At 37.0% G+C, this 57671-nt stretch carries 51 protein-coding genes and 4 pseudogenes (1 of these 55 running past the window's edge); 30 read left to right on the top strand and 25 right to left on the bottom strand.

Annotated elements, in window-relative coordinates:
• The 5 genes from V6260_RS08795 to V6260_RS08775 all read left to right on the top strand — a co-directional run.
• A protein-coding gene (locus tag V6260_RS08795; protein ID WP_341593719.1) for a murein transglycosylase domain-containing protein crosses the window boundary here: on the top strand, positions 1–136 show its end. Its footprint begins 1082 nt before the window's first position; 136 of the gene's 1218 nt are visible here — the last part of the coding sequence; its start codon lies beyond the left edge, outside the window; its stop codon occupies positions 134–136.
• Position 137: 1 nt separating this feature from the next.
• Entirely contained in the window at positions 138–707 is a 570-nt protein-coding gene (locus V6260_RS08790) for a hypothetical protein (RefSeq protein ID WP_341593718.1), read from the top strand.
• A gap of 194 nt (positions 708–901) precedes the next feature.
• Complete coding sequence (locus tag V6260_RS08785; RefSeq protein WP_341593717.1) at positions 902–1018, top strand: hypothetical protein; 117 nt, start codon at positions 902–904, stop codon at positions 1016–1018.
• A gap of 567 nt (positions 1019–1585) precedes the next feature.
• Positions 1586–1738, top strand: coding sequence for a DUF2798 domain-containing protein (locus V6260_RS08780; RefSeq protein WP_341593716.1), 153 nt, complete (start codon positions 1586–1588; stop codon positions 1736–1738).
• Positions 1739–1792: 54 nt separating this feature from the next.
• Entirely contained in the window at positions 1793–1957 is a 165-nt protein-coding gene (locus tag V6260_RS08775; RefSeq protein ID WP_341593715.1) for a hypothetical protein, read from the top strand.
• A gap of 532 nt (positions 1958–2489) precedes the next feature.
• Here the strand turns inward: V6260_RS08775 and V6260_RS08770 are convergent.
• The 3 genes from V6260_RS08770 to V6260_RS08760 form a co-directional block, all read right to left on the bottom strand.
• Positions 2490–4511 (bottom strand): hybrid sensor histidine kinase/response regulator, encoded by a 2022-nt coding sequence (locus V6260_RS08770; protein ID WP_341593714.1) that lies wholly within the window; start codon positions 4509–4511, stop codon positions 2490–2492.
• Positions 4512–4755: 244 nt separating this feature from the next.
• Entirely contained in the window at positions 4756–4977 is a 222-nt protein-coding gene (locus V6260_RS08765) for a hypothetical protein (protein ID WP_002960604.1), read from the bottom strand.
• Between the two features lie 206 nt (positions 4978–5183).
• Positions 5184–5957 (bottom strand): undecaprenyl-diphosphate phosphatase, encoded by a 774-nt coding sequence (locus V6260_RS08760; RefSeq protein WP_341593713.1) that lies wholly within the window; start codon positions 5955–5957, stop codon positions 5184–5186.
• A gap of 788 nt (positions 5958–6745) precedes the next feature.
• Here V6260_RS08760 and V6260_RS08755 point away from each other — a divergent pair.
• Positions 6746–7144 carry a PepSY domain-containing protein gene (locus V6260_RS08755; RefSeq protein ID WP_341593712.1) on the top strand — a complete coding sequence of 133 codons (399 nt, stop codon included), beginning with the start codon at positions 6746–6748 and terminating at the stop codon, positions 7142–7144.
• On the opposite strand, the pseudogene V6260_RS08750 reads toward V6260_RS08755, so the two are convergent.
• Positions 7112–7370: pseudogene (locus V6260_RS08750) on the bottom strand (patatin-like phospholipase family protein); the annotation flags it as partial. The gene V6260_RS08755 and the pseudogene V6260_RS08750 sit on opposite strands and share 33 nt — an antisense overlap.
• 211 nt (positions 7371–7581) lie before the next feature.
• Between V6260_RS08750 and V6260_RS08745 the strand changes: the two are divergent.
• On the top strand, positions 7582–8454 hold the full coding sequence (locus V6260_RS08745; protein WP_341593711.1) for an SMP-30/gluconolactonase/LRE family protein: 873 nt from the start codon (positions 7582–7584) through the stop codon (positions 8452–8454).
• Between the two features lie 20 nt (positions 8455–8474).
• On the opposite strand, the gene V6260_RS08740 is transcribed toward V6260_RS08745, so the two are convergent.
• The 3 genes from V6260_RS08740 to V6260_RS08730 all read right to left on the bottom strand — a co-directional run bounded on the left by V6260_RS08740 (position 8475) and on the right by V6260_RS08730 (position 11471).
• On the bottom strand, positions 8475–8930 hold the full coding sequence (locus tag V6260_RS08740) for an NfeD family protein (RefSeq protein WP_341593710.1): 456 nt from the start codon (positions 8928–8930) through the stop codon (positions 8475–8477).
• A gap of 21 nt (positions 8931–8951) precedes the next feature.
• Positions 8952–9905 carry a slipin family protein gene (locus V6260_RS08735; protein WP_341593709.1) on the bottom strand — a complete coding sequence of 318 codons (954 nt, stop codon included), beginning with the start codon at positions 9903–9905 and terminating at the stop codon, positions 8952–8954.
• A 126-nt stretch (positions 9906–10031) separates the two neighbouring features.
• A complete protein-coding gene (locus V6260_RS08730) occupies positions 10032–11471 on the bottom strand; it encodes a diguanylate cyclase domain-containing protein (protein WP_341593708.1) in 1440 nt (479 codons plus the stop codon).
• Positions 11472–11665: 194 nt separating this feature from the next.
• Here V6260_RS08730 and V6260_RS08725 point away from each other — a divergent pair, with 194 nt between their 5' ends.
• Positions 11666–12559, top strand: coding sequence for a cation diffusion facilitator family transporter (locus V6260_RS08725; protein WP_341593707.1), 894 nt, complete (start codon positions 11666–11668; stop codon positions 12557–12559).
• Positions 12560–12612: 53 nt separating this feature from the next.
• Here V6260_RS08725 and V6260_RS08720 read toward each other — a convergent pair whose 3' ends face one another.
• Positions 12613–17118 carry an EAL domain-containing protein gene (locus V6260_RS08720; protein ID WP_341593706.1) on the bottom strand — a complete coding sequence of 1502 codons (4506 nt, stop codon included), beginning with the start codon at positions 17116–17118 and terminating at the stop codon, positions 12613–12615.
• 161 nt (positions 17119–17279) lie between these two features.
• Here V6260_RS08720 and V6260_RS08715 point away from each other — a divergent pair, with 161 nt between their 5' ends.
• The 3 genes from V6260_RS08715 (at position 17280) to V6260_RS08705 (ending at position 19938) form a co-directional block, all read left to right on the top strand.
• Positions 17280–17837 carry an isochorismatase family protein gene (locus V6260_RS08715; protein WP_341593705.1) on the top strand — a complete coding sequence of 186 codons (558 nt, stop codon included), beginning with the start codon at positions 17280–17282 and terminating at the stop codon, positions 17835–17837.
• A gap of 126 nt (positions 17838–17963) precedes the next feature.
• On the top strand, positions 17964–19430 hold the full coding sequence (locus V6260_RS08710; protein WP_341593704.1) for a methyl-accepting chemotaxis protein: 1467 nt from the start codon (positions 17964–17966) through the stop codon (positions 19428–19430).
• On the top strand, positions 19414–19938 hold the full coding sequence (locus V6260_RS08705) for a DUF6436 domain-containing protein (protein WP_341593703.1): 525 nt from the start codon (positions 19414–19416) through the stop codon (positions 19936–19938). Before V6260_RS08710 ends, V6260_RS08705 begins: the two co-directional genes overlap by 17 nt.
• A 61-nt stretch (positions 19939–19999) precedes the next feature.
• On the opposite strand, the pseudogene V6260_RS08700 reads toward V6260_RS08705, so the two are convergent.
• Positions 20000–20356: pseudogene (locus tag V6260_RS08700) on the bottom strand (TMEM165/GDT1 family protein); the annotation flags it as partial.
• A 466-nt stretch (positions 20357–20822) separates the two neighbouring features.
• Between V6260_RS08700 and V6260_RS08695 the strand changes: the two are divergent.
• Positions 20823–21068, top strand: coding sequence for a hypothetical protein (locus V6260_RS08695; protein WP_341593702.1), 246 nt, complete (start codon positions 20823–20825; stop codon positions 21066–21068).
• A gap of 227 nt (positions 21069–21295) precedes the next feature.
• Here the strand turns inward: V6260_RS08695 and V6260_RS08690 are convergent, their stop codons facing one another.
• The 3 genes from V6260_RS08690 to V6260_RS08680 form a co-directional block, all read right to left on the bottom strand.
• Positions 21296–21763 carry a hypothetical protein gene (locus V6260_RS08690; RefSeq protein WP_341593701.1) on the bottom strand — a complete coding sequence of 156 codons (468 nt, stop codon included), beginning with the start codon at positions 21761–21763 and terminating at the stop codon, positions 21296–21298.
• Between the two features lie 644 nt (positions 21764–22407).
• Positions 22408–22947 carry an NADPH-dependent FMN reductase gene (locus tag V6260_RS08685; protein WP_169044782.1) on the bottom strand — a complete coding sequence of 180 codons (540 nt, stop codon included), beginning with the start codon at positions 22945–22947 and terminating at the stop codon, positions 22408–22410.
• Positions 22948–23089: 142 nt separating this feature from the next.
• On the bottom strand, positions 23090–23767 hold the full coding sequence (locus V6260_RS08680) for a pirin family protein (RefSeq protein WP_341593700.1): 678 nt from the start codon (positions 23765–23767) through the stop codon (positions 23090–23092).
• Positions 23768–23926: 159 nt separating this feature from the next.
• On the opposite strand from V6260_RS08680, the gene V6260_RS08675 reads away from it, so the two are divergent.
• Positions 23927–24808, top strand: coding sequence for a LysR substrate-binding domain-containing protein (locus V6260_RS08675; RefSeq protein WP_341593699.1), 882 nt, complete (start codon positions 23927–23929; stop codon positions 24806–24808).
• Positions 24809–24828: 20 nt separating this feature from the next.
• Here V6260_RS08675 and V6260_RS08670 read toward each other — a convergent pair whose 3' ends face one another.
• Complete coding sequence (locus V6260_RS08670; protein ID WP_341593698.1) at positions 24829–25737, bottom strand: LysR family transcriptional regulator; 909 nt, start codon at positions 25735–25737, stop codon at positions 24829–24831.
• A 136-nt stretch (positions 25738–25873) separates the two neighbouring features.
• On the opposite strand from V6260_RS08670, the gene V6260_RS08665 reads away from it, so the two are divergent.
• Both V6260_RS08665 and V6260_RS08660 read left to right on the top strand, forming a co-directional pair.
• On the top strand, positions 25874–26497 hold the full coding sequence (locus V6260_RS08665) for an isochorismatase family protein (protein WP_341593697.1): 624 nt from the start codon (positions 25874–25876) through the stop codon (positions 26495–26497).
• A 524-nt stretch (positions 26498–27021) separates the two neighbouring features.
• Entirely contained in the window at positions 27022–27216 is a 195-nt protein-coding gene (locus V6260_RS08660; RefSeq protein ID WP_002960627.1) for a (2Fe-2S)-binding protein, read from the top strand.
• Positions 27217–27281: 65 nt separating this feature from the next.
• Here the strand turns inward: V6260_RS08660 and bfr (V6260_RS08655) are convergent, their stop codons facing one another.
• The 5 genes and pseudogenes from bfr (V6260_RS08655) to V6260_RS08635 all read right to left on the bottom strand — a co-directional run bounded on the left by bfr (V6260_RS08655) (position 27282) and on the right by V6260_RS08635 (position 32897).
• Positions 27282–27746 (bottom strand): bacterioferritin, encoded by a 465-nt coding sequence (gene bfr / locus V6260_RS08655; protein ID WP_341593696.1) that lies wholly within the window; start codon positions 27744–27746, stop codon positions 27282–27284.
• 12 nt (positions 27747–27758) lie between these two features.
• Positions 27759–28229 carry a bacterioferritin gene (bfr, locus tag V6260_RS08650; RefSeq protein WP_002958985.1) on the bottom strand — a complete coding sequence of 157 codons (471 nt, stop codon included), beginning with the start codon at positions 28227–28229 and terminating at the stop codon, positions 27759–27761.
• Between the two features lie 265 nt (positions 28230–28494).
• On the bottom strand, positions 28495–30630 hold the full coding sequence (locus tag V6260_RS08645) for a TonB-dependent receptor (RefSeq protein WP_341593695.1): 2136 nt from the start codon (positions 30628–30630) through the stop codon (positions 28495–28497).
• Positions 30631–30703: 73 nt separating this feature from the next.
• The gene (locus V6260_RS08640) at positions 30704–31774 is read right to left on the bottom strand and encodes a PepSY-associated TM helix domain-containing protein (protein ID WP_341593694.1); all 1071 of its coding nucleotides are present in this window, start codon (positions 31772–31774) and stop codon (positions 30704–30706) included.
• A gap of 247 nt (positions 31775–32021) precedes the next feature.
• Positions 32022–32897, bottom strand: a pseudogene (locus V6260_RS08635) (cation diffusion facilitator family transporter).
• A gap of 257 nt (positions 32898–33154) precedes the next feature.
• On the opposite strand from V6260_RS08635, the gene V6260_RS08630 reads away from it, so the two are divergent.
• The 6 genes from V6260_RS08630 to V6260_RS08605 all read left to right on the top strand — a co-directional run bounded on the left by V6260_RS08630 (position 33155) and on the right by V6260_RS08605 (position 41917).
• Positions 33155–37918 carry a PAS domain-containing protein gene (locus tag V6260_RS08630; protein WP_341593693.1) on the top strand — a complete coding sequence of 1588 codons (4764 nt, stop codon included), beginning with the start codon at positions 33155–33157 and terminating at the stop codon, positions 37916–37918.
• A 12-nt stretch (positions 37919–37930) separates the two neighbouring features.
• Positions 37931–38413 (top strand): GNAT family N-acetyltransferase, encoded by a 483-nt coding sequence (locus V6260_RS08625; RefSeq protein WP_341593692.1) that lies wholly within the window; start codon positions 37931–37933, stop codon positions 38411–38413.
• 143 nt (positions 38414–38556) lie between these two features.
• Positions 38557–39909, top strand: coding sequence for a DNA-3-methyladenine glycosylase 2 family protein (locus tag V6260_RS08620; protein WP_341593691.1), 1353 nt, complete (start codon positions 38557–38559; stop codon positions 39907–39909).
• The gene (locus V6260_RS08615; RefSeq protein WP_341593690.1) at positions 39909–40379 is read left to right on the top strand and encodes a methylated-DNA--[protein]-cysteine S-methyltransferase; all 471 of its coding nucleotides are present in this window, start codon (positions 39909–39911) and stop codon (positions 40377–40379) included. Before V6260_RS08620 ends, V6260_RS08615 begins: the two co-directional genes overlap by 1 nt.
• Before the next feature lie 111 nt (positions 40380–40490).
• Positions 40491–41225 (top strand): transporter substrate-binding domain-containing protein, encoded by a 735-nt coding sequence (locus V6260_RS08610; protein WP_341593689.1) that lies wholly within the window; start codon positions 40491–40493, stop codon positions 41223–41225.
• A 98-nt stretch (positions 41226–41323) separates the two neighbouring features.
• Positions 41324–41917 carry a thymidine kinase gene (locus tag V6260_RS08605; protein ID WP_007582344.1) on the top strand — a complete coding sequence of 198 codons (594 nt, stop codon included), beginning with the start codon at positions 41324–41326 and terminating at the stop codon, positions 41915–41917.
• On the opposite strand, the gene ltaE is transcribed toward V6260_RS08605, so the two are convergent.
• A complete protein-coding gene (gene ltaE, locus V6260_RS08600) occupies positions 41891–42895 on the bottom strand; it encodes a low-specificity L-threonine aldolase (RefSeq protein WP_341593688.1) in 1005 nt (334 codons plus the stop codon). The two genes, V6260_RS08605 and ltaE, sit on opposite strands and share 27 nt — an antisense overlap.
• Before the next feature lie 40 nt (positions 42896–42935).
• On the bottom strand, positions 42936–43868 hold the full coding sequence (gene rlmF / locus V6260_RS08595; protein WP_341593687.1) for a 23S rRNA (adenine(1618)-N(6))-methyltransferase RlmF: 933 nt from the start codon (positions 43866–43868) through the stop codon (positions 42936–42938).
• Between the two features lie 128 nt (positions 43869–43996).
• Between rlmF and V6260_RS08590 the strand changes: the two genes are divergently transcribed.
• Positions 43997–44899, top strand: coding sequence for an alpha/beta fold hydrolase (locus tag V6260_RS08590; protein ID WP_341593686.1), 903 nt, complete (start codon positions 43997–43999; stop codon positions 44897–44899).
• Between the two features lie 146 nt (positions 44900–45045).
• On the opposite strand, the gene V6260_RS08585 is transcribed toward V6260_RS08590, so the two are convergent.
• From V6260_RS08585 to V6260_RS19660, 3 genes and pseudogenes are all read right to left on the bottom strand, one after another.
• Positions 45046–46479 carry a tetratricopeptide repeat-containing sulfotransferase family protein gene (locus tag V6260_RS08585; RefSeq protein WP_341593685.1) on the bottom strand — a complete coding sequence of 478 codons (1434 nt, stop codon included), beginning with the start codon at positions 46477–46479 and terminating at the stop codon, positions 45046–45048.
• Between the two features lie 87 nt (positions 46480–46566).
• On the bottom strand, positions 46567–49149 hold the full coding sequence (locus tag V6260_RS08580) for a TonB-dependent receptor (protein ID WP_341593684.1): 2583 nt from the start codon (positions 49147–49149) through the stop codon (positions 46567–46569).
• A 407-nt stretch (positions 49150–49556) separates the two neighbouring features.
• A pseudogene (locus tag V6260_RS19660) lies at positions 49557–49631 on the bottom strand (oxidoreductase-like domain-containing protein); the annotation flags it as partial.
• Positions 49632–49743: 112 nt separating this feature from the next.
• Between V6260_RS19660 and V6260_RS08575 the strand changes: the two are divergent.
• Both V6260_RS08575 and V6260_RS08570 read left to right on the top strand, forming a co-directional pair.
• Positions 49744–50166, top strand: a complete 423-nt coding sequence (locus V6260_RS08575) for a hypothetical protein (RefSeq protein WP_341593683.1) — start codon at positions 49744–49746, stop codon at positions 50164–50166.
• Between the two features lie 80 nt (positions 50167–50246).
• Complete coding sequence (locus V6260_RS08570) at positions 50247–51611, top strand: leucyl aminopeptidase family protein (protein WP_341593682.1); 1365 nt, start codon at positions 50247–50249, stop codon at positions 51609–51611.
• Between the two features lie 34 nt (positions 51612–51645).
• Here the strand turns inward: V6260_RS08570 and gloA2 are convergent, their stop codons facing one another.
• Both gloA2 and V6260_RS08560 read right to left on the bottom strand, forming a co-directional pair.
• Entirely contained in the window at positions 51646–52032 is a 387-nt protein-coding gene (gloA2, locus tag V6260_RS08565; protein ID WP_341593681.1) for an SMU1112c/YaeR family gloxylase I-like metalloprotein, read from the bottom strand.
• Positions 52033–52102: 70 nt separating this feature from the next.
• Positions 52103–53182, bottom strand: a complete 1080-nt coding sequence (locus V6260_RS08560) for a ketoacyl-ACP synthase III (RefSeq protein WP_341593680.1) — start codon at positions 53180–53182, stop codon at positions 52103–52105.
• A 332-nt stretch (positions 53183–53514) separates the two neighbouring features.
• Between V6260_RS08560 and V6260_RS08555 the strand changes: the two genes are divergently transcribed.
• The 6 genes from V6260_RS08555 (at position 53515) to V6260_RS08530 (ending at position 57436) form a co-directional block, all read left to right on the top strand.
• Positions 53515–53919 (top strand): DUF4440 domain-containing protein, encoded by a 405-nt coding sequence (locus V6260_RS08555; RefSeq protein WP_341593679.1) that lies wholly within the window; start codon positions 53515–53517, stop codon positions 53917–53919.
• A 61-nt stretch (positions 53920–53980) separates the two neighbouring features.
• Complete coding sequence (locus V6260_RS08550) at positions 53981–55222, top strand: ATP-binding protein (protein ID WP_341593678.1); 1242 nt, start codon at positions 53981–53983, stop codon at positions 55220–55222.
• Positions 55219–55746: a response regulator transcription factor gene (locus tag V6260_RS08545; protein WP_341593677.1), complete on the top strand. Its 528-nt coding sequence runs from the start codon at positions 55219–55221 to the stop codon at positions 55744–55746. The genes V6260_RS08550 and V6260_RS08545 overlap by 4 nt, the downstream gene beginning before the upstream one ends.
• A 27-nt stretch (positions 55747–55773) precedes the next feature.
• On the top strand, positions 55774–56196 hold the full coding sequence (locus tag V6260_RS08540) for a thiol-disulfide oxidoreductase DCC family protein (RefSeq protein ID WP_341593676.1): 423 nt from the start codon (positions 55774–55776) through the stop codon (positions 56194–56196).
• Positions 56197–56297: 101 nt separating this feature from the next.
• Positions 56298–56576 (top strand): peptidylprolyl isomerase, encoded by a 279-nt coding sequence (locus V6260_RS08535; protein ID WP_002959014.1) that lies wholly within the window; start codon positions 56298–56300, stop codon positions 56574–56576.
• A gap of 470 nt (positions 56577–57046) precedes the next feature.
• Positions 57047–57436 carry a DUF6678 family protein gene (locus V6260_RS08530; protein ID WP_341593675.1) on the top strand — a complete coding sequence of 130 codons (390 nt, stop codon included), beginning with the start codon at positions 57047–57049 and terminating at the stop codon, positions 57434–57436.
• Positions 57437–57671 lie beyond the last annotated feature (235 nt).

The following is a 57671-nucleotide window of genomic DNA, read 5'->3' as shown; positions in this document are numbered from 1 at the left end:
TGCTGCTAATTCAATGTCTGCAGACAAAGTTTATACCTTAATGGTAAATAATTTGCCTGCGCAAGAAACCCGTAATTATTTACAAAAAGTGGTCAAACGCACCGCTTATTATCAAGAGCAATTGAAAGGAATTTAAAATGAAAAAATTATTACCTGTTATAGTCGCTTTAACATTAGGTGCATGTTCAAGCACAGAACAAACACAGTCTGAGCCATTAGCAAAAAATGATTCAGTGCCAAGCTGGGTATTATTACCAGTGTCAGATAAAGGTTTAGCATCGTCGTCATGCGTACCTTGGTCAGGCAGTATGTCAACCGACAGAGCTCAAGCTATTGCAGCAGCTCGCGCTGATTTATCTCAGCAAATACAGGTTAAAGCAAGTGTTATGGACAAGTTGTACCAACGTAAAGCGCAAAGTAATGATGAGCTAAACTTTGGTGGTACTTTTGAGCAAGTAAGCAAACAGGTTGCACAGCAAAGCCTTGTGGGTGCTGTGCCACAAGAAGTTGCCTTTGCTAAATTAGACGGGGTAAAGCAACTTTGTACATTCGTTGTAATGAGCAATACACAGGAAACGTTTAATAATCTAGTCACTCAATCTGGTAAGCGTTTAGATCCGAGTTCACGCGAAGCACTTTACGAAGAGTTCAAAGCCCAAAAAGCGATGAAAGATCTCGAAAAAGAGTTAGATAATTTAAATAAATAATTTAAAGAGTTAAATATAAATCAGGCTAATAAATTTTTATAGGGCTAATATTTACCATTAGTCCTAAATTAATCGTAGTAAAACAAGAAGACATAATGTCATCAATCACTGAATTAAAAGACAGCATCAACACTAAAACTTAGAATTTAGTACTTCTAACATTTGTTACCGCTGGTATTTATGCAACTGTATGGATGTTTATAAATACACCAAAGCTAGAGAAATTAACCTCTAAAAAGATAGCTGACAATACATTTCTAATATGGCTAGCTGTGTGTAGGGCTAGGCGGTGCTTTTGCTGGCTCAGGTGAGGAGTCTTTAGATATTATTGCTGGTTTACTTACTATTGCCTCATGGTTTTTATATATTATTTGGGCATTCCGTGCAAAAAGCGCATTACAGGAGTACGCATTACCTGGATCTTAGAATGAATGGTATTTATACCTTCTTCTTAACTATTTATTACATCAATTATTGTGTGAACGATCTACCTGAGGCCCACACATGTTTAGCATTTATGCTGTTATTACTTATTTATGGGAGTAACCACACCTCATAGAATCGGCATTGCTTAAATACCAAACATACAGCTGTAAATTAAAGCACTAAAGAACAACACAGCTAACATCATAATAACCAGCATAAAACATGAACCTTCAATTTTGGCTTAAGCTTAGTAGTTGTAATATTTAAATAGCAAATATAAGTAGATAGAGTCAATTAATCTTTGGTGTAGTTGATTTTATCAATATTTATAGGCGTGCATTTCTATGACTACAAAAATTTCTAAATTAATAGCCCCAAAAAACTCCCTTAATTTATAAAGTACTTGTTATTGTGAGTATGCTCACACCTGCAGGGGTAGTTTAACTGGGATAATGACTTATATGAATGTGGGGTTCACCAAGCATTTTTATATTGATTGGCTTACATCTCTTCTGAGCGCTTTACTAGTTATGGCTCTAATTGGCCTAATAATGATTACATTGATAAATAAGCTGATAGCTAAGTTATTACCAAACACTAGTTAACTAAAGCGTAACTTAGTTATTAGTCTATGTATGGCGTTGACTATGGAATCGCTAATGGCTTTTGTTACTGCAACTAATAATATTGGGTACAGTAATATACACGTATTTTTAGCGGGGTGGCTAGAAGGGCTACTTGCTGCATTACCTATAGGCTTGACGATAATGATAATTATGTCAGTAACGATAAAACCTAAAATAGAAAAATTTTTAAAAAGTTAAAAAATAATTATTACTATCGATAATACTCAATTATTTACATGCTTAATTTACTTTTTAACTAGGGCGTGTTGATCTTTGTGGATTGAAATTTGTTCAATCTAGGGGCGATTAAATCGCGGCGCGAGGTTTGTAACCTAGTGGGCTAAGTAAAAATCGAGCAACAAAGAGTTAATCGTCCCTAGAAAGAACCCAAAGGGCAGCGCATGTTTGGTATTTATGCTGCGTTATCGCCTATTCATGGGGAATAACCACACTACATAGGCTCCGCCTTGCCTAAAAACCAAACATACTGCTGCAAATTCACCCACCAAAGATCAACACGCCCTAGTACATACTTGATAGTTAAAAAGTGTCATCGATACTACATTACATAGATTCTGCCTTGCTTAAACCAACTATATTGCTGCAGATTTAACTTCGAAAAATAATAATGCATTAACAGTTAAAATAGAATATGGGCTTTTTATTATTTATATTGCTAATTAATCAAGGTAGTGTATAACACCTAAAATAATTCAGAATCTTTAAAAATTTAAATTGCCTTAGATATATGATCAAGTGCATTGATAACTGCTTTTTCAATTATTGGTAATTTAAAGGGTTTCGATATAAACATATCCATACCTGCTTGTTTACAAGCAAGTTTGTCTTGTGATGAAGTATTTGCTGTTAAGGCTACAATATAGGTTTTGTCATATGGACATATACTCTCTGATCTAAGTTGGTTTGTAGCTTCAAAACCATTGAGAATGGGCATTATACAATCCATAAAAATAAGGTCGTAATGCTTTTGTGTACATTTGAATATAGCGTCTTGTCCATCAACCGCTGAATCGGCTTTTATATTAAATTTACTTAATGAGGCATGTAATACAAGCCTGTTAATATCATTGTCGTCTACAACAAGTACTGATAACTCATCGCCATTAATATTTAAACTAGATTTAAGGCGTTCTTGTTTTTGTTCTTTACCTTGTGTAATTGGGATGTGAAGTAAAAATGTAGAGCCTTTATTTGGTGTACTTGTTACTTTTATGGTACCTCCCATATATTCTACAAGTTCTTTAACTATAGCGAGTCCTAGGCCTGTACCACCTTTTGAATTTTTAGCATCAACTTCTTGAGAAAAAGGAGAAAAAAGAGATTCCAAAAATCCTTTGCTCATACCTCGCCCTGTATCTGACACTTCAATATTTAAAACTTGATTAGCGTTGTTATAGCTAACACTCGTTTTTAGTATTACATGACCATTTTCGGTAAATTTAAGTGCATTGCTTAATAAATTAGAAACGATTTGACTGAGCCTGGTATTGTCACTAAAGACCCAGCAGTCATCATCTATAGTGTTATCTACTTGCAGTACAACATGGGTATTTTTAAACAGTGGAGTGTATAAAGAAGTTAAATCGGTAAAAATTGTTTTGAGTAAAAAATGACAGGGCTCTAATTTTAACTCACCATGGTTAATTTTAGAGAAATCAAGTACTTCGTTGATTATATTCAGTAGTATATCGGAACTTCTGAGCGCTATTTTTATTTTTTCAGCGCGCACAGTTTCACTGTGCTCATCAATTAACGTAGTTAGCATTCCTGTAATGCCGTTGAGCGGTGTTCTTAGTTCATGGCTTATTTTAGCAAAGAGCATGCTTCTGTCTTCTAATAAGCGTTCTGCTTGTGCTTGTTTTTTTCTAAGTTCTTCTCTAAGCATTACCGACTCAGTTATATCTTGGCAAGTGCCAAATAATCTTATACAACGGCCCGCGTCAAATTCAGCTTCTCCAAATGTTGTAACCCATAAATGCTTGTTTTTAGCTGTTATAATTTCTAATTCTAAATTCCACTTTTCACCTTTGGCAATAGCTAACTCTACTGCACGTTTAATACCGTCACGGCTTGCACCTTCTTTATAAAACTCAATTGCAGAATTCATTTGCGGTTTAAATTGTTTGTCTACTTCATGTATGAGGTATGTTTGATTACTCCATGTTATTTCTTCAGTAACTAAATCGACTTCCCAGGTGCCAATACTTGCTACATTTTCTAACTTTAATAATGTATTGCTATTCTTTTCTAATTGATCTTTTGTTATTGCGCGAGCAAATTCAGAGCCTAGCCACTGTGCGAATAGTTCGATGTAATCATAAGCGTCATCGCTAAAAGCGGTAGACATATTAGGAGATGAAAAATTGACGGTGCCAAATATTTTATCTGCAATCTTTATTGGTGCACCAATGTACGATTCTAATTGAAAATTTGTATAACACGGGTGGTTTGCAATCGAGCTCTGCGATACTTTATGAAAGGCAAGAGCAGAGCCCGCTCTTAGGGTATGTACGCAATATGTATCTTGCAAATCAAAGGTAGTACCGGGCTGAAGAGATTTGTCTGGAGTTATTGCATGTAAAACGGTATAGCAGTCTTTATCTACTTTACTAACGATGCCTAAATCGAGGCTAAATACTTCTAATCCGAATATTAAAAGTTTATTTATTTTACTTTCAAAATCAAGCGATTGGTTTGAGACTATATCGTGAAAACATCTTAGAAAATTCAAAAGAAAACACCCCGTAAGCTTTTGTCCAATTTATACAACATAAAAGCCATTTAAAGGCATATTTATTAGTTATGAAGTGAGTTTAGCAGCTTTAATCAATGATAACTAAAATTGATGCATGGATTTTTAGTTTATAACCTGTTGTTTTTATAATTTAAGTTGATTGAAGCAAATACGCTATATTAATTTAATATGAATATAACGCTGAGTAAAACGTTGGTTACATAATACTCAGGGTTTATATTTAGTACGTTGAATTTGGTGTGTATTCAGGGTTGATATCACCGTCTACTTCCTCTGGGTCAACATCGTTAATAAGCAGTGTTTCACGTACGGCTTCAATGTGATCTAGTACGCTTTGGTAGCGCTCGCCATATTCATACTTTGTCACTTCAATCGCTTTAGGCATGTAAGTAAAAGCTATTTTTAGGGCGTGGAGTGCTTCTTCGTTTATTTTTTCGCTCATAATTTTCTCTTATATGTGGGCTATAGCTAATCTGAGTTCTGGATAATAAATCTATCTCAAGTAGCTATTTTTTAGCGCTAACTGCGTTGAACTTCCTTGCAATAGACCAGCTATTGCAAAGAAGTTCGCCTTGTTTTAACCAAAAATTTCTAGCTAGAGAGAAACAGACTTAAATATCGTTATTATTTATAGTGTTTTTAAATCTCTTAACCAGAATTCAGGTTAGTTAGTAAAATAACACCAAATACAATTCGGTAAAGGCCAAAACTAACAAAAGTGAAATTTTCTAGGAAACGTATGAATAGTTTAATAGTAAAATAAGCGACTATAAAAGACGTTAAAAAGCCAACTGCGAGGGCCGTTAGGTCATCTAAGCTAAACAGTTGGTAATGTTTAAGTAAGTCGTACCCTGAGGCTGCTGCAAGTACAGGTAAACCAAGTAAAAATGAAAATTCAGCGCTGGCTTTTCGATTCAAACCACACAACATGGCACCAACAATAGAACCCCCAGCACGACTAGTCCCCGGAATTAACGCAAATACTTGTGCTACGCCAATCCAAAGAGCTTGTTTATAAGTAACTTGGGTTACATCGGTAGTAGTGCAGTGAGCCTCTTTATAACTGCGCTCTAATAGTAAAAACATCACACCACCTATAATAAACATAACACCTACTACTGATACGCTAAACAGTGTTTTTATTACATCACTAAATATAAAACCAATAATACCCAAAGGAATAAATGCAATGGCAACTTTAACCCATAAATTAATATGTTTAGGGCTGAACTTGTCTTTATAGTTGGCTAGTACCGCTAAAATGGCGGCAAGTTGGATAATGACTTCGAAGGCGAGGTTAGCGTCTGTTGATTCAATGCCTAACCACTTTGACGCTACAATTAAGTGCCCAGTTGATGATATGGGTAAAAATTCTGTTATACCTTCAATAATACCTAAAATAATCGCGTTAATTATATCCACGGTTTACTGCTTCCTGAAAAATTAAAAAAGCCCGAACTCGGCTTAACTGAAATGACGCATTACTGCGTACCTAAATTGCGAGACGTAGCATAAAAGCTCTCAATGCAAACCAACAGTGTTTTTAGTATAAAAGCGCCTTAATTTGTTTAATAAATTGCGTTAAACGGTATATGCATATTTGGCGCAAAAGGTATGGCAACCTTTTGTTGTAATGATTGCATTGAGTGTATTACATGGTTTATTGAGTTTTTGGTCATTAACGCAGGGGCAGGGATGAAGTCGATTACTTTAAAAAAGCTATTTTTACTACATAGCTGAGTAGGAATTCTTACTGCGGTACTGCTATTTGTTGCATTTAGTGGGGCGTTAGCCGTGCTGTCTCGACCTGAGTAAAAAATATGGGCAAATCCAGAGCTGCAATCTAGCCAACGCGCAAATTAATCGACTAGTAAACGAATATCATAAACAGGTGCCTAGTGAATTTGGCGAAAACATTCATGTATTTTTATCAAGTGGGCATAACTTTCATTTATTAACATTGGTATTTGAATCTCACCATCGCGATGAAAATTACGACCAAGAGGTGGCCAGAGTATTCCAGTTTCATCCGCATACTTTGGCGCTGGAAAATACTTATTATGGGCCTAGTAAAGAGTTTTACGCCAATAAAAAACAGATGCTCCAACTTATATTGGTGAGTTTCATGCAGATTTGCATTTAGGGCGACCAGTTGGGTTAATACTCACTGGTTTTTAGGTTTAACACTTTTAGTAAGTGCAGTTACTGGCTTGTTTATTCATCGTAAATTGATAAAAAAGCTCTTTACGTTTAGGCGAGAGAAAGGATTAGATATTGCAGTAAGCGATGCTTATAAGGTTATAGGTATTTGGGGCAGCGTATTTAATATTTTAATTGCTTTCACAGGAGCATTTTTAGGGCTTGCGACCGTTATTTTACTCCCAGCAGCTGCGTTTGTGAGCTTCGGTGGCGATCAGGATAAGTTAATAGAAACGTTTAGTGCAACTCCTGAGCCGGTAGTTAGCCACATTAAGCAACCTACAAAAATAGACACTATTTTAGACAATGTTAATAATCGTTACCCTGAAGCAATAATTAGGGATGTTACAATAATGGCGCATAACGATGCGAATGCGCAGGTGTATTTCGCGAATTGTTTCTTGCCATAACCAATCTAAATCAAATAAATGACCACCTTTTATAAAGCGAGCTAAATTAATGAATTCGGGACGGCATGAATAGTCGGTAATTACTTTATAATTTCGCATTGGTTGTTTGCATAAAAAATGCGGCTATATTAGTTGCCCCAGTAGAAACACCAAAATAGCGTTCAAACGGCTGGTATTGCTGTTTTAAAAACTCATAAAGCACACCTGCGGCAAATATACCGCGCATTGCACCGCCTTCAACGACGAGTGTGCTTTTATTATTGTTGTCATGGCCAATCCTTTTTATGAAATTTGATGTTATCAACTAAGTCTAAAAAATGCGATAGAGATTACTGAAGATGATAAAAAATTAAAGCCGGGCACACATCGCGAAATTCGCTGTTTTCTGGTAAGGTTTAGTATCACAAGGCTTTGTTAATAATAAAGAATAATTATTTATGTTTGATCCTAGCGTAACCATTTTTGACAGCACACAGAGTCAGCTTGCAGAAAGTCCTCTTTGGCATCCTATGCTGAACACTTTTTTTTGGGTCGATATAAATAAACAACTACTTTTAAGCAAAAATATACTCAGTGAAAGCCAACTTAAAACAGTTAATATGCCCGATATGCTCAGTGCAATAGCGTGGATTGATGAGCAGCACTTATTGTTAGGTACAAGTACTGGTTTATACAAATACCATATTAATTCGAGCACTCGCCATCGTATTCTTAATATTGAAAATACACAGCTAAATCGACGTTCAAACGATGGCCGTGCTGATCCATGGGGGGGCTTTTGGTTAAGCACAATGGATGTAAATGCTAAAAAAGGGGATGGTAAAATATACCGTTATTATAAACACCAGCTTAAAGCCGTTGTAAGTGACTTGAGTATCCCAAATGGATTGTGCTTTGATAAGTCCCGTTTACGCGGTTACTATTGCGACTCTTTAACCAGTTGTATTTATGTATTAGATTTGAATGAGCAAACTGGTGATCCTTGCGCTGAGCCACGTGTTTTTTATCAATTTAATAATACTGATGTTGACCCTGATGGCTGCGTAACCGATAAATTAGGCAATTTGTGGCTAGCTGTGTGGGGAATGGGGTGTGTTATGTGTTTATCCCCAGGCGGTGAGTTAATAAAAAAAATAGAGCTTTGTGCATTAAAACCGACATGCACTGCCTTCGGTGGTGAAAATGCTGAGTTGCTACTTGTGACATCGGCATTTGATGAAGCGATTAACAATACTGTTAGTGAACAAGGCACTGTATTTCAGATCTCCGGTATAAAAAACGGGCAGTTTGAGCCGCCCGTTTTACTGTAACTTGCAATTTACATTGATGATTAGCTTTTAGGCGTAACCCACATAACACCCACTTCTTTTTTGGTTACTAAAACCTCAGTACCGGCGCTGATTTGTTGTTCACTTTTGAGCTTCCAGCTGATACCAGAGTATTGATGTGTAGTTAAACCTTGTTCTGTTACATCACTTGTGAGTACAAAAGTAAGTTCAGCAAAGTCACTATTCACTTGCTTTTTATCTACGCGATTTTGCATTTTTTTTAATGGTTTCCAAAGTGCAACAGCCAAGCCTGCTGTTACCACTGTGTTACTCCAAAGTGCAGTGGTTAATGAGTCAGGTAAAATACCAAAACTCATTAATAATCCTGTAAGGAATAAAGATAATCCAAAAAACAATAAGATAAATGTAGAAAGGCCAAGTACTGCTACTTCTATTATTAAAGCAACAATACCAATTACCATAAGTGTTTGCGGTAAATTTTGCGTAATAAAATCCATACAAACCTCTTTATTTAGTTATTAACCTAGATGTTTTTTATTTAAGCTATTAATAATTGCCATGCCTTGGGCAACCATTGAGCTTGCATCTGTCGCGTTATCTGGCAGTAATACAATTGATGACTCACGAGCAATCGCTTCTTTAGCTGCAATTGCTTTAGTTGCTAGGTCTAGCTGTATTGCTTTTTGACCTTGCTCTGTATCTGCGGCTTCACCTACTTTGATAAGCGCATTTGCCTGTGCTTCTGCAACCGTCGTAATAGCTGTTGCTTCACCTTCAGCACGTAAAATTTGCTCGGCTTTGTCGGCTTCAGCAGCAAGTACTTGTGCTTGTTTTTTACCTTCAGCAACGTTGATATTTGCTTGGCGATCGCCTTCTGATTCTAAAATTTGAGCTCGTTTAACACGCTCAGCTTTCATTTGTGCTTCCATAGCTTCCATAATAGAGTTGGGTGGCACAATATCTTTAATTTCATAGCGAAGTACTTGGATACCCCAAGGCTCAGATGCTTGGTTTATAGCTGCAACAATGTTGGTGTTAAGTAGATCACGCTCTTCAAATGTTTTATCAAGCTCCATTTTACCTAATTCTGAACGCATAGTTGTTTGCGAAAGTTGTACAACGGCAAAAGTATAGTCGTCAACGCCATACGTAGCTTTGTAAGGGTCTAATACTCTAAAGTATAGTACGCCATCAACTATGAGTGAGATGTTATCTTTAGTGATAGCTGATTGCGATGGTACGTCTTGAGCTTGTTCTTTTAAGCTTCGATCAGCCGAGATTCTATCAATAAATGGAATAATAAAGTTAAGGCCAGCTTCTTTAGTTGATTGGTATTTACCAAAACGTTCGATTAACCAGGCGCGGTTTTGTGGTACAAATTTGACGCTACTTTTTAAAAGCACGATAACAAAAATGAGTAAAAAAGCCTCAACAGTAAAAACCATATTGAGAATTTGTGTGACTGGATCCATTTAAACATTCCTTATAATAATTAAACGCTGAGTGGTTGTATTCTTTATAATTTCAGCGCGTATAGATTATCACTACAGCGAACTTTTAACCACTAAAACTCACTGTAGCACCGACTTGGTCGGTTTTTAAAAGCTGGCTATTTTATTTCTGCCTGTTTCTTTTGCGTTATAAAGGGCTATGTCGGCGTTAGTTATAACCTCTTTGGGTTTTGTTTTGTGATTGGGTATAAAAGTATAAAACCCAATGCTTAAAGTGAGGTATTTACTGACTGTAGAAAAATTATGTTCAATTGCAAGTTCTGCGATTTTTTCCTGAATAAGAACAGCAAACCTTTGACAATGATCTGTGTCGACTGCAGGTAAAATTATCGCAAATTCTTCACCACCGAAACGAGCGGCTAAATCACCTTCACGCTTACAAATTCTGTGCAGCGCTTTGGCAACTTGTTTTAACACTTCGTCACCTAGCTGATGCCCATAGTTATCGTTATAACGCTTAAAAAAATCAATATCACACATTATTAAACTAATAGGTTCTTTATTACGTGCGCTGCGCTTAATTTCGCATTTTAAAGTTTGATCAAAACAGCGTCGATTAGCAATGTTTGTAAGGCCATCAGTATTAACTTGTTTATTAAGTTTATGGTTGGCATTAATCAGTTGCTGCTGAGTCTGTTGTAGCTCTTGTTTGTAATTTAAATTTTTGAAAGCATTAGCAAGCATTTCACCTACTAATCTTAGGCGGATAAGATCCAAATCAGTCCAGTCTCGCTTTTGAATAACACAATCACAGCCAATAAAACCAACGAGTTCTTTGTCATAGCGTAAACCAATACAAAGTACCGATTTAATTTTTTGGCGCTGAAAAATATTTTTTTCGCTTATTGCTTGAATAGGTAGCAACGTTACATCGTTTACTCTGAATAAATGGGTACGAGTCATTGAACTAAAAAAATAAGGGAGGTCGCTTTTCAAAATGTTTTGTAATTCGTCTTTAAATGCTGGGATACCATTATTTACCCATTCGTGGGTGTTGTTTATGGTTTTACCATCTTCGGCAAACTTAAAGAGATAACTTCTATCGGCATTGCAAACGGTACCGACTGCTTTTAATGCATAGTGGATATGCTTATCAACATCGTCATTTTGAATATCGATTAAGTCAGTTGAGATGTTCGATACAATGTTATCAAAATCATATTGTTCATCTACGTTGTTATTTAATATGTCGATAATAATAATGGAGTTTGAATTAGGTAATTTTGCAAATTTTACGTTGAGTAGCAATTTAGATGCTTGTTTCGATAAAATAAACTGGCATTGGTTATTTGCTGTAAAATAATTAAAGAATAAATCTTCTGCCAACAGCTTTTTTTTACTGTGATGATTGGTTAGAGTAATCTGTGAAAAATCAGTTTTACAAAAATGTGATTGATTTTTTAAGCTAAACAAGTCCTGTGCCTGACTGTTAAGTTTAAATATATCTTGATTGGCATCATAAAGTAATACACAAAACGGCAGTAATTCCAAGTTTTGCCATATTTCATCTGGTAGGTTATTACTCACTCAACTCTCCATGTGTTTAAGCCATAAATAAATTTTTTCTTTACTAACTATTAGCACATTTTTTTTGATTTACTAAGTTTTTAGTGCGTTTGCGGGCAGTACATATTATAATTGATACTGTATATCATTGCCATTTCTACTCTAAGCCATCTTTGGCTTATTTGCACTTTAAGTATAGGTTATTCAAGCATTTAATGACAGAAATCACTACACACCAAGCTTCTCGTCGTCGGTTACTTATTGCGCTAGCAATTACTTGTTCGTTTATGGTAATTCAGGTTATAGGTGCTTATTATTCAAATTCGCTTGCTGTGCTTGCTGATGCGGGGCATTTATTTGTCCACAATAGCTCGCTATTCATAGCACTAATAGCGTCAAGCCTCGCTATTCATTTTGCCAAAACATATAACGATGGTCATCAACGAGCAGAGCTTATTGGTGGCTTAGTAAATGGTTTTTTGTATTTAGCAATCAGCTTAATTATTTTGTACGAGGGTGGCGAGCGTTTTGTTCATCAACACGAGGGTAACGAGCTGGCGGTTAATAGTTATTTAATGTCAGTTATTGCAGCTATTGGTTTTTTATTTCATGGTGCAGCTGCATGGGTTTTATATAAGGGGCGTAAGGCAAGTATCAATGTTTATGCGGTATTTTTGCATTCATTTTTTGATTTGATTTCAACAGTGTCTACATTTGTTGCTGGTATTCTTATATATTTAACTGGCTGGATTGTTATTGATATTTTATCAAGTATGTTAATCGCTTCTTTTGTATTATTTACAGGTATTAAAGTGATTATTAGCTGTATGAAAGGGCTTCGTTTAAACAAAGCAAAATTGCCTAAAGTCTCAGACATCGAACATGAAATTACGACTATTGAACATGTATATAATGTACATAATGTAACTGTAACACGAAAGTATAAAAATATAGTCGTTGGTGCGCACGTTGTATTAAAGCAGCATTGCACGGTTGAAAAACACGATGAAGCGTGCCGCTTAAAAGTAGAGAAACTCCTATCCGAAAGATTTAACGTCAAAAATAGTGTATTGCAAATAGAAAGCCACGAATGCCCGCATATTAATTGATAGTTTATTTTCTTATCATTGTAATAAATAACCCGAAATTTTGGATTTAAATTTTAAAATAAATCAGTAATATTTTTGAAACTGTCTGGTTTGCACAGCTCTTTTGCGTTCATTGGCTTTGCAAAGTAGTATCCTTGTAATACATGGCATCCCATATCTGCTAAAAACAACATTTGTGCTTTCGTTTCTACACCTTCAGCAATACAGTTTAGGTTAAGGTTATCTGCAAGTGTGTATATAGTTCTCATTATCGATTCATCACTTTTATCGATCCCAATACTATTAACAAAACTTTGATCAATCTTAATTACATTTATAGGGAACTGACTTAAGTAAGTTAATGATGAATAGCCAGTGCCAAAATCATCTAAGAGTAATTTGAATCCCGCAGCTTGGAGTTTTTGAAGTTGTTTAGACGCTTTTAATTTGTCTTCTAATAGTGTGTTTTCCGTTATTTCTAACCTAATTTGTATAGGGCTTATTGAATGCTGTTCTAAGACCGATAATAAACGACTAGCGATGTTTTCTTTAAGGATATGTTTAGGTGATAAGTTTAAAGAAATGTAAAATAAAGGATTACTAGAAAGAACAGAAGCTAATTCAATTATGGCTCTGTTGAGAGCTTGTTCTGTTAGAGTTTCTATTAAACCAGTTTCTTCAGCGATAGGAATAAATTGAGCTGGAGAAATTAATTGCCCTTTATTTTCCCAGCGCATAAGCAGCTCTACGCCGTTAATTACCCTTGCTTGTATATCTACGATTGGTTGGTAATGATTAAAAAACTTGTGGTCATTTGCAGCATCTTTTAAGTCATTTTCAAGGATAAGTTTCTGCTTTATTTGTTCATTCATTTTTTCACTAAAAAATTTAAATCCATTTCTACCAGCCTGTTTTGCATGCATCATGGCAACATCTGCATTTCTTATTAATGTATCGGTGGTTGTAGCATCAAATGGGTAGAGAGCAACCCCTATACTGGCAGAAATATTTATAGAAAAGTCTTCAATTACAGCTTTATTAGCAAGTTCTTGGCTTATATCCTTAACAATTTTACTAAGTGATTGAATCGAAGTTATGTTTTCGATAAGAACTAAAAATTCATCGCCACTTTGCCGCCCTAGCGTTGCTGTATCATCGAGCATATTGCTAACACGACTAGTAATATTACATAACAATTTATCCCCAACTGCATGTCCAAAAGAGTCGTTAACAGGCTTGAATTTATCTAAATCTATAAATAAGAGCGCAGATTGAGAATTATTCATTTTAGCTCGCTTAATTGTATTTTCGATGTTTTGATGCATTAAGCTACGATTTGGTAAAGATGTTAAAGGATCGTAATTTGCCAAATATCGTAATTCATTTTCAGCTTGCTTTTGCTCAGTTAAATCAGAAATAACAACTACGTAGTAACCAACGTCATTATTTTCTTTAGCAACAACAGTTACACTAAAATGAATTGGGTGTTTTTCGTTTTTAGCCGTATGAATATAGGTGTCTGTGCGCCAGTTTTGTTTTGGCTTTAGTGCTTTTAATTTAGCTGCGAGTTCTTTGCATTTAGCCTTTCCAACTGCTTTTATAAAAAGTTTTGGGCTCAGTTGTGTTGTTGAATTTATGCTTGAAAATGTTTCAAGAAAGCTATTGTTTGCAGAAAAGGGCATAAGCTGGTCATCTAAAATAAGCAACCAGTCATTTATTTGGCTAAAAGCTTCTCCTAGAATTTTTGCTTGCTGCTCATTTGCACGTTGTTCAGTAATGTTTGTATAAATCCCAGAAACATATAAAGGTGTGTTTGAATGCTCTTTATACATAATCTGACCAAGGTCTTGATACCAAAGCCAGTAGCCATTTCTATGGCGTAACCGGTAAGTTGCTTGCCAATGTTGCTGTTTATTTTTCTTAATAAAGCTTAGCCACTGGCTTTCAACCCTTCGCCTATCATCAGGATGAATCAACCCCATATAAAGTTGGATATCAATCCTTTCAGGTAAGTTTGAATAACCCAGCTCAATTCCACGCTGCGTATTCACCGTATTATCTTCGAATGTATAGTCCCATATACCACTTTTATTATTACTAAGGGCTAGCTCAGTTTGTTTTTGTGAATGAATAGTTTTTCTATGGGCATTCTCTATAGCTATTTTACGAACACGGTATTGCCAAAATAATAAAAATAATACGGTTATGAATACTAAAGTATAAACAATATAGGCTAGGGGGGATTGCCAAGCGGGATAGGCAACATTGAACCTGATAGTAGTTGGTTTTTCTTTTTCGGAGTGATTTAAATTATCCGACGAAACCCCAAGAGTATATTTTCCTGGAGGGAGTTTGGTGAAAAAAACCTTATTGGATTTTAAATTATCATACTCTAACGAAGTTGGCCCACTTAAAGATACTTTGTAGCGTGTTTTATCAATATTTTGAAAATCAAAATTAGAAAAACTAATCTCCAGACCTATATCATCATGATTTAGTTGTAGTGGCACTGTCAAATATTGAAAAGGATGATAATTTATTCTTTTTGAAAGTAACGTTATATTAGTGATTTGGGTTGGTTGTGAAGAATTTGTTTTTAAGACATCAGTAAACTCTGCAGGGTGAAATAAAAGAGCCCCATTACTACTACCAAAAATAATACTACCGTTATTTAGTTTACTGGCTCCAATAGCACTAAATTGATTTACGGAAAGGCCATCTTTAATAGTATAGTCGGTTAAATCTAAAGTATGTGTGTTGAGCTGATAGAGTCCGTTTTGACTACTAATCCATAAAAAACCGAATTGATCTAACAATAAAGCATAAATTGATTGTGTTTTTAAGCCTGCTGTCATACCAAAATGATATTTTCTTTTATAACTTTTAGCATCAAGGCCTACTAAGCCTTCATGCGTTGTCGCAAGCCATAGTATATTATTATCATCCAGGGCCCAGTTTTCAACAGTATGAAAATTATTACCTCTAATGTTTTTTGCTGTGTATACCGTTGTTAAAGTTTCACTTTTTTCATTATATCTGTACAAGTGAGTATATGTACTAAGTAATAAATCGTTGGGGTGGGTACTTAAAGGGCGGTGGAATGCGTAAGCAGTACTAGGATCGAGTTGTTTTTTTAGGCCTTTTACAATTCGACGAACACCATTTTTACCATTATAGATATAAAAGTTTTCATTACTAAAATAAGCAAATGTATCATTTTTAATTTCAGCAAAACCGTAATAGTCAGTAGATGTTCCTTCCTCATAAGTCTTTTTCTTAGGGACTATTTTTCCTGTTATTTTATCAAATAAAAAAATGTCGTAGAAACGTACAAGCCATAAATACCGATCATCAGGTGTTAGATGAGCAGGAATAATATCGTAAACTGCAAACTTTCGGTACACAGCTTTCCTATCATTTGACTGTAAATAAGTTGTCATTTGTTTTTTGTCATTAGATAAGTGAGTTATTCCGTCATCAGTTCCGAACCAAAAAGAACCATCTTTATCTTGGTTAACGGCATTAATGACATTATTGTTTAGCAGTTTTATTTTATTAAAACGCCTAGTTTGAATTGCCCAAGTAAATATGCCTTGCGTGCGTGAAGCCAACCAAAACATTCCTGTATCATCAATCATTAAGTCATTAATCGTGTTTTCAGTTATGTTGAATTGGTTATCACTAAAGTTTAAAACGAACTCTGTGCTATTTGTTTCTCGATAATATTGAAATAGCCCTTGTTCGGTTGCTATAAACTCCCCATAAGGAGTTTTTTGGTAATCCCAAATATTAAAATCGGGAATAACCGTAGACAACTTTGAGTTATCAATAAAGTTATTTGAGTCAAAAGCTATAGCGTACATGCCTTCAACGGTACCAACTAATAGCCCTAGCTGTGAGTCAATAGTTAAAAATTTAACATTATTATTATCAGCTGTATTTGCAATATCTCGGTGGAGATTAACCTTGACTAACTGTGTGTTACTTAAATCTATTGAATATAAACCTTGGTTAGCACCAATATAGAGATTTTCTTTGTATGCCCTTAAAGCACGGATAAAATTCATTTCCCCAGGTATAGTGGCTATGAGGTTAAGTTTTTTATCATTTGCATGCAGTGAATATATTTGATTATGTATCGCGAAGTAAAAAATATCCTGTATCTGCTCGATGGCTAAAATAGGATATGTTTCATCTGTTTTTTGAGGTGAGTAACCTGAATATATTTGAGTTGCAGTTAATCTCAGTGGATCTATTAAGTATGCGCCTGAAAGCTCTGTAGAGGCAACTATTTTACCATCATGAGTCTTAAACATGGTGGCAATATTATATTGATCTAGCCCAACCCCACCATTAAATTTTGTAACTTGATACCCATCAAATCTATTTAGGCCTTGTGCTGTTCCAATCCAAATATAACCCAAATCATCTTGAAGAGATTTTGTTACAAAGCTTTGTGAAAGACCTTCTTCTGTAGAGATACGTTGGAGTTGCTGGGCATAGTTTTGCGCGGCAAAGGCACTTCCTAAATATACAGAAGTAACGATGTAGGTGAGGAAAAGCAACTTACTTAAACGCACTATTAACTCTCTTCATTATAGACCATATAGAACCTAACTATTTACTAAATATAGCATAATTTTTATTTTTGAATCATAGAAATATTCATTAAATTAGAGTACCTATTATAGTTTCATTGCGCTAAGATATTTTAATTAACCTTAGGTAGTTGAAACAATATATGCAAATCATAAATGACATTGACGCTCGTAATAGTTTATTTCTAATTATTGACTTGCAAAGTAAATTAGCTCCCTCTATTTGTAATTTTTCTAACATTTTAAACTGTACGTTAAAGCTATCCCAAGCAAGCTGTGTTCACGATTTACCAGTACTAATTACTGAACAATATAAAGAAGGTTTAGGTAAAACACTATTACAAATAAAAAGCGAAGTGCCGCAAGCGAAGTACTTTGATAAAACTTACTTTAGTGCCTGTGGGGAACCTAGATTTTTAGAGCTTGTTAAGGAGTATAAACGCCATCAAATTGTTGTTGTCGGTACAGAAGCTCATGTATGTGTTTTACTTACTTGTTTAGATTTATTAAGGAATGGTTTTGAGGTTACCGTTATAGCGGATGGCATTGGTTCAAGAAATCAGCTACATGTTCAAACAGCAATTGAGCAATTAAGACAAGCTGGTGCTACTATTTCGTGTGCAGAGACCGTTATTTTTCAATGGACAAAGAAAGCAGCTACGACTGATTTTAAAAGAATACTACCGATCATCAAGATGTAAATACATGGTGAAATTTAACGTGATTAATTAGTTGTAATGATTTATTATTACACTTAATGATCCTATATGCATTTTATTTCGTATTCAACAGATCAAAGTTTATATACCATTAATTGTAAGGTTTTTATGTCTAGCGTTAGTCGACTATTTATACTTGTTTTGAGCCTTTTATTTATTGAATCAATAGGTGTAGGTTTATATTTTGGTACATTATTACAAGCTTTCATAATTGGCTTACCGCTTTGCTTATTACCAATTTGGCTACTTAAAACTCAAGAAGAAAGTGCGATAACTCCCCACGTTGTAGCTGCAGCCATTATGATGTTCTCTTTTTTGCACATCCAACAAACATTTGGCCTTATTGAAGTACATTTTGAAATATTTATATTAATGGCTATGTTAATTATGTTTGTGCAGTGGCGGGTATTTATTACCGCTATCATATTTGTGGCAATTCATCATTTATCTTTTTATTACTTGCAAACCCAGAATACAGGTTTTTATGTATTTGACCCCGATAGGCTCGCTTTTACGACAGTGCTTATCCATGCTGGGTACGCAATCGTTGAAGTGTTAGTCGCAGGTTATATTGCTAAAACATTGCAACGGGAGCGTCGAGCAGGTTTATCATTAAGTTTTGCTACAGAACAAATAATGAAAGACCCTGAAAATATTAAACTTTCTCTACGCGCTGATGATACTAAAAGTGTCGCGGTGGTTGGGTTTAATACATTGCTAGATTATATATCTGATGTTATCAAACAGGTTCAAGCACAATCAGAATCACTACAAAAAAACTCTCAAGAGCTTATTGAGGTCCATGATCAGCTTGCAGATGGAGCTGTGCATCGTACACAGCAAACTGACGATATAGCAAATTCAGGTGCACAAGTCGCTCATGGTTTTAAACTAGTTGAAGAAGAAAGCGAAGTCCTTAAGCGCCAAGTCGACCATATCACGAAAACCGCCAGTAATGCACTAGAAGACGTGCTTCAAACAGATTCTAAAAGTAGAGAACTATTAACTTTACTCAATCATACAGAAGAGCAGATAAATCACTTAGTGGCAGCAGGTGATGTTATTTCGAGTCTTCTTAACGAGATATCAGGTATTGCTGAGCAAACTAATTTACTTGCTTTGAATGCTGCTATCGAAGCTGCTCGAGCCGGTGAGCATGGACGAGGCTTTGCTGTTGTTGCTGATGAAGTTAGATCTCTTGCAAATAATAGCAAAGAGACAACAGATAAGATCGGCTTAACGCTCAAAGACTTAGTTGAAAACAGTAAAACATCAACTCAATCAATGAGTCAGTGTGTAAATTTTGTTGTAGATTTAACTGATATAAGTACCGCCATGAAAGAGAATATTTCAGCAATGAGCGAGCAAATTGAAGCCGTTGCTTCGAGTTCAGAATCTGTTGCTCAAGTTGTAGCCGAGCAAGCTGGAAATACCGAGTTGATAGCGAGCAGTACTGATGATATGCGCCAGAATCAATATCAAGATACGGAAATAGTGGAGCTGTTGACAGCTAAAGTTCAGCTAATAGATGTAAGTATTGATGTATTAGAGCAAAGTATTGCAAAGTTTAAATAAATCTAACTCTTTTGTATTCTCGCTTATAGCTGCATGGCTTATTTGTGTTGTTGCAGGGTTAGTTTATTTTCAGTTAGAGCAACTTAAACCGTTTGATAGCTCGAAAATTCTAATGCAAAGAAACTGGTTTGGTAACTTTAAAAAGCAACTGGGTTGGATTGACACTAATGAAGCGTCGTTAGTGCTTATAACAGAACAAAACTGTGGGTGTACGATACAAGCTAAGCCGCATATTTCATCGTTAACCTCTTTTGCTGGCAATAAAGCTATGAAGGTTGTAAAAGTTGAATTAACACCAAAGCTTAAACACGTTATTCCTGCAACGCCTGCTGCTGTTATTATTAATAAAGATGGTGAATTTGTGTATGCAGGGCCGCTCTCCGAAGGGCTAGCTTGCGCTCAGGGAAGTGGTTTTGTTGAAACTGCGGTCACTAATTTAGCCGCAGGTTTTAACTCAAACCTCTTAATTACACAAACCAAGGGATGTTATTGTGTAAATAATGCATAAATAACATGCAGGAAAAACTAAAGCTCGCACTTAAATCAACAGTTACGAGCTTTAATATTGATTAAATTGTAACTAAGCCATAAATACCTAATGACACAAACACACAAGCAGCAATAGTACGTACAGTGTTTAGAGATATTCTTTTTAGTAACGCATTACCAGCGTATATGACAGGCACATTAGCAATTAGCATACCTAATGTGGTTCCTAACGAGACCCAAAATACAGACTGATATTGCGCGCCTAATAACACCGTCGCTATTTGTGTTTTATCACCAATTTCTGCAATGAAAAATAATACAAAAGCGACTAAAAAAGCCCCGTAGCTATCGTATTTACTACTTACAGCTTCGTCTTTGTCTGGAACTAATAGCCAAAGGCCAACAACAATAAAGCTGATGTTTACAAGCCAAGGTAAACAACTATCTCCCGCCATGAGGGTAGTGTCTACCTAGGTCTCGCCGATAACGCTTGCTACAACATTACAAACTTACCATGCACTTGAGGTGCAATTATGGTGATAAGTTTACTCATTACTGAGCTGGCTCCCCCCCTAAAAGGCGAGCTTTATTCCACAAAGCTTTTGCGTGGTAAATATTAAGAATCACACAGAGTTAATTTATTCGGGAGTAATAACGATAGCTTTTGGCAATGAGTTCATACTCAGGAAAGAGCGATAATCGGTTATTGAGACTGGCTAAATATCGTCGTTAATAGATTGGTTAAACTGCTCTTTGCGCATATATTCATGAAAATGAGCGCCGAGCGCATATTGTTCTATTCAACTTTTCTAGAAAGTTTTAGAAAACTTGGTGATAGTAATACCTTAGGTAATTTGTTAAAACTATATAAAGTAGATAAATGGGCGTAGAGTCGGTAGAAATATGCGCGACGAGCGCACGATTAAATTATTATATAGATTTTTATGTAAGGATGAAAAATTGGAGCAGTTAGTCTTAGAGTTTAAAAAGCATAAACGGTTTTGGTATCCAGAAGTTGATGTTTCAAAACTTAACGATCGTATCTTTGAGCTAAAAAATGAAGGTTGGATAGTTATTTCTATTACACCCAATAGTAATTGGCTCGGTGTTGTTAAGTCTTATAGTATTCTCTTGCAAAATAATTCTTAAGCTTAGTGTAATTGAAATATAATAAGTAACCGAATAAAAACATAGGCCTTACGATTTTTCGCCACTGGCACTTTGTCGATATTCCGTTTTGAGCGATGAACAGAAGCACAGACAAACTCGTTTTTGGACAAAACTGAGTTACAAAAGTAATGTGTCGAGATTACTTTTAGATTAGAAAGTCTATTGTAAAGTTGTACTGAGGTTACTCTTACCTCGCCAATATCTTTTTAGGTTATCATGTCCATTAAATCTATAACTATCGGAACACATACCATTACAGCACTAAACAATGCGATATTTTTAGTACTTTTAGCTATACCCAAGCTATCTACTTCACGCAGCGCTTTGCTTTGTATCATTGCATCCTCTTCTTTCGAAAGCCATTGTTTAACCAAGGCTTGTTCAAAATCTTTGTAATTACTTGATTCACATTTTTTTTGAACTAAAGAATACCCTTCGGTCTTTAACTGCTCAAAAAGAGAACATTTAAACTCCTTAATAGCTTCCTCTTCTTCACTTGTATCTTTTACGGAAATATATCCATTTTTAATTCTTCTTAGGATTCCTGGCTGTACCTTTAAAGCCATCCACTGACGAATGTCTAGCGGGTTTTCACCATCCTTAATGATGATTTCTCCCTCTGTTGTTTTTACTACAGTTGCCGCGGCTGCTTTATAAATTATAGTAACTATCATCAAGTACCATCCTCAAATATTTAAGTTTTGATTTTCTAAGTATACCTAAAAAAGAGTCTTTTACAAATGAAGTTTATATATAAGCATATGAATAATAAGCGAAATTGCGGTATTGCGGTATTGCGGTATAACTTATCTTGGTACGTATTCGTTATCGCCAATATTGCTTGAAGTTCACATCTAAGTTTTGGGCTGATTATAGATGTAAATAAAATTGTCTCTAAATATGGCAATTAACATTAGTTGAAATAGGGCTTAACCTAGCTAAGCAGAATGCAGCTGAGTACATGCCCTGAATGATAATGGGCAGAAACGAGTTAATTATGAATGACTGCTTATGACACTTTTCCGAAGTTCAGCTTTGAGCTTAAAAGGTCATTTAGAGTAACGTGGTAAGTTGGGTTGTCTCTGGTGAATTCATCATTTTGTCGGATGGCGTGGCTGCGCCATTTATCCGACCTACGTCAAAAGGTAAGTTGGTTAAGCCGAAGGCGCCACCTAACAGAGTTTCAGATGCACGCCTTGAATGTTTTTTTTGCCACTTTTACGGAGTTCAACTGCTAGCAATGAGTAGGCCGTCAAAAATTATGATAGCTGGCGTCAATATTTGCTCTTGATGATTTTGCTGGCTAACACTTAGCCGATTAAAGTGAGGCAGTAAAGTCAGTTATAGCGCTTGTGAGTTCTTGCTCTTTTTCAACATTTAATTTGCCATCTACAAAGTAGTCGTAGAAACTACCTAAGCTAAATGAACCTCTAATATCAGCTCCCCAAAATGGCATTATTTGACTTAATGTTTGTATATTGGTCGCGCCCCCTCGAGGCCCTGGAGATGTACTTAATAAAAACACAGGCTTATTTGTTGCAAACATTGGGTTTTGTAAATCACCTAAACGAGATACCCAATCAAATAAATTTTTAAACTCTGCAGGTATTGCACCGTTATGCTCTGGAGATGAAATAATAAAAGCATCGTGTTGTGCAAATAAAGCACGTATTTGCTTAGCGGCATCTGGATGGCCTTCACTTTCTTCTCTGTCTAAACTAAAAAAAGGCATTGGGTAATCTCTAATATCTAGCGTGGTCACTTCATGACCTTCAATTTTGCTTGATGCCAACGCTAATAATGTTCTATTGATAGAGTTTTTACTATTACTTCCCGATACGGTTAGTATTTTTTTCATTATTTAAATTCCTATATATCAAGGTTGCTTACTTAATTTAAGGGCAACCTTGTTAGTATGCTAAGTTATTTTGAACGCTGTGCTAGATTAAGCGTAGCTTCGGTTTTGTTTATTGCTATTGATATTAGTCGTGATAAAGCTTTCAGCTTGCTTTATTTAAGTAAATTAATAATAAATGAACCTCGTCGCTAAGCGCTGTAAAATCTAATTTATCGTCACGAATTAAATCACCGTCTTTTACTTCAACACCATTTACAATAGCTTCACCACTAGTAACATAAGCAATAAATTCGCCTTCGTGAGTGATATTTTGGTTTTTACTGATTAGACCAATTTCGATTATAGTCTGACTATCTAGCGTGCCTTGTTGAGATTTGGCACCACCGTACACACGCACCATTTCGTCTCTTTTTAAGTCAAAAAAACTATAACTTGCAGGCTCACCTGATTTTTCAGGTAAAACCCATAATTGCAGCATTCTGTTTTCTACATCGTCAGGGTTAATCTCGTTATGAACAAAGCCTTCGCCGCCTGCACGCTGTGCTTGCACTTGATTAGCATGCATCGATTTCCCATTTTCCATAGAGCCTTTATGCTCTATACGTCCCTCAAGCATAACCGAAATAACATCTAATTCTTGATGAGGATGCATACCTGTTTCGCCTTTAGGTGAAAAGCGTGCATCAGCTAAATATATAAAGTTACCAAGTCCATTCCATGTATCATTTCGTCCGCCAATTTTATTATCAACGACAAGGCGTGTTTCTTTTAACCCTGCAAATCCGCCTCTATGTAATGAATCTTTGTGTAATACTTGCATTTTAAGCTCCTGATCTATTATTAATTGAAATAAAAGAATCGAAATGTTCTGAATTTTTAAACTATGAATCTATTATAGACAATATAATTTGTAGTTAAATTGAGTTACATTGATAAATAGGTTCGAATATACTGAATAATTAAATTAGATGGTGAGCTAATGAAATTATCCTTAGATGCGTGTGAAGTACTAGACGCAATAGATAGAAAGGGCAGCTTTGCAGCCGCTGCGGCTACTTTATATCGTGTGCCATCAACAATTACCTATACGGTACAAAAATTAGAAGAAGATTTAGGTATTATTGTTTACCGACGCGAGGGAAGAAGAGCTATTTTAACGCCTGCGGGCAAGGTATTACTAGAGCAAGGTAGAGAGTTATTAAAAGCAGCGCAGAACATTGTTGAAGTAGCTAAACAAGTAGACAGGGGCTGGGAGTCTCGCATTACCATTGCCATTGATACTATTTACGATATAAATGAACTATACGAGGTTGTTGCAGAGTTTTATAAACTTAACACAGATGTCGAAGTTAACATTATAGAAGAAGTGTTAGGTGGTAGCTGGGACGCGATTATTGAAAATAGAGCTGATTTGGTTATCGGTGCACCTTTTCCAGATATGAATACTCAAGGGATTAAATTTGAAGAAATTAAGCGCGCAGACTGGCAGTTTGTAGTCGGTAAAAGCCACCCTTTGCTAAAATATAAGCTTCCTCTATCTGAGGATGATATAAACCCATACCATTCAATTGTGATCAGAGACTCTTCAAAAAAGTTGCCTCCGATGACGCACAGGATATTCGAAAAACAAACAGTGATGCGTGTTGCCACATTAGAGCAAAAAATAACAGCGCAGGTAAAAGGTTTAGGCGTTGGTTTTTTACCAACACATCGAATTATAAATCAACTTATGTCTGAAGATTTGATCCCTTTACCAATTAACAAAGATGCACCGGTAACACCTTTGTTCCTTGGTTGGCGGACAAACAACAAAGGGAAAGCTACAAGGTGGTTTATTAATAAACTGCGTAAGAGTCTTTAATTTAATATCAAAGCGCTTATCTATTTTATACAGTCATCCCAATAAGGTGTGTTTTCAAAACTAGATATCAAATATTCAATGAATGCTCTTACTCGACGAGAAAGGTGACGATTTGAAGGGTAAACAGCATAAGCGTTTTCATTGCCCCATATGTACTTTGGTAATAAAGGCACCAAACGTTTATCTTCGATGTATTTATACGCAATAAAGCTCGGTAAAATACAATATCCAATGTCGTTTGAAATTAACTCTGCAATAAAGTCTCCGTTACTGCATGAGTGAACTATTTGGGGCTTTATTTTACCTGCATGACCCGTGGGATCTGTGTAGTGAAGATAGTCGTTACTCAGCATGTAGCCAACCATTGGTAATGATTCTAAATCGCTTGCTGTTTTAGGCACGCCGTGCATATTTAAAAAATTAGGGCTGGCAACCGGAATAAGATTAAGCTTAAATAACTTTCTTGCAATTAGTTGTGAGTCTTCTAATACACCTATTCTTAACGCAATGTCATAGTGCTCTTCAATAATGTTTATGCGTCTGTCATCTAGATTGAGCTCAATTTTTATATCTGGGTGATTATTAATAAATGTTTTAACAACATTACCAAGGTGGGCAACCCCAAAAGACAAAGGGGCTGCAATGCGAAGTTTACCCGTTAGTTTTCTATTTTCATTAGTGACCAAAGACTCCACTTCATCTAAATCATTTAGCAGTCGCAGACATTGTTCGTAATATGATTTCCCTGTGTCGGTTAGGCTAAACTTCCTAGTTGAACGATTAAAAAGCTGAATATGAAGTCGAGACTCAAGATCGTTTAGACGCCGGCTAACTGCAGATTTTGCAATATCAAGCTTACTTGCAGCATGGCTAATGCCTCCAGAATCTACAATTTGTACAAAAGTCTTCATCTCTTCATATTTGTCCATAGCCTTGCGTCTTCTCTTGTTCTAATTTGGAGAACTATTATTTCTTCAGTACGATGTTTTTGTCAATAACAAGAACACGTATTATCTAAATCGTAGTAACCCAACACGTTAATAAATTAGATAGAGGAACATAAATATGACAATCCAACATTATCCTAATACTCGTTTCACTCCAGAAAATAGCGCCATATTATTAGTAGATCATCAAACCGGCTTATTACTTGGGGTTAAAGATTTAGACCAAGATATGGTGCGTCGTAATGCTGCGACTCTAGCCAGAACAGCTAAGATGTTTAATTTACCAGTAATATTAACAACATCTGCAGAAGACGGACCGAATGGACCATTAATTCCACAAATTACAAATGAGTTGCCTGATGTAAAAATAATTCAACGTACTGGTGAAATCGATGCGTTTGATTATCCTGAGTTTGCTGATGCAGTCGAAGCAACCGGTCGTAAAAACCTTATTATTGCGGGTATATCTACAGATGTTTGTTTAACGTTTGCAGCATTGAGTGCCGTTGCTCGTGGTTATAATGTTCATGCGCTAATTGATGCGTCAGGCACGTGGAACGATGCAGCACAAGCAACATCAATTGCTCGTATGTCAGCCGCTGGTGTAACTATGAACTCTACAGTTGGTATTACAGCTGAGTTACAACGTGATTGGAAAAACCCAACAGGTGAGCAACTTGCAGGGCTATACGCAGATCTTGCAATTCCGTTTTATCAAACATTAATTGCGCTTCGCTCTTAATTTGTATCGTTGACCTACCATATTCACTGGTAGGTCAGCAGTTTAAGTCAAAGCTCGCTGTCTTTGACTTTATATATAAAGTACCACTCACGACCACTTAAGGCACTCTCCAGCTATTCAACAACATAAAATATTGATAATAATTGGCAAGGTATTTTACTGTGTCGGATGGCGCTTCGCTTATCCGACCTACACTGGCACAAACCGGAAATCACCCATCCATAAATTCCGTATTTATACATTAAGGTTTTAAAGCCTTAAAGTAATTAATTCTGAACCATTCAAATATTTACCTAAACCTAATCTTACTTAGATTTAAGGTAGACTCTAATTAATAAATCTCAATCTGAGTGCCACACCTTGCTTAAAATTAAAACTATTCTCAAGCTGCCGCGAATTCTCAACTTAAGTGGCGCTGGCCAAAAAAAGTTTAAAATATTACATTTTTTCAAATAACAATTGATAACCATTTTCGTTTAGATTAGTATGTACGCACTAAATGAAATTGAGAGTGGTTTGTATTCATGTATATTTGTCTATGTCACGGTGTGACTGATAAAAAAATTGAGCAAACAATTGACGATGGTGCAACAACCATGCGTGAATTAACCAAAGAGCTTAAAGTAGGCAGCCAATGCGGTAAGTGTTGTGGTTGTACTAAAAAGATCCTTAATCGCAGACTTATTCAAATTGCGGATGTAACGGATCAAGTTGCTTAATTACATATAAAATTTAGATATAAAAAAAGCAGCTTCTTAGCTGCTTTTTTTATGCTTGTTACTATTTACAGTTGAGACTGCAAGTAGTTTTTAATGCCCGTATTTTTAATAAGTAATTGTTGGGTTTCTAACCAATCAATTTGCTCTTCTTGCTCATTTAAAATGTGATCAAGGGCTTCACGGGTAATGTAATCTTTTTTGCTTTCAGCCAGTTTAACTGCGCTACGTAACTCATCAATAGTATCGAGTTCAAAACCCATATTAGCTGCAATCATTTCTTCGCTGTTTTCACCAATACGTAATCGGCCTAAGTCTTGAAGATTTGGTAAGCCTTCTAAAAACAAAATACGTTCGATTAAACGATCGGCGTTTTTCATCTTTTGAATTGATACTTTGTAATCTGCTTTGTCTAGTTGAGTGAAACCAAAATCTTTAAACATGCGTGCATGTAAAAAGTATTGGTTAATACCAACAAGCTCATTAGCGAGTACTTTATTAAGTGCTGCAATAACGTCTTTATCGCCTTTCATAATATGCTCCTACTAAGCCATTTGTGCTTGATGATAATTTTCAGAACCAATTTTATCAATTAAGCCAAGTTGTTGCTCTAACCAGTAAACATGGTCTTCTTCGGTATCAAATAACAGCTTTTCTAAAATGCTACGAGATTGATAATCTTGTTGTTCTTCACATATTGCGATGACGTCTTTAACACACGCAACTACTTCAAGCTCTAGTGTTAAATCGTTTTGCATCATGCTTTTTACATCGTTACCGATAAGTAAATCACGGCGCTTAGTCATATTTGGTACACCTTCTAAAAACAAGATGCGCTTAATAAGCCAGTCTGCGTGATCTTTTTCTTCTTCCATTTCGTGGTTAAGGCGCTCGTATAGCTTATTTAAACCCCAGTCGTCATACATGCGCGAGTGTATAAAATACTGATCGATTGCTGCTAATTCGTTAGCTAACAATGTATTAAACGCATCGATTACTTTTTGATTACCTTTCATGATAAATCGCCTTAACTATTTCAATTGTATGCAGTGTAGTACAAATAGCCTATATTGCAAGTTTTCTCTATAAAAATCATTGCGTTACTATTGGTTTTGATTCTTATTTAAGTTTGCGTTACTGCTTGGTTTATGGACAGTTTTTTATTTGCATTAGCATCTAATACAAGATCATGATTGCTAGATAAAAAGTGAGATGTTTATTTATGTGGGATTTGCTAAGCATATAGGCATGCAGGGCATGCCTATTACGTGCGTTTATTTGTTAAAATTGATATTTAGCACCCAGCGTTGCGGTTGTGCCTAATCCTTTAATGTTATATCCACCGTAGGTGTAAGCCTGTGCGCGGGCAGGGTAGTAATCACTATTGAATAGGTTTTCTATTCCAAAATACCCACTCCACCTGGCGTTAACATTGTATTGGCCACTTAAGTTAAATGTATTGTAGCTACTAACAGGGCCTTGATCGCCAGAGTATTGGCCTTGCGCATTTTTATCAAAACGCTTTCTGTCGCCTACATATAAAAAGCTCATTGCAAGAGATAGTTCGTCATTTGTTTGCCACGTTACATTCGCTGTTGCTTTAGGTGGGCTAATTTGACTTGCGCCTAGATAGTCATCAGCCTCGGTGTTTTTACCTTCTACGTAACTATATGTGGCGCTTAACTTAAGGTCTTGGGTAATAGTGTAATTAACTAACCCTTCGTAACCCCATATTTCTTGTGGCGCACGCACAGGTTCGTAAACTCCTGTTACTTCATTATATTCATTACTTGTACCAAGCTCTGAGGTACTTCTGTAAAGAGCAAATTCAAAACGTACGTTTTCAAACTGTGAGGTAAAACCAACTTCGTAATTGTCGATTATTGAGGCTTGTGTTTGAATAAGTGCAATGTCGTCAACGGTTGCAGCGCGAAGTAAGCGACCAATATCAGAAATATCAGAGCCCTGTGAGTAACTAAAAAACGGGCTAAAGGCATCTGTTAAGTTATATTTAATACCGGCATTATAGGTTGTTGCATCGTAATTAATGGTGTCGCCACGCACATTTAATGGTACTGAACATTGCGATACGGTTTTGCAAAGTTTTAGCGTTTGGTAGTCACTTACGCTCAAATCAATGCTTTCGTTTCTTACACCCGCTTTTACAATAATGTCGTCGTTTATTACCCACTTTGTTTGTAAAAAGCCTGCAACACTTTGCATGTCCATCTCTGGTACCCATATACGACCATCGACTAAAGGTTGCGATGTTTTATCGTTTAGGGCATCAATTCCATAAATCAAAGTCGCGGTTACGTTTTCAAAATCAAACAGGCTATTAAATGTGGCTCTTGCACCTTGTTTGTCTGATTTAATCACCGATTGACCACCGGTATAACCTTCATCAAGGTTCGCTAAAGCGGTTGAGTAGAAGAACACATTTTCTATATTTTGCTTATATAAGTCGAGTGTCATTTGTGTGTTTTCAAACAATGCGTAATCAACATATTTTAAAGTTATATTTTCGTTTCCTTCAGGTCCTTGCGGTTTACCTTGTTTTTGAAGCGCTGTTGGGACGTGTATAGCGTATGTTTTTTCTCCTATATTGCCATCGCCAGTAACATCGCCTAAATCAGTTTTTTGCTGTGAGCTGAAATAATTATAGCTAAACTGCAGTTGCTTTTCGTCGTCAAAATCATAAGTTAGTTTGGTAAAGTAGTTTTGAGTTTCAGAGTCTGATAAACCATATTGCAAACCTAAAATATCGCCTTCGGCGTCGCGTTGTACGCCGTTTTCTTCATAACTTGCTGTTAATAGGTAGCTAAGTTTATCGAGCTTACCGTTTACTGCTGCCGATATTCTACCGCCGCCACTTTCTGCTAATTTAACCGCGCTAAAGCGACTTGAAATACTAATCTCCCCTTCAGGTTTTCCATCACTACGTGCTTGTTTTGTTATGTAGTTAATTATACCGCCAGAAGCACCGTTACCATAAATTGAAGTTGCACCTTTTATAACTTCAATACGTGCTATGGCACTAGCATCAAGTGTTTTAACACCTAAGGCTCCATTACGAAGAGGGGTTGATTGTGGTACACCATCAATCATTATTAAAGGCGCACGGCCGCGAAGTGTTTGTCCTGAATTACTTGAACTGCCAGTATTAGGGGCAAGGCCTGGAACGATTTGCGAGAGTAAACTTCCTAGTTCTGAGCTTACCTTTAAATGTTGTTGTATTTGCTGCTGACTAATAACGGTGATAGAGGCGGGTACTTCGTCAATGTTTTCCGATATACGGCTGCCAGATACAATAACATGCTCTAGTTGATTAGAATTGTATTCATTTTTATTGTTTTCATCTGCTAATGTGTTGGCACTTACTGCAACAGCAATAAGGCAAAGCGAAGTTTTAAACATGGGGAGGTCTTAGTTGATAATAATTGGCGTAATGATAATTATTATCAACCGATGAATCAAGTGTTAATGAGATTTATTTCCATTTGTGGCGTTTTAACCAAAAGTACACACCACTTACAATAAAAAATGCGAGCGAAAGGGCTATTAACAGCCATGAAAATTGCACAATTGGGCCTGCAAAAGCACCAATATGAAATTTATACTTAAAGTTCCATGCTTGTGTTGTGAAATTGGTTTTACTGGCATCAAAGGAATTTAATACTTTACTTGTGAATGGGTTTGTCCATACCCAGCTATAAGCATGGCTTTCGCCAGGATTTTTTATTCTCAGTGCTATTGTTTCGTCATCCTTTTTAGGCAGGTAAATTCTATATACTTCGCCATCAGGAAATACATCCACTGCATTTTTTATTGCTTGGTTATAATTTAGAGTAGTGTGTGGAGGTGCAGTTATTTTAGGTGCTTTAGGCCTTTGCTCTACTTTGTTCATGGTTACAAATTCTAATACCGATTGAGTTTGCGTTTTCCAATTAAATGCCATTCCGGTAAATGCAATAAGCATAAGTGGTATAAAAAAGTATACACCAAGCACAGTATGTAATTGATACATAAGCACTCTAAACTTAGCCTTAGGTTTTATAGCGAGCCGTTTAATCCTATTTTTTGGCTTAACCCATAAGTAAAAGCCGAGTAACACATTTATTAATAGTAGCAATGCACACACTGACATCCAGTTACGAAAGGTTTTTTCTCCTTTGCTATTTTCAAATAGCAGCCAGCGATGTAAACCTTGAGCAAACCCATAAATAGTATCGGTGGATTCATAAACGTTTATTACATCTCCTGAGTAAGGGTTTACGCTTGCGTAATGTTTATTAGCCAACCTAAACTGCCACGCAGTATCTGATGCTAGTTCGGGCATGAAAAAGGTAATTTTTTGTTTAGTATGGGCCTCTACACTCTGTATAAGTGCATCGTAAGGCATTAAGTTTTTTTGTGGTTTTACTTGCCATTTTGTTGGCTCTATTAAGTGTTGTATGTCTTTTGCATAGATCATTACAGCACCGGTTAAGCTCACTATTAGCAAAAATAGCCCACTAATAAGGGCAAGGCCTAAGTGAATTCTACGTAACCAAAGTTTCAAAGGTAGTATCTCATTATGAGTTAGTAGGAATATTGTAAATGATAATACGAGCCGTTTTCAATTAAATAGTTGTGTATCAGGTTTCGTTATTTACTAATTATACTTTTAGAGAGTTTGTATAGCTTTAAAGGTGAAAAAGTTCATAAATAGGTATTAGAAGTTTTATGTTGGTTTATTATTTTACCCAAAGGCACTTAAACGCTGCAGTCAAATTACTTTTTATAAAATTTATTTTTAGGTGACCGAGTTAGGGGGTTTTAATTGTGATAGGTTGAACTTCTATTATGGTGTTTTCAATATTAAAGTTATTGTGCAAGAAATCTTTGATTTCAGTTAGTTATATTACATTTCGAGAACTAATAACAAGTTCACAGTAGCACTCTTTGTCGTCTAGCTGCCACAGCTTTATGCTAACTACTGGCTCAATATTAAATTTATCATTGAGAGCGTTTGATATTGCTAGTGTGTTGATATTTTCCGGTGCCGCTTGCATTAAAATTGTGCAGCTTTGCTTTAATAGCAAAGCACCATGGTAAATGACATACGCAGAGATAAAAACAGTCGCAATTAGGTCAACAACATACCATTGGTATAAAATTATTAAGGCACCGGCAATAATCACCACAATAGAGGCCATAGCATCTGACACGTTGTGTATGAAAGCGGCTTTAATATTCATGCTGTGATTTGCTCCAGCCCGATAGGTTAAAAATGCGGTTGCTAAATCAATTAATAGTGCAAACGCCGCGACCCATACTATTATCCAACCATTTATTGGTTCTGGATTTAAATAACCCGATACCGATTCAAAAATTAAATACACACCAATCACTATTAATGTGCTGCTATTAAAGAGGGTAGCTAAAACTTCTGCGCGTTTATAACCAAAATGATGCGTTAAGCTTAAAGGCTTTGCGCCAATTTTACGGGCGACGAGTGCAATGAATATAGCCCCAGCATCGCTTAGGTTATGAAGTGCATCAGCTATTAAAGATAGGCTTCCAGAAAATATCCCGCCAATAACTTGGGCTACGGTTAGCAATACATTAATAACCACAGCAATGGTTAGCTGTTTATCGCTTTGGTTTTCGTCTACATGACTATGTGAATGATCGTGCGCCATCACCATAACTCCCTCAAATACATTGACTGAATATTTCTTATATCATGGGTGCTTTAAAACAGCTACAGAAGTTGTAGCGTACATAAACGTAGCTATAAGTTAATGGTAAAGGCGTGTTTTCTTAAATGTGTAAATTTAAGGTTGCCACGCTAAATATCGATTTTTTAAGGAGTTTACGGCTCAAAACTTGCGCCTTTATATATTTAGTGCATTAATGTAAGTAATATTAAACGATTAAAAGCTGCTGGGCATTAAGCATGGATAAAGGTTTAAACTTTGGTGAATTAACAGGTAAAGGACAATCTGTTCGAAGTAAGTTAATTATAATCTTTATAATTATAGCTTTAGGGCCACTTTGTATACTTACGTGGTTTAGTCTTGAACATGTAAATAGCACGCTTAAACAAAATGCAGACACCGAACTTAACGAGCTTAATAATATAGGTAAGCAATTTGCTGATATTTGGTTTGCAGACCATGTTAAAGATTTATATTTGCTTAGTGCACAATTTGATATCAGCCCCAATAAAAAACAAAAATTAATTAATCGGTTTATTGAGCAGTATAACTTTGTTAATCATGTAGAGCTTATTGATGTAAACCTTGTTAACTCATCGTCTCCATCACCCTTTTTTAATGTTATTAAAGAGCAGCGCTTTAATAACATACGTTCAGGCATTATAAATACAGGCAAAATCCAATTCCAGTCAATGACTGCCTCAGGGCGTGAGTACCATATTATTGGCTTGCCGATATTAAATGATGAAAATAAGTTACAAGCAATATTGCTTGCAGATATAAATTTAAATGGCTTATTAAATAATCTAAGTAAAATACACGCTGCTAATAAAGATATAACATTTTATGTCATGCACAATAATAAAGTTCAAAAAAATAATAATACAGACGATACCAAACCACTATTTTTCTCTCAGAATAGCTCACCAACACAACGTGTTTTTTCTTATAATAATAAAAATGGAGTCACTTTATATGGGTATATTAATTCATTAGATTTTTTAAATGAGCCTGGCTGGCAGCTACTTGTATCAAAACCAAAAGAAGTCGCGCTACAAGGCGCTGATTATTATAAGCAGCTCGCGGTGTTAACCAATGCGGGCGCCTTACTGCTTATATTAACGTTGTCATGGTGGTTTGGTCGACGGCTTTCTCAGCCTTTAATTAACTTAGCTAAAACTGTTGAACAAATCACAAAAGGGAATGAGGTAAAAGTTCCAATAATCAAAGACAGCATAGAGTTTAACCAACTTTCATTAGGTTTAAGTAAATTACTAACAATAAAAGCGGAGCAACAAAGTACATTACAAAAACAACGCTCTGCGCTTCAAATTGCGTTAAAACAATTAGCTGAACAAAAAAGTGCATTAGATGAGCACGCCATTGTTGCGGTAACTGATTTACATGGCACTATTACTTTTGTAAATAAGAAATTTTGTGAGATTAGCGGTTTCGATGAACATGAATTAATAGGGGAAAACCATCGCCTTTTAAATTCAGGTAAACACGGAAAAGAATTCTTTAAAAGCATGTATAAAACGCTTAAACGTGGCGATATATGGAACGGGCAAATATGTAATAAAGCTAAGGGTGGTGGTTTTTATTGGGTGGATACGACTATTGTGCCATTTTTAGATGAAAACGGTAAACCACAAAACTATATTGCTATTCGTACTGACATTTCAGCACTTAAGTTACAAGAGCTAGAACTAGAACAGCATAAAACACAGTTACAATTAGTGATAGATACAACTGCTGTAGGTATCTGGGATTGGTATATTGATACCGATAAAGTGACATTTAATAATCGATGGGCTGAGATTATAGGGTATCAGCTAAATGAAATTGAGCCATGTAGCATAAATACTTGGTACACATACGCTCACCCTGACGATTTAATCGAATCGAAGAAAAGGCTCAATGAGCACTTTGCCGGTCATACGGATTACTATGTTCATGAAGCCCGCATGAAGCATAAAAACGGCCACTGGATTTGGGTGCTTGATACCGCGAAAGTGGTTGAGTGGAATAGTGATGGCTCGCCAAAACGTATGATTGGGACTCACCTAGACATTTCTGCTCAAAAAGCTACAGAGCATGAACTACAGAGTAGTCGGGACAGGTTTGCGTCTTTAGTTGCTAATATACCTGGCATTATTTATCGCTGTAAATTCGATGATAAGTTAAGCACTCTTTATATGAGTGACCAAGCCAATGAAATAACAGGCTATTCACCTGATGAGTTGATACATAATAAGTTATTAGATTTTTTTGATTTAATACATGAAGACGATGTATTAAACGTAAAAAATGAAATTTTACGTTGTGTAGGTACTCAGCAATCATGGTCGATTGAATACAGAATAAATGCCCGTGATGGCAGTTTGCATTGGGTCAATGAGAAAGGGCAGGCTATTTATGCAGATGATGGCTGCGTTTTATACTTAGATGGGTTTATTTTAGATATTACACAGCGTTATAACACACAACTAGAAATAAAACGTCAGCAAAGCCTATTAGAGTCAATGAGTAAACAAGGGCAAATTGGCGCATGGGAAATGGACTTAGAAGCGCACACGCTTTATTGGTCTGATGAGGTTAAAGTTATTCATGAGGTACCTGAGGATTTTGAGCCAAATATAGATACTGCCATTGAATTTTATAAACCAGGAATACATCAAGATACTATAAATACTCTGTTTGAATGTGCTGTTACGCTTGGAGAGAGTTGGAATGTTGAACTTATTATTTTAACTTATACAGGGCAAGAGCGCTGGGTTAAGTCGATGGGGCAGGCAGAATTTAAAGACAATAAATGTGTACGTGTCTTTGGTTCTTTTCAAAGTATTGATGCTCATAAACGTTTGGAACTTGAGAGTGAAAAGGCAAACAGGTACAACAAAAATTTAGCAACATTGACTGTCGCACCAGAGGTGCAAAATAGCGATGTTGCGCAAGTAAAAAAGTTAGCTATTAAATCAATGTGTGAAGTATTAGGTGTAACACGTGCGTCTATTTGGATTTTCAACACCCAGCGTAATGCAATGACTTGCCATGGTTTGTATATTCAAGGTCAAGGGTTTGTTGATTCTGATGCTGTATTAACTGCAAAAGATTACCCTAATTACTACAATGCTATCTTTGAACACAACTTAGTGGCTATAGAGGATGTATATACGCATCCGGCGACCACTGATTTTACAGAATCTTACACTAAACCACTTAATATAAAATCAATGTTAGATGCAGTTATTGCTAGTGGGGATGGTACTTTGGGAATTTTGTGCGCAGAAGCTGTAGGCGAGCGCCATCACTGGAGCCAAAGTGAAGAAACCTATCTTCGTTCTTTAGCTACATTAATTGGCAGCACGTTAGTTTCTCAGCAACGTAAAGTTATAAGTGAAGAGTTAAAAGTAGCCCTTGCAAAAGCCGAAGAGGCAGCAGTGGCTAAAAGCGATTTTTTAGCCACTATGAGCCATGAAATCCGAACACCTATGAACGGTGTACTGGGTATGCTTGAGCTGGTGCAGCTTGAGCCATTATCTAAACCGATAGAAACTAAAGTAGGTATAGCTAAAAAAAGTGCTCATTCTTTATTGGGGGTCATTAACGATATACTTGATTTCTCAAAGGGTGAAGCAGGTAAAATTGAACTTGAAAAAATTAACTTTAATGGCCGTGACTTAATAGGTGAAATTGCTGCAGCGCAAGCACTTTCAGCACAAGGAAAAGGCATTGAGATCATTCTTGATTTAGTGTCACTAGAGCCTTCACAACTATGTGGTGATCCTGGTCGTATTCGTCAAGTTGTAACTAATTTACTTAGCAATGCCGTTAAATTTACTAGCCAAGGCGAAGTGGTTGTTAGTGCGAAAGTTAACAAGGTAGCTGATGGTTTAGCGTTTGTTATTAGTGTAAAAGATTCAGGTATTGGCATTAGTGAAGAAAAACAGCAGCAATTATTTACCCCTTTTTCTCAAGTGGATGCTTCAACTACCCGTGAATATGGTGGCACAGGATTAGGCCTAGCCATATGTAAACAGCTTTGTGAATTAATGAGCGGAGATATTTCGCTTACCAGCCAAAAAGGAGTGGGCAGTGTATTTACTGCAACGGTAATGCTTTCACAAGGTGAGCAAAAAGAGCGTTATATTCCTAATGTTAATATGAAGGAATTAACGGTTTTAGTTGTTGATGACAATGAAACAAATCGTATTGTTATTTCTCAGCAACTCCAACACTGGGGCGCTAAAGTCGTGCTTGCCTCTAACGCTAAACAAGCATTGGCTATGTGCGCGCAGCAATATAAAAATCATCAAGAAATGTATGATATTGCAGTGCTTGATATGCAAATGCCCGAAATGGACGGTATTGAGCTGTGTAAAGTATTAAAAGCGGATGAATGCTATAAAACGATGCCACTTGTAATGATGACCAGTATTGCGGGTATGGAAGGTGCACAAAAATATTCAGATGCAGGTTTTCAGGCATACTTTCCAAAGCCGGTAACAACTGCTGATTTAATTTCGGCGTTATCAGTTATTACCAGTAATGAAACTGACGAAGTACTGCCATTAGTTACACCGGGATTTATTTCTTCGCTTAAAAAAGAAAAAGCAGAGGAGCCTGCGCAAATATTATTAGTAGAAGACAACCCTATTAACCAGCAAGTGTCTAAGTTAATGCTGAAAAAGCTTAATTGTGAAGCGACCATTGCTGAAAATGGTCAAATTGCTATTGATATACTAAAAGCGCACGAGGCAGATTTTTTTAAAGTTGTTTTAATGGACTGCCAAATGCCTGTAATGGATGGATTTGCAGCAACAGCAGCTATTCGCGAAGGATTAGCGACTATTAAACATAAAAATATTAAAATTATAGCGCTCACGGCTAATGCAATGGAGTCTGATAAAGAGCGTTGCATAGAAGCGGGAATGGATGATTACTTGAGTAAACCAATCCAATTAGATATTTTAAAAGATAAATTAGAGCAGTATATTTAGGATTAAAAATAAATGAAACAACCCGTTATTATTCGTGACGCAAAGCCAAGTGATGCGAAAACTATTTTGCATTTTATTACCGAACTTGCCATATACGAAAAAGAGCCTGATGCAGTAAAAACAGATGAACAAGCAATTATAGATACGTTATTCAGTGAGGGTGCAACCGCTCATAGCATTATTTGTTTGCAAGGTGATGAACCCATTGGTTTTGCTGTGTATTTTTATAACTATTCAACGTGGCTTGGTAAAAACGGTTTATACCTAGAGGATTTATACGTAAGTCCAGACAGTCGAGGAAATGGCGCGGGCAAAGCAATAATGAAGCACCTTGCTAATAAAGCAATTAGCAATAACTGTGGTCGTTTTGAATGGGTAGTACTAGATTGGAACAAACCTGCAATCGATTTTTACGACAGTATCGGGGCAAAACCGCAAAATGAATGGATTATTTATAGGCTGACAGGGCAAGAGCTAATCGATTTTGCTGAGTAATGTTTATTATTAGCTAATTATTTACATTAGATTTTATAAACCTATAACAAAGCTAGGTGTTAGTTAAGGTCCGAAAGTGGCTAGTAAAGTACTTTAGTTTCTATAAGCTACTGGCATCTTAATTTATTATACTGAGCAGCTTTATGAATAATCAGCATTGGCAAAAGGCACGTCAAAGTAGAGATGCCCGTTTTGATGGGCTTTTTTATATTGCTGTTAAAAGTACAGGGATATATTGCAGACCTATATGCCCAGCACCTACGGCACTTGAAAAAAACGTCACTTATTATGAGTTTGCACATAGTGCTGCCCAAGCCGGGTTTAGACCTTGTATACGGTGCCGCCCCGACAGTGCTCCAGGCAGTGCTGCTTGGCAGGGCACAAAAACGACAGCGCTTAGAGCAAAGCAGTTAATAGATCTAAACGATGAACACGACTGTGAAAAGCTAGCGGCTCGCTTAGGAATAAGCAGCCGTTATTTAAGGCGACTGTTTTCTCAATATTTTGGTGTGTCAATTACACAATATAGATTATTTAATCAGTGTCATTTCGCTAAAAAATTGATTCAAGAAACAAGCCTCCCGCTTACGCAAATAGCGTTTGCATCGGGTTTTAAAAGTATTAGACGTTTTAACGACGCTTTTTTACAACAATTGAATATTGCCCCTTCTAAGCTTCGTTCAGGTGACAAACCATCAAGCTCTGCACTTAAACTAACGTTATCTTTTAGGCCCCCTTATAATTGGCAAGTGTTACATAGTTTTTTAGCTAAAAGACTTATTAAGCCAATAGAGTGGCTTGATGATAAAAGTTATGGTCGTACATTTACCTACGCTAGTTGTAAAGGGCGTTTTAACGCGCGCTTTGTGGAAAATAAAAATTATTTTGTGGTTGAGATAGATATAGACAACACGCTTTACCTGCAGCAGATCATTAATAATATACGGCGTATACTCGATTTAGACGCAGATATTAATTTAATCGAGAGTCATTTAGCTAATAACATCAATAACGCATTTACACTCACTCATGGTTTAAGAATTCCGGGTATTTGGTCAAGTTTTGAGGCAGGAATAAGAGCGGTACTTGGCCAGCAAGTCAGTGTTACGGCGGCACATAATTTAGTAACAAAACTAGTTGATGAGCTTGGTGAAAAACAAGGTGAACTAGTTTATTTTCCAAGCGCAGAGCGCGTAGCTAAAAGCGATTTTACATTTTTTAAAATGCCGCAAGCGCGAAAAAATGCATTACACAACTTAGCTGAGTTTTGTGCATTAAACCCCGACTGTAATGATTTAGAACAGTGGCTAAGCTTAAAAGGTATTGGCCCTTGGACGGTAAACTATACAAAATTAAGAGGGCAAAGCCTACCCGATATATTACTTGATGGTGATTTAGGGGTAAAAAAAGCACAGGCTGCGGCAACCCCATTTGAGAGTGAAAATTGTGCTCCATTTAGATCATATTTAACGTTTCAACTATGGCAGCAGTTATAATGATAATTCAAACACATATCCCAAGCCCAATAGACGATATTATTATTCAGGCAACTGAAATAGGGGTCAGCTACGTCGGCTTTTACCCGCATGTAGAGCACGTTCATACCCCTTTTGAAAAAGTTACTAATAATGCAATACTTTGCTGTGCTGAGCAGCTCTTTGAGTATTTTAATAAAACACGCACCACGTTTAATGTACCACTTGATACAAAAGGCACAGCATTTCAACAAAGTGTATGGCAAGCATTGTTAAATGTGCCTTTTGGAAAAACGAACACCTACGGTGATATTGCTACATCATTAAGTAACCCAAAAGCAGTGAGGGCAGTGGGCGCAGCAAATGGCAAAAACCCTATCAGTATTATTGTGCCGTGCCATCGCATAATAGGTGCAAACTCAAAGCTCACAGGGTATGCAGGTGGGCTTGAAAGAAAAAGTTGGCTATTAAAGCACGAAGGGATAATTTAATAGATGCCGTACTGGCAGCTTTATGATCACAAGCTACAATTTAAGATTATTTAACTAATAAAAATTATTATGAGTGTCAGCAGCTTAAATTATTTATTTATCATAATATTAATGTTTTCTTCAGCGGTTTTTGCTAATCCTCAAACGCTTTTATTTTGTTACGAAGATAAAGATGCAGCGCCTATGTTTTTAGGTGTAGGACAAGAAGTTCCAATAGATCAACCGGGCGCCTCTATAGAAGTACTTCGTAAACTAGATGCTGAATTAGACGGTGTAAACGTTGCATTTGTAAGAAAGCCTTGGCGCAGATGTTTAAACGATCTTGAGTTTAATAAAGTAGATGCGGTTATTGCAAGTTACCGCCCTGGCCGTGAGCGAATTGCGGCTTATCCATTTAATGAAAAAGGCGAATTACAAACGCAATTTGCTGTGAGTCGCTTTAGTAGTTGCTTAATTGGTAGCTCTAAGTTTCATAAAGAGTGGCGCTCTCGCGAAGTTTTTCAAAATAAAGCATTTACTGTTGCTATACCTAATGGCTATGGCCTTAATAGCACCTTGAAGGATGAACTCTTATTTATTCATAATACGTTTTCTAAAGCTAAAGCATTTGAGCTCCTTGATAAGGGAGTAGTTCAAGCCAGTGTTGATTTATGCAAAGTAGATGATTTAAACGTATCGAGCTACCCGCATAGTAAAAATGTTAAAGCCATTTATCCTCCTTACGAAACCACAAATGGCTATCTTATTTTTTCCAAATGTTTTTACAATAAAAACAACGCTTTAAGCTTAGAGATGTGGCAATGGTTATCTAGGTTTGATAGCGCATCTGTTTATGTAAAATACTAACAAGCCTTTGAGTAATAGCTAAGTTAAAGATGATATGAAATTGGTATTAATGGCATATTAAGGTAGCATAAGCGCACTTTTTATAAAATGGCACCGCAATGGCTCAATTATACTTTTACTACTCTGCAATGAATGCAGGTAAATCAACCACGTTATTACAATCTGCATTTAATTATAAAGAACGTGGCATGGAACCTGTGATCCTGACTGCTGCCATTGATGATAGACAAGGCGTGGGTAAAGTATCGTCTCGTATTGGTTTGCAAGCTGATGCGCATGTATTTGATGCTAGTAAAGATGTTTTTGATCTTATTCAATCACTCAATAATGATAAAAAGCGCCATTGTGTGTTAGTTGACGAGTGCCAATTTTTATCAAAAGAACAAGTAATGCAATTAACAGATGTGGTTGATGAACTCGGTATACCGGTACTGTGTTATGGCTTGCGTAACGACTTTAGAGGCGAGTTATTTATAGGGTCGCAATATTTGCTTGCGTGGGCTGATAAGTTAGTTGAGCTTAAAACTGTTTGCCACTGTGGGCGTAAAGCTAACCATGTACTGCGTACCGATGAAAATGGCGAAGCAATAGCCGATGGTAACCAAGTAGAAATTGGCGGCAATGACCGATATGTTTCGGTATGCCGCAAACATTATAAAGCCGCGTTAAATATGGGCCGACAAAGCATTTAAAAATGTATCAATATCTTCGCGGGTAATATCTAAGTGCGTTACTAGCCTAAGCTGCTTGCTTGGGCTAAATAATATACCTTGTTGTTTAAGTGCCTCAGCAATCTCTTCAATATTGATATTACCAGCGTATGTTGCGTAAACCATATTAGTGGTGTTACTCATATCGACAGTAAAACCACTGATTTCACTTAATTGTTGAGCCAGATAACGTGCATTTTCATGATCGTCTTTTAAGCGCTCTATATTGTGCTCAAGTGCAAACTGCCCAGCGGCTGCAAGCATTCCGGCTTGGCGCATTCCACCACCAAGTACTTTTCTCCAGCGCCTTGCTTTATTAATAAGTGCGGGTGAGCCTAATAATAAAGAGCCTACAGGCGCCCCCAAACCTTTTGATAAACAAATAGAAATAGAATCAAAATGCTTTGTGATTTCAGTTATATCAACTTTTAGCTCAACAGCTGCATTAAATGCCCGTGCGCCGTCTAAGTGCAGCGCTAAATTATGCGTATTAACAAAATCACGTGCTTGGACTAAGTACTCAAGTGGGAGTACTTTTCCGCCAATGGTGTTTTCGAGGCTGAGCAATCGCGTTTTAGCAAAATGGCAATCGTCTGGTTTTATAGCCGCCGCTATTTTACTAAAAGGGATGCTGCCATCAGCTTCGTTTTCGATAGGCTGTGGTTGCACAGATCCTAATACAGCTGCGCCGCCACCTTCAAATTTATAGTTATGCGCATTTTGCCCACAAATGTATTCGTCACCTCGCTCACAATGCGCCATTATTGCAAGTAAGTTGGCTTGTGTACCTGAGCTACAATAAAGTGCGGCTTCAAAGTTAAAACGCTTACACGCATAGGCTTCTAGTTGGTTAACGCTTTCATCATCACCATATACATCGTCACCAACCGGTGCGCTGTACATTATATCGCGCATTTCTTTTGTTGGCTTTGTAACCGTATCAGAGCGAAAATCTATCATGATTGCCTTATCCTTTTTATTGTTTTTAATAAAGTTGGTATTAAGTCAGCTCGCTACATATTTGTTCACGGGTTTCTTTATCAAAGTAGCTCCATGCAATAAAGCGGCTAATTTTTTGCCCCTGTGCCATATCAACTATTTTATATTGTGCTATTGGGTGAGCTTTTAATACTTCTTCAAGGGCTGCAATATTATCTTTTTTAGAGACTAGTGACGTAAACCACAGTACTTGCTCTGCAAAGTCTTCACTTTCTTTAATCATGTTAGAGATAAACTGTACTTCACCGCCTTCACACCATAATTCATTATGATGGCCACCAAAGTTAAGTGTGCTACTTGGTGTTTTTCCTAAGTTTTTCCATTTACGTTCACTGCCTTTGCTTGCCTCTTCTTCACTTACATGAAACGGGGGGTTACAGAGCGTTAAATGGTATAGATCTTTTTGATTAATAACGCCTTTAAAAATATGTGATGCGTTTTTTTGTTGTTTTAAGGTTATTTTTAAACCATTAAACTGAGCAATTTGCTTTGCTATTTTTACTGATGCTGCATCAATATCAGTCCCGGTAAAATGCCACTTATATTCACTTGTACCAGTAAGCGGATAAACTAAGTTAGCACCAGTGCCAATATCGAGCACTTTAATTTGCTTACCTATAGGTATTTGTTGTTGGTTATCATGACTTAATAAGTCGGCTAAGTAATGAATGTAGTCAACACGCCCAGGTATAGGTGGACATAAATTATGTTCAGGTATATCCCAAAAACCAATATTATAATGTGCTTTTAAAAGAGCTTGATTAAGTGTTTTAACGGCCTTGTTATCACTAAAATCAATGCTTTTAGTCCCTGCTGGTGTGGTTATAACAAAGGGCTGTAGAGTCGGATGCTCTGTTGTTAATAAATCGAAGTTGTACCCATTTTTATGTAGGTTACGAGGGTGTAATTTTGAACGTGCTTTATTTTCTTTCATGGCTTCATTTTAACAACAGATATAATGACGTAAGTGTAACAAATGCGAGTGGGTAAAGTGCAGACATTTCCTTTTGTATATTTAACATTACTGGTAGGATGAGTTAAAAATAATAAAAAGGAATAACTGTGGCAATTTCTCAGCAATCAATAACAGTTGATTTAGACTCTCAGCAAACTCTTCATTTACGCCGTATTAGCGATGAAGATCAGCAAGGGCCTATCGTATTTTTTATGCATGGAGCAATAGAAAACGGTAAGATTTTTTACACGCACTCTAATAAAGGACTTGCCCCTTTTTTGGCTGAGTATGGGTATAGGTGTTATGTGGCTGATTTACGTGGCCGAGGTGATAGCAAGCCAATTATTTCGAGCGAGTCCGAATATGGACAAACTGAGTCTATCCTAGAAGACATCCCTGCCTTTATTAAGCAAATAGAGTTGATTGAAGGCAAAAAGCCAGACTACTGGGTTGCTCACTCTTGGGGCGGGGTATTGATGAACAGCGCGTTTGCACGTTTTCCAGAGTATATTAACGATGTAAAAGCGTGTGTGTATTTTGGCTCTAAGCGTTCTCTATTTAATAATCACCCTCAAAAATTATTACAAGCCAATTTAATTTGGTATTTTATGGCACCTTTACTTGCTAAAACACATGGCTATTTAAATGCTAAAGGTTATAAGTGGGGAAGCGATAACGAAACTCAAAAGTCGCATTCTCAAAGTATGCAGTGGGCTAAAAAGAAGCCATGGATAGATTCTGATGATAATTTTGATTATGCAAAAGCGCTAAACAACCTGCATTTACCGCCAACGCTTCATATTGCTGCGGTAAAAGATAAAGCATTAGCGCAACCAATCGATATTCAAAAATTTATGGATGAATCGGGGGCAGGCATTCAAAAAATGCAAATTTACGGTCGTAAACACGGACATAATTTTGATTACGACCACATTAATATGCTCACCCATCCGAGTGCGCGTGATGATCAATTTAAAGATTTACTTAATTGGTTTAAAGCGTATCCGTAAGGGCCTGTTGACCTTTCAGGATTGAAATTTGTTCAATCCAAGGAAGATTTAATGGCGGCGCGAAGTTTGTAACCTAGTGGGCTAGGCCTTGCTTAAATACCAAACAGCCTGCTGCAAATTTAACCTCGAAAGATAAACAGGCCTAATTAATTCTCACCAAGTAACTTTAGAAGAGGTGTTTTGTAACGCTCCCACTTAGCGATTGCGGCATTATTAATAGGTTGGCGAATAGCATGTTTACTCAAGGTGGTGACCGGTGTTTTTTGTTTATGAAACGCTAAACAGCGCTCTTCAAAACTACAGTTTAAAAAGCCAAGTAACAGCGTTAGCTGCTCTTTTGGGCTATCCACTAAATCTTCATAATTGACATCATAAATGGGCACCTCTTTAAAGGAGTGCCAATGCCCCATTAGTTTTTCATACAAGCTATGATAAAGCTTAAACTCAGATAGTGAGCAAAAATAAGGCTCGTTTTCAGCAAAGTAATTAGTGAAGACAGAAAATGCGGTGGCATTAAAATCACGACTTAAATTTATAAATTTAGCATTTGGAAATAGAATATATATAAGTCCGAGCGACTGATAATTACTCGGCAGTTTATTTATTATAAAAGGTCTTATGGGCGATGCTGTTTTTAATGTTGTGATATAAAGCTCGCGGGCTTTTTTGATTAAATCCGGCGTTAAATGCGATAAACATTGCGGGTAAGTAACTCCTGTTTTTTGTTCGATAAAAGCAACTGCGTTATTACTAATACTCGTACTCTCTCCCAGGCTCGAAAACTGACTATGGCTTGCCAACATTTGCTCCAGAAGTGTAGAGCCACTTCGTGGCATACCAATAATAAATACAGGCGTGATATTACCTGTAAACGTTTTATCGGCAGAGGTAATAAATTCCTCGGTGTTGTATTTTATTATTTCCTCGTAAAAAGGGATTAAATTTTTAGTGTTAAATTCACTTAATTTTTTTTGTAATTTATTCGCTAATATAAAGTAATTAAAGGCTTGGTCGGTATCCTCAAGTGCATCGTAACTGTTTGCTAATGCGTAGTAACACACCATTTTTAAACGTAAATTACTCGTTTTAGTTAATAAGTGGTGTAGGTTACTTACATAATTATGTTCTTTATCAAAGCGACCTAATTGCACAAGTTCAAATAAAATATAGGCTGTTACAGGGTATATCCCCATGCTTAGCGCATGAGCAAATGTTGTATGTGCTTTATCTAACTCGCCATGAGTTAAGTAGTGCTGAGCGAGGTAATAATGGGGGTCAGGGTTATGGCTTGCTAACTTTTTTGCGTATTCAAGTACGGTTAATGCATCATCTGGTGAATTAATACCATTAAACGCATCAGCAAGTGCATGTAATGGCTCAAGCATATGTGGTAAGCGTTCACAGGCCTTTTGCAATAAGTATACAGCTGCATCAAACCTCCCCAATCTTAATGCGATCCTGCCTAAGCCGAATAAGGCTTTACCATTTTCGGGATTGCTTTGTAGTAGTGTTTTAAAATGAAACTCAGCTTCTTTGAGCTTATTTTGTTCAAGTAACTGGTTAGCTTTATCAATTAGCATATTAAAACATTATTATTTTTTTATTTAATATAAAATAAAAAAGGCGAAATGTCTTAACATTTCGCCTTGGTTTATCATGAAAAACTATTAAAAAGTATAGGTTGCTTTTGCGTAGTAAAAGCCACCGTTGATTCCGTATGGAGATGTCTCGTAGTACTGACCGCCCCAGTTGTTGTTAGGAATACCTGTGCTGTCTTCAAAATCAAGCTTTTCAGCATCTTGGTCAAAGATGTTTTGCGCACCTACCGAGAAGCTAACCGACTCATTTAAGAAGTATGTAATTTCAGCATCAATTGTCACTGCCGCATCAGCTGTTTTTGCCGTTGCATCGTAATCAACGTGAACACCTTGATATTCACCGTAGTAGTTTGCTCGAGCAAATGCAGAAACTGATTCCCATTGTTGTGCCCAAGTGAATGTTGCACGATGGTTAGGTAAATCTTCTTCTAGGCGTTTAACTTTAAATTCACCAGTAATGTCACTAAATTTAGTTACTTCAGTTTCATTCCAGTTATACGCAAGACTAAATGTAGAGCTACCACCTAAAATGTCAGCAGTGTAGTTAGCTACAACATCAACACCTTGAGTTGTTGTATCAAAGTCATTAGTGAAGAAGCTTACTTGTGCGAGGCCCTCAACGTTTGGTACTCCAGCAGCTGAAAGAGCGTCTTTATCTGTCTGGCTGAGTGTGATTTTTTCAGATTGGCTAATGCGGTCATCTACTTGAATGTTATAATAATCAACCGTTAAGAAAAGGTCACCAATAGTATAAACAGCACCGAATGTATAACTTTGAGACTCTTCGGGCTCAAGTTCTGTACCGCCTAGTTGCACTGCAACAGGGTTTGTTGGTGGTAATAATGCTGAATCCCTTAGTACACCGTCACTAAGATTTGTTTGTACATTACTTACATTGGCTTGACCAACAGTAGGTGCACGGAAACCAGTACTTACAGAACCGCGTACATTTAAATCTTCCGTAACATGGTATTGTGCCATAACCTTGTAGTTTGTTGTTGTGCCAAAGCTGTCATAATCTTCAAAACGAACGGCTAACCCCATCAGAAAATCTTCAGTAAAAGGGGCTTCAATATCTACAAAGGCAGCATAGTTACGGCGAGAAAACTCACCAGCTTGAGATGGTTTAAAGCCAGGAAAGCCATTAGAACCAATACCAAAACCTTGCTCTGTTAAAGGACCTGCTGTATATGATGCTTCATCGCCAGCTATAATTGTAAATGTTTCTTCGTGCCACTCTAATCCGCCGGCCACGTTTACATCGTAAGCAAGGCCTAAATCAAAACCTTTTGATAGATCAAAATTAAAGTTTTTTTCAAGCTGTTCATATTTACCAGGACTGAAATCACGAGGAGAGTCAGGGCCTAAAGATGCATTTACTGTATTATAGATAAAATAGCGTGATTCGTTCAGGCCGACTGTTCCACTTAGGTCATAGAAGGCACCTTTTAAGAAACCGTCAGTAAATTCACCTTTGGTACCAATTGTTAAAGAGGTGTCGGTAATATTACCGCCAAAATTTGGTGTAAAGCCACCTGGAAGCATTTCGTTAAAGGCAAAACAATCTGGATTGTTTGCTACACCATTTACGTAAGCAGGATCATCTAGTACGTTGCCATCTGTTATTGCGATAGTTGGACAATTACCACTCATGTCATCAGTTAAATCAGCGACGAGTAATGTTTCACCATCATCATTTGAATACACACCAGAACGCGTATGTGGATTACGATAATAAAATCCACCACGTATATCACGCTCAGAGTAGTTACCGAACATGTAAAATTCTGAGTCGTTTGTTAGCTCTAAACCGACATTACCAAAAATTGTAATGTCGTCATCTACCTCTGGCGCACCCCAAACTTGTGCTAAAGGAGATACATCAGGAACTCCAGCTGCAGCCAATCCGGCAGCATCCGGACGCTGAACTGAACGGCTTGTTGCATCAGCTGTTTTGTACTGGAAGCTTAAATTAGCAAACCCATTGTCAGTAAATGGTAGACCTACATTACCTGATATTTGAGTTGTATCACCATCACCTTCATAGTACTGCCCATGGCGAACTTCTAATTTACCACCTTCTGAGGCGTCTTTTAGTTGAAAGTTCATTACACCGGCAATTGCATCAGAACCATATTGCGCAGCCGCGCCATCACGAAGTACTTCTACTTGTTTAATAGCAATGCTTGGAATAACTGAGATATCTGCGCCTTGCGCGCCATCGTTAATACCACCGCCCAAAAATGCAATTACAGAAGCGCGGTGACGACGTTTGCCGTTTAAAAGAACCAATGTGCTGTCTGATGGTAAGCCACGTAAGTTAGCTGGGCGAACAAGAGAGGCCGCATCACTAATAGGGTTTTGGTGTACGTTAAACGATGGTACAGAACCTTTTAAAAGCTCAAGCATGTCAGTGTTGCCTGACTTTTCAAGCTCTTCGCCGCCAATAATATCGATTGGAACCGGTGAGTCACCGATTGAACGTGGAGCAGAGCGAGTACCTACTACGGCAATTTTCTCTACGTTTTTATTTACTTTAGTTTGTGGTTCGTCTGCTGCAATAGCTGAACCAGAAATAAACAACCCTGCAGTGGTTGTTGTAGCTAAAGCAAATTTTATTGCCTGATTTAGCGCATTATTTTTTAATTTCATTCCAATTTTCCCCAGTCAGAATAATTATTACTTTTGATGTTCATTTTACATCATTAGTTTTTCATTGATTTTTTGGTTTCACATAAGTTTGAGGTTTTAGCTCAAAAGCCTAATCAATTAAGCTTACTTTTTGTGATGTCCTATCTACAGACTATAGGTAAAAAACAGGAAGGGCAATTACTAATTAACCGTTTGATAACAAAAAGATTCAATTTAAGAAAAAATGCAACAGTGGTGCAAAGTAAAACTAAAATGAACTAAATAAGTGCAAATAAGGCTTTTAAAGGGAATATTAATGCGCTAATCGCATTTAAATGTTATTTATTTGTTTCTTTTTTGTGGGGCTTTCAATGTTTTTTTGTGTGACGCCAAGCTGCTAATTTTTCTTTGTATTCATCCCATACTCAGGGACAGCAACTGCTACCGCCACAACATTCATCAGATTTTGGTTTTTCAGGTTTTCGCGGTAGTTGATTCGTCATACTCTACACTTTTGTATGTATTTAATACTAATTTGGTGCAAAGGGTAAGTTAAAGAGTGTTGTAAGTAAATTATTCTTTGTGAACCCGTGTTGCTGTGTGAAAATAAAAGTTATGCGATTATATAAAGTTATTCACCGTGCACCTTGGCGGGTAGTTAAAATTAGTAAGAAACGCCAACAGCTGCGTTTTCGTCGTGCTATGGTGGCGCTTAAAATCGCACTTGCCCAAGAAAAACAAGAAACCAAAGAAATGCTTTCTATTTACAGGCGCTATACTCAAGGGCAAACGAGTAAAGAAGAATTAAAACGCGCCAATGAGCAATTTGTAGATATATTAAAAGGACTTGGCTTGGGTGTGTTTGCATTGCTACCTTTTGCGCCCATTACTATACCTTTAGTTGTAAGGCTTGGCACTTTAGTTGGCGTAGATGTGCTACCAAGCTCATTTAACATGAACAAACCCGTTAAAGAGCTTGATACCGAAATTATTAAAGAAGATTTAAAACAACATACTAAAGCGCCAAATAAAGAGTAAAACCCTTTCAAATTAGCTATACCTTTTAGCTAGGCTTATTGATATGCTTAATTACCATTTTTTATTATATGAGCTATTTAATGAGTGCATTACTTCGTCATACTTCTTCTGGTATTCCTTTATCTTTTATTCTTAAAAACGAGTTAACTGACTGGCACGCACAGCAGCCTGCATTTATACAAAATTGGTTAACTAATACAGGTTTTGAAAAGCAAGGCATTGCTTTAATCCCTGATGCTAAAACAGGAGAGTTAAGTCAGGCATTTTGTTTAATGCAAAGCAGCGATGACTTTTGGGCTGCGGGTAATTTAGCTAATACACTTCCTACAGGTACTTATCAAATTCAAGGCGAGAGCGCTTTTGTAGAACAGGTTGCTTTAGGGTTTGTACTTGGCGGTTACGAATTTAGTGAATATAAAGAAAAACCAACAGCAAAGGCACAATTAGCCATTAGCGATAAAGCGTTATATGAACGCATTAGCCAACAAGCTGATGCCATTACACTTGCACGTGATTTAGTAAATACCCCAGCGGTTGATATGATGCCGCAACATTTATCGCAAGTTATGGAAGATTTAGCTGCAACTTACAATGGCGAGTTTACCCAGTGGATTGGCGATGAATTACTAGAGCAAAACTACCCAACAATACATATGGTAGGTCGTGCAAGCGAAAATAAACCGCGTTTACTCGATTTAAAATGGGGGGCAACAGATGCTCCATTAATTACACTTGTAGGTAAGGGCGTATGTTTTGACTCAGGCGGGCTTGATTTAAAACCAAGTTCAGGCATGCGTAACATGAAAAAAGACATGGGCGGCGCAGCGCATGTTATTGCACTAGCACAGCTTATAATGGCAGCTAACTTACCAATTAGGTTACGAGTGCTTGTACCAGCTGTTGAAAATGCAGTATCGCGCAATGCATTTCGCCCAGGCGATGTTATTAAAACACGCAAAGGCATTATGGTCGAAATTGATAATACAGACGCTGAAGGTCGCTTAGTATTGTGTGATGCATTAAGCGAAGCACAAAACGATAAACCTGAGTTAATTATTGATTTTGCTACTCTCACGGGGGCATGTCGTGTTGCGTTAGGCACTGAGCTTCCGGGTTTTTTCTCAACAGAGCGCGATGTAGCAAATGGTATTATTGATGCAGGAATGGACGTAAGTGATCCGGTTTGGCAATTACCTTTATTTGATCAGTACAAAAGCTTCTTAAAGAGCGATGTAGCTGATATGGCAAACTGTGCAAGCACACCATTTGGTGGTGCTATTACTGCAGCGCTTTATTTAAAAGAATTTGTAGAGCCAACCACTCCATGGGTACATTTTGATGTAATGGCATGGAACTTACGTGCATTACCAGGTCGTCCAACGGGTGGTGAAGCGTTAGGTATTCGCGCGGTGTTTAATTACCTAAAAAATCGTTTTAATAAGTAAGTTTTTTATTCAATAGTGAGAAATAACTTGAGCTTTAAGCCTCATAAAGCTCAAGTGGTAAATTATCTGGATCGGCAAAAAAGGTAAACTTTTTGCCGGTTATTTCATCCACTCTAATATCCTCAACATTTACGTCGCACGACTCTAAATACGTTTTTGCAACCTGTACATCTGCTACCGTAAAAGCTAAATGTCTTAAGCCTTGTGCTTCGGGATAGCTTGGTCTTACAGGCGCTCCATCAAACGAAAATAGCTCTATTTGGCTACCATCGGGCATGGCTAAATCTAATTTATATGAATTACGATCAGCTCTAAAGTGTTCATTAATAATATTAAGTTTAAGTACATTGCTATAAAAGAGTTTAGAGCGTGCATAGTCACTACAAATAATCGCTGCGTGATGAATACCTAAAAGTTTCAAATTTAATTCCTTAAAAAGCAAAAACGCACTTAAATAAGTGCGTTTTATATGTGACTTATTACATCTTATGTTAGCTTGGCTCGGCTTCTTTACATGCTTTAACAGCTGGTGCTACAAGCTCTAAACCAGTTTTATCACATGGTGGTAAAGCAGCATCACTTACACTAATAGGTGTTACACGTTCGCCCCATTTTATATAACTTGCAGCCCACGTAAGGCCTGCACCAAATGCAGCAGACATAATATTTGAATGCGGTTTAATTAACCCTTGCTCAACCGCTTCACATAACGCAATAGCAATAGTCGCAGCAGAGGTATTTCCATACTCACCAATGTTAACCATTACTTTTTCGTCAGGCACTTTTAAGCGATGCTGAATTGCCTGAATAATACGTAAGTTAGCTTGGTGTGGAACGAGTACATTAATGTCATCAAGGCTCAAATCGGCTTGTTTAAGTACATCGTCGCACGCTTCGCTCATGCCTTTAACAGCACGTTTGAAAATCTCACGACCTTCAAATAATAAATCAGATGGACCAATTGGTTCATATTTGTTTAAATCGCTACCAAAGTTGGTGATGTGTAAAATATCGCGGTCTTCACTATCGCAGCCTATTTTTGTGCCTAATAAGCCTGCTGGCGTATCAGCGGCTTCTAGTACTACTGCACCTGCACCATCCCCAAATAAAACAGCACTATCGCGACGTGCCCAGTTTACATACCAGGTCATACGCTCAGCGGCAATTACCACTGCCTTTTTGATCATCCCTGCTTTTATTTGTGCTGTTGCAGCTTGCAACGCATATAAAAAGCCCGAACATGCCGCGTTTGTATCCATGGCGGCAGCGCCTGTTGCACCAATGTTTTTTTGCACTTGCGATGCCGTATTTGCCACAACAGTAGAAGGTGTACAGGTTGCTAATATTACTAAGTCTATATCTTTTGCATCAATGCCCGCACACGCTATGGCATGTTTAGCTGCAATAGTTGCAAGTTCGGCAGTGCTTACGTGACTCACTCTACGCGACTTGATACCAGTACGTGTGGTGATCCACTCATCGTTAGTATCAACTATTTCGCTAATTTCATCGTTGCTAATGCTTGCTGGTGGGATGCATTTACCCCAGCCAGTGATATGTGCGTAAGACATAATGTTTTCTCTTAAGGTGGTCTGACATGTTTTACTTAATGGAGACGTTATATCAAAAATTGCCATTCAAGACCAGTTTATAAGGTGTTTTGGCTTGTAATTACTGGTAATTAAAAGAGAATTACATATAAGTTGATTTAAAAAAGAACAAGCAGGAGTACAATAGTAATATGTGGGTTATTAACGATGCTTACAATAAAAAGTAGCCGATTAAGTGCTCTCAAGTAAACAAATATTATTAATTTTAATAGCGTATTGTCGAAAAGTTTGCTTATTTTTATGGTGTCATAGGTTATAAGAACAAAGTCAGTTTATAAACAATAAGGAAGGTTATGAGCAGCAAAATAAAAGTGTCGTTGTTTAATCATTTGATTGACGCTGAGCGACAGTTATTAGACCCAGAAATTCGCCAATCTGAGCGCGCATTAGATGCTTTACTCGATGATGAATTTATCGAAATTGCTGCCAACGGCACTACATTTAATAAATACCAAGTACTTACCCGCTTACCTACCGAGGTTGTGCCACAGTTTTATAATCAGCATTTTAAGGGCCGAATGCTGAGCGATAATCTAGTGCAACTTAGTTACCAAGCTGCTTTTAGGCGCTCTGCTCGCAGTGAATTTAATTATTCATTGCGTATGTCGCTTTGGCGGAAAAGTAATGAACAATGGCAAATGGTGTTTCATCAAGGAACACCTTGTGCACCGTTTTCAATTTCGATGGATGATGATTAAAAATCACATAACCGTTAAAATAACCTTATTAAACATTTAATTGGGCAATTACCTCTTGTTAATGCAAACCGACCCCACTATTAGTCGACTATTAATGCTGCGAAGCGGCGCTATTGCGGTGCAATTAATCGCGGTGCTTAGCGTTTATTTTTTACTAGAGCACCAAATCGCATTACTGCCTTTACTGATTGTTATTGCTATTGAGGCTGTGTTTCAGCTTATTAGCCTGTTTGCCTATCGTAATGTGAGCCGCGCTAAACCTTTGGGTATGTTGATGCAGTTAACCGCTGATGTATTATTTTTAACGGTTTTGCTGTCGCTAAGCGGCGGTGCAACTAATGCATTTGTATCACTGTTATTGCTCCCAATAATGATAGCTGCTGTTACGCTGCGAGAAAAAGGATTAGCTTATATTGCAGTACTTGCCATTGCCGCATACAGTTTTTTACTGATAAAGATGCCCGATCACAGTATGCATCAAATGAATATGAGTGGTCACTTTATTGGCATGTGGGTCAATTTTGTTTTAAGTGCTAGTGTAATCGCACTTGTTATTGGCGCAATGAGCAGGGCACTTAAAGAGCGAGAGCGAATTATTGCAAACGTGCGTGAAAAACAATTGCGTAATGAACAGCTTGTTACCCTTGATGGCGCTGCTGCGCAAATAACCCATCAACTTGCGACCCCTATAGCAAATTTACAGCTATTGTTTGAAGAGTTATTAGAAGATCAACCAAACAACCCTATTGTTAAGCACATGCTAGCGCCGCTTACTCAGTGCAGTACACAGCTTAACGACTTTAGAAAACTCTCAGAGCAATTACGCCTTAAAAATTCGCAAGAGCATACCACTGTAAAGCAACTACAAACACAAATTACAGACACGCTTTTACTGCAATACCCAGATCAGCACATTAAATGGATTACGCCACCTATTGCAGCAACATTAATAAGTGATGCGATGTTATTGCCTGCTATTTTAAATTTATTGCAAAACGCTGCGCTCGCTAATCAAAAACAAGGTCAAACTCAATTAGAGCTGAGTTGGCAGCAAGATAACTTACATAGTGAATGCGTTTACTTGTTAATTCGTGATTTTGGCAGTGGCTTTTCATCATCGCAATTAGCAGAGCTGGGCGGGCAACTTATGCCAAGCGAACAGGGGATGGGGCTTGCTGTGCTTTTATCAAACGTTACTTTTGAGCGTTTAAATGGCTCACTTACCTTGTTTAACCATGCTGATGGCGGCGCTGTTGCCAAAGTTAAACTCGCTATTGTAAACACTGAGAATAACGCCTCATGAAGTTACTTATAATTGAAGACGACATTAATTTAGCCAGCACACTGACAAGGCGCTTAACTAAACAAGGCTTTACCTGTGAGATGGCGCATGACCAAAGTGATGCGTTACTTAGTGCGCGTAAACTATTGCCCGACTTTGTTTTATTAGACATGAAACTAGGTGACGATAACGGACTTGCACTCATAAAGCCGCTGCGTAGTTTGCTCCCCCAAACTCATATTGTTTTACTAACTGGGTTTGCAAGTATTGCAACCGCAGTAGAGGCAATGCGTTTAGGCGCAAACGACTACCTTACTAAACCGGTTGATATGGCAACATTATTAAAAGCGCTTAACACCGAGCCTGTGGCATCGGCATCGAGTGTTATTGATGATGCGGTTATGTCGCCGGAGCGCTTAGAGTGGGAGCATATTCAACAAGTATTACACAGTAATAATGGCAATGTGTCGGTTACCGCAAGGCAACTTAATATGCATAGACGTACTTTGCAGCGCAAGTTACAAAAAAAGCCGGTGCAGCAGTAATTTAGTACTTAATTTAAGGAAAGTGTTATGAGCGATGATGCAGCTAAATTAATGCAAAACCAAAAAATTATATTATTTGATGCGCAATGTAAGCTGTGCAGCGCGTGGTGTAATTTTATTATTACTCACGATACAAATATCATTTTTAAACTATGCAGCGTGCAATCTCCAAAAGGGGAATTGCTATTAACGCATTTTGGTTTTTCAACAACTGAATATGCCTCAATGGTTTACCTAGAAAACGGTAAAGCATTTACACAAAGTCATGCTTTTTTTAACGTTGTTAAGCAACTTGGTTACCCATACAAGCTAGCAACTGTATTTAGTATTTTGCCAAATAGGTTTAATAAATGGTTATACGATAGGGTTGCTTTAAACCGCTATACGTTATTTGGCAAATATCAGTATTGCAGAATACCCAACCCAGATGATGCTAAACATTATTTATAAATTAGCCGTTAATACACTGCAGTATAAGTAGATGCTAGGTTTATGGGGTTGTGTTAAAATCGCCGCGTTTAATTTTAGCTAACGGTATAAAAGGCTTTTTCATGGCAAACACAGCACATGCACTCCACATTTTGGTTAAGCACAAAGAGATTGCAGAAGATATTATTAAGCAATTAGGTAAAGGTGCAAAGTTTCAAACCTTAGCTAAAAAGTATTCCTCATGCCCATCGGGCAAAAAAGGCGGTGACTTAGGTGAATTTAGACGCGGACAAATGGTCCCACAGTTTGACAAAATTGCATTTAAAGGTGCAATTTTAGAACCCCACCTAGTTAAAACTAAATTCGGCTGGCATGTAATTAAAGTGCTTTATCGTACTTAATTATTAAACCAAAATTTTTACTTCTTAATTTCTCTAGGAAGTCTTCAATGGGTCCGAAAAGCAAATTCAAATTAACGTGACTCCCATCTTAATTGGGATAGCTTTGCTTGTTCAATGAAGGTGCCTGTCTTGCTTAATTTAGTTTGGCGAATTGGCGTGTCTTGGGGAGCGTCCATCTCATCACCTATCCTAAACTTTACACTTTGACGAACTAAGAATTAGGATGGGTGTAATCTTAATTTTCTTCTTAATAAAATAACTGTATAAATAAACAGCTCTTGTTGTTTTGTCTAATATTACTGATCTCCACCATTACGGTGTATTTTTACACTAACTTAAAAAGTATTGGAGTTAACTAATTGTTTACAGGTGTTTATTTGATGGTTAAGATAAACGCATTGTAATATATGGACATTTGTCGGTTTATAAAACGACAAATGTCGTAGACAAAATTGTTATACGAATAGATTATGCACCAAGATATATTTAAGTTTATTGATGAAAATAATTACGTTTCGGTAATGAATAATACGAAATGGAATAAGTTGGGTGTAGCGATTGAGGCTAACGAAGATAAAGAACCTTGTGTACGTGTTAAATTCTTATTTGAGGACGAACCAACAGGTTACTCTTTGATGGATTGGAACTTTGAAAATCACAATTGCACATTGTTTGAATGGATTGATATCGATCCAATTAAAAAAATACGTATTGGTGGCTTAGTTCCAGACAAAGAAATAGATTTATCTACTCATGTTTTGGAAATACTGAGTCAGAATAATATCCCTTACTCTATTGAAAATGGGATGTACCGTGTATGGGGTTACTATGCTTCAGGTAATGTGCCAGTATTCGTATAACAAGTCATTGCAAAGGACTAAAAACAGCTGGCCGTTGCTCGTGCCTCGCTATTTTGGCCAACAATTTTTAGCCTCTGAATGAGGCGTTGGTATGACTCCCACTGTCAAGTTAAACACACTGATCCTTGCTTAACTTTTTAAGCCATAATTACTTTAGCTCGAATTAGAGCGAGTTAATACATAGGATGAAGCAAGTAATGTCGTCGGTTATCTTGCTGATATTCGTTGGTTATTA

It is taken from the genome of Pseudoalteromonas aliena (assembly GCF_038155085.1).
Classification (GTDB): domain Bacteria; phylum Pseudomonadota; class Gammaproteobacteria; order Enterobacterales; family Alteromonadaceae; genus Pseudoalteromonas; species Pseudoalteromonas aliena_A.
The sequence above is the reverse complement of the archived record's forward strand: the minus strand, read 5'-3'. Positions and strand labels throughout refer to the sequence as shown.

Excerpts from the sequence above, each read along its gene's own strand:
- V6260_RS08675 (WP_341593699.1), top strand. The coding sequence starts at position 23,927 with ATGAAATTATCCTTAGATGCGTGTGAAGTACTAGACGCAATAGATAGA.
- rlmF (WP_341593687.1), bottom strand. The coding sequence starts at position 43,868 with ATGAAAGAAAATAAAGCACGTTCAAAATTACACCCTCGTAACCTACAT.
- V6260_RS08530 (WP_341593675.1), top strand. The coding sequence starts at position 57,047 with ATGCACCAAGATATATTTAAGTTTATTGATGAAAATAATTACGTTTCG.
- V6260_RS08775 (WP_341593715.1), top strand. The coding sequence starts at position 1,793 with ATGGCTTTTGTTACTGCAACTAATAATATTGGGTACAGTAATATACAC.
- V6260_RS08735 (WP_341593709.1), bottom strand. The coding sequence starts at position 9,905 with ATGGATCCAGTCACACAAATTCTCAATATGGTTTTTACTGTTGAGGCT.
- V6260_RS08625 (WP_341593692.1), top strand. The coding sequence starts at position 37,931 with ATGAAACAACCCGTTATTATTCGTGACGCAAAGCCAAGTGATGCGAAA.
- V6260_RS08710 (WP_341593704.1), top strand. The coding sequence starts at position 17,964 with ATGTCTAGCGTTAGTCGACTATTTATACTTGTTTTGAGCCTTTTATTT.
- V6260_RS08665 (WP_341593697.1), top strand. The coding sequence starts at position 25,874 with ATGACAATCCAACATTATCCTAATACTCGTTTCACTCCAGAAAATAGC.
- ltaE (WP_341593688.1), bottom strand. The coding sequence starts at position 42,895 with ATGATAGATTTTCGCTCTGATACGGTTACAAAGCCAACAAAAGAAATG.
- V6260_RS08790 (WP_341593718.1), top strand. The coding sequence starts at position 138 with ATGAAAAAATTATTACCTGTTATAGTCGCTTTAACATTAGGTGCATGT.
- V6260_RS08765 (WP_002960604.1), bottom strand. The coding sequence starts at position 4,977 with ATGAGCGAAAAAATAAACGAAGAAGCACTCCACGCCCTAAAAATAGCT.
- V6260_RS08660 (WP_002960627.1), top strand. The coding sequence starts at position 27,022 with ATGTATATTTGTCTATGTCACGGTGTGACTGATAAAAAAATTGAGCAA.
- V6260_RS08535 (WP_002959014.1), top strand. The coding sequence starts at position 56,298 with ATGGCAAACACAGCACATGCACTCCACATTTTGGTTAAGCACAAAGAG.
- V6260_RS08610 (WP_341593689.1), top strand. The coding sequence starts at position 40,491 with ATGTTTTCTTCAGCGGTTTTTGCTAATCCTCAAACGCTTTTATTTTGT.
- V6260_RS08745 (WP_341593711.1), top strand. The coding sequence starts at position 7,582 with ATGTTTGATCCTAGCGTAACCATTTTTGACAGCACACAGAGTCAGCTT.
- V6260_RS08630 (WP_341593693.1), top strand. The coding sequence starts at position 33,155 with ATGGATAAAGGTTTAAACTTTGGTGAATTAACAGGTAAAGGACAATCT.
- V6260_RS08690 (WP_341593701.1), bottom strand. The coding sequence starts at position 21,763 with ATGATAGTTACTATAATTTATAAAGCAGCCGCGGCAACTGTAGTAAAA.
- V6260_RS08560 (WP_341593680.1), bottom strand. The coding sequence starts at position 53,182 with ATGTCTTACGCACATATCACTGGCTGGGGTAAATGCATCCCACCAGCA.
- V6260_RS08550 (WP_341593678.1), top strand. The coding sequence starts at position 53,981 with ATGCAAACCGACCCCACTATTAGTCGACTATTAATGCTGCGAAGCGGC.
- V6260_RS08680 (WP_341593700.1), bottom strand. The coding sequence starts at position 23,767 with ATGCAAGTATTACACAAAGATTCATTACATAGAGGCGGATTTGCAGGG.
- V6260_RS08685 (WP_169044782.1), bottom strand. The coding sequence starts at position 22,947 with ATGAAAAAAATACTAACCGTATCGGGAAGTAATAGTAAAAACTCTATC.
- V6260_RS08785 (WP_341593717.1), top strand. The coding sequence starts at position 902 with ATGTTTATAAATACACCAAAGCTAGAGAAATTAACCTCTAAAAAGATA.
- V6260_RS08670 (WP_341593698.1), bottom strand. The coding sequence starts at position 25,737 with ATGGACAAATATGAAGAGATGAAGACTTTTGTACAAATTGTAGATTCT.
- V6260_RS08740 (WP_341593710.1), bottom strand. The coding sequence starts at position 8,930 with ATGGATTTTATTACGCAAAATTTACCGCAAACACTTATGGTAATTGGT.
- V6260_RS08575 (WP_341593683.1), top strand. The coding sequence starts at position 49,744 with ATGCGATTATATAAAGTTATTCACCGTGCACCTTGGCGGGTAGTTAAA.
- V6260_RS08620 (WP_341593691.1), top strand. The coding sequence starts at position 38,557 with ATGAATAATCAGCATTGGCAAAAGGCACGTCAAAGTAGAGATGCCCGT.
- V6260_RS08585 (WP_341593685.1), bottom strand. The coding sequence starts at position 46,479 with ATGCTAATTGATAAAGCTAACCAGTTACTTGAACAAAATAAGCTCAAA.
- V6260_RS08580 (WP_341593684.1), bottom strand. The coding sequence starts at position 49,149 with ATGAAATTAAAAAATAATGCGCTAAATCAGGCAATAAAATTTGCTTTA.
- V6260_RS08605 (WP_007582344.1), top strand. The coding sequence starts at position 41,324 with ATGGCTCAATTATACTTTTACTACTCTGCAATGAATGCAGGTAAATCA.
- V6260_RS08780 (WP_341593716.1), top strand. The coding sequence starts at position 1,586 with ATGACTTATATGAATGTGGGGTTCACCAAGCATTTTTATATTGATTGG.
- V6260_RS08540 (WP_341593676.1), top strand. The coding sequence starts at position 55,774 with ATGAGCGATGATGCAGCTAAATTAATGCAAAACCAAAAAATTATATTA.
- bfr (WP_341593696.1), bottom strand. The coding sequence starts at position 27,746 with ATGAAAGGCGATAAAGACGTTATTGCAGCACTTAATAAAGTACTCGCT.
- V6260_RS08695 (WP_341593702.1), top strand. The coding sequence starts at position 20,823 with ATGCGCGACGAGCGCACGATTAAATTATTATATAGATTTTTATGTAAG.
- V6260_RS08555 (WP_341593679.1), top strand. The coding sequence starts at position 53,515 with ATGAGCAGCAAAATAAAAGTGTCGTTGTTTAATCATTTGATTGACGCT.
- V6260_RS08715 (WP_341593705.1), top strand. The coding sequence starts at position 17,280 with ATGCAAATCATAAATGACATTGACGCTCGTAATAGTTTATTTCTAATT.
- V6260_RS08645 (WP_341593695.1), bottom strand. The coding sequence starts at position 30,630 with ATGTTTAAAACTTCGCTTTGCCTTATTGCTGTTGCAGTAAGTGCCAAC.
- V6260_RS08615 (WP_341593690.1), top strand. The coding sequence starts at position 39,909 with ATGATAATTCAAACACATATCCCAAGCCCAATAGACGATATTATTATT.
- V6260_RS08545 (WP_341593677.1), top strand. The coding sequence starts at position 55,219 with ATGAAGTTACTTATAATTGAAGACGACATTAATTTAGCCAGCACACTG.
- V6260_RS08570 (WP_341593682.1), top strand. The coding sequence starts at position 50,247 with ATGAGTGCATTACTTCGTCATACTTCTTCTGGTATTCCTTTATCTTTT.
- V6260_RS08725 (WP_341593707.1), top strand. The coding sequence starts at position 11,666 with ATGACAGAAATCACTACACACCAAGCTTCTCGTCGTCGGTTACTTATT.
- bfr (WP_002958985.1), bottom strand. The coding sequence starts at position 28,229 with ATGAAAGGTAATCAAAAAGTAATCGATGCGTTTAATACATTGTTAGCT.